This window comes from Neobacillus notoginsengisoli (assembly GCF_003515685.1).
Taxonomy (GTDB): Bacteria; Bacillota; Bacilli; order Bacillales; family Cytobacillaceae; genus Bacillus_D; species Bacillus_D notoginsengisoli.
The window spans coordinates 169393-227063 of the sequence record NZ_QWEG01000002.1; the positions used below are offsets into that span (position 1 = coordinate 169393).

Here is a 57671-nt window from a genome sequence, read left to right on the forward strand (position 1 = left end):
TGCTCATATCTGCTCAGGTCGATCAATGAATATTTGCTGTAGGGAACAAGCTTTTTCTTGTACAACTGGTCAATAAAGATTGCCAGAGATGAATATTTCCCTGTTCCCGCCGGCCCCGCAAGAAGAATTGTATTCTGGACGGCCCCCTTCGCTCTTTGAAAAAAGGCCTTTTTGTAGGAAATGAGCAGCTCCTCGATAAACTCCTCCTGGCGCAGTATGTACATGTTCATCGTTTCTCTGATTTCATTAAAAATCCGATCAAGCTCCTCGTTGGACTTGTTCAGCCCAAGCTGCTTCATCCCGTATTTTGCATCGGACAACACTTCCCTGACTGCCCCTGTTGAAACCGGGCCCGACTGCATGCCCCCTATTGGCATGGCACTTGAGCTTTGACCTGGAACAACTCCCGCCCCCTGCCTCATCGCAACCGGCTGCACAGCACCCCGCTTCTTCTTCCAAAACCCTCTCTCCTGAATAAAATCAAACAGCTGAATCTCAGGAACCAAAATCCGCACCCACTTCTTAAAACTCATCAAACCAACCCCGCTATAAATCATTTTCAACTTAAACACTGTATTAAACTATTATGCCATAAAAGTGAGGCAAGGGGACGGTTCCAGCGCTTCATTCGGGACCCGAATGAAGCAACGGAACCGTCCCCTGCTTTAAAATTTTCACTTTTGTTTGACTTTTCCAAATTAACGCTGTATTGTAAGACACAGGAATCTTGAAAAGCGAATAGTGTTACCTTCTTATCAAGAGAGGTTGAGGGACTGGCCCTATGACACCTCGGCAGCGGAGATCCGAATGGAGCTCTGTGCCAAATCCAGCAAGCGATGCTTGATAGATGAGAAGAGGCGAACTTGTTTCATTCTGTCCTCTTCTTTATAGAAGGGGCTTTTTATTTTTCCTGCACACAACACCCCATACTGTGTATTTTCTTATCGAGAGAGGTTGAGGGACTGGCCCTATGAAACCTCGGCAGCGGACTCCATTTGGAGATCTGTGCCAATTCCAGCAAGCGAAAGCTTGGGAGATAAGAAGAGTCCTTGCCTGTCTTTGTTCAGGCGTGCCCTCTTCTGTCCCCCGGAAGAGGGCTTTTCATTTTCCGAACCGGGTGGCGTTGGAAAATGGACTGAAAATCACTCAAAGTGGGCGTGGGCGCAAAGCAACTTTTGCCAAAAGAATAAAGGAAAAGAATACATATTCCGAACGAGGAGGCAGGCAGATGATTGAGTTTCAGCAGGTACGTAAGGTTTACGGCGGGGGCGGCACCCAGGAGGTGGCCGCGCTTGATGGGATTGATTTGAAGATTGATACCGGGGAGATTTTCGGGGTGATTGGTTTTAGCGGCGCGGGGAAAAGTTCGCTGGTCCGCTGTGTGAATCTGCTCGAGCGGCCAACGTCGGGCAAGGTGATTGTCGATGGCCACGATTTAACGGCCCTTTCGGCAAAAGACGTGCGCGAAATCAAGCGGAATATTGGAATGGTCTTCCAGCATTTTAATCTTTTAAACTCAAAAACGGTGTTTGCAAATGTGGCGATGCCGCTTATTCTTGCAAAAACGCCAAGGGATCAGATTAAGAATCGGGTTTATGAGCTGCTCGAGTTTGTCGGACTTGCGGATAAGGCCGACAGCTATCCGGATCAGCTATCAGGCGGGCAAAAGCAGCGGATTGGGATTGCCCGGGCACTGGCAACGCAGCCGTCGATCCTCCTTTGCGATGAGGCGACTTCGGCTCTTGACCCGCAGACGACGAGCTCAATTCTCCAGTTGTTGAAGAAAATCAACAAGAAGTACAATATTACGATTTTGATTATCACGCATGAGATGTCGGTCATCAGGGAGATTTGCGACCGGGTCGCGGTCATCGAAGCGGGTAAAATCATTGAGGAGGGTTCTGTTTTCGACGTTTTCTCTTCGCCGAAAACAGAGACGGCCAGGAATTTCGTCAGCTCGGTCATGAACGACCGCCTCCCGGATTCAGTCAAGGAACTGATTGAGCGGAATGACGGTCTGAATAAGGTTTACCGGATTAATTTTGTCGGCGACTCCGCGGGCAAGCCGCTTCTTTCCCAGCTGGCAAAAAAGTTCGACCTGGATGTGAACGTCTTGTTTGGCAATATTACCGAACTGCAAGGGACGCCGTTTGGTAACCTGATCGTAGAGTTCCAGGGAAGCGAGAAAGAAATCCTCCGCGCCCTCAACTATATCCATCAACAAAATGTCAGCATAAAGGAAGTGACAGCACATGCTAGTTAATTCAGATCAAATCATTAAAGCGCTTGTTGAAACGTTGCAAATGGTTGCTTTTTCACTCTTGTTCTCTGCTCTTATAGGCATTCCGCTTGGGATTGCGCTGGTTGTCACAAGAAAGGGGCATTTACTAGAGAACCCGCCTTTCTTTAATACTCTTAACGGGATTATCAACGTGCTGCGTTCGGTTCCATTTATTATTTTGCTAGTGGCGATCATTCCGATTACAAGATTCCTTGTCGGGACATCGATCGGAACGGCAGCCGCGGTCGTGCCGCTTGTTTTCTACGCGGGGCCGTATATTGCGAGACTCGTAGAAAATTCACTTCTTGAAGTCGACCATGGAGTCATTGAGGCAGCCCAAGCGATGGGGGCAACGCCATGGCAAATTGTGTTCAGGTTTATTTTGCCCGAAGCGTTGAGCTCCCTCATCCTCGCCTTTACGATTGCAACAATCGGGCTGATTGGAGCCTCGGCAATGGCAGGTGCAATTGGCGGCGGAGGATTAGGTGACCTGGCAATTACATACGGCTACCAGCGGTTTGATACGAAAACGATGCTGATCACGGTCGGAATTTTGGTCGTAATGGTCCAGGGCCTGCAGTCAGCAGGAAATATCGCAGCGAAGAAGATCAGAAGACGTTAACGAGTAGAGTATTTTGAACCAATGAGAACGTAAAGTTAGACCGTTAACAACAAAGATATAACCTATAAAATTTACCTATCAGGAGGAATTCATCAATGAGAAAACTAGTATTAGCAGTCCTTGTCCTTGTCTTAGCAGTATTAAGTGCAGCATGCTCCGACTCTTCATCCGCAAAAGGAGATACCGTGAAAGTGAAACTTGGGGTCAGCGGCACCGATCACCGCATATGGAATTTCGTCGCTGACAAAGCCAAGAAGGAAGGAATCGAGGTCGAAATCGTCACCTTCTCTGACTATGTCCAGCCAAACCTTGCCTTAGCGGAAGGCGAGTTGGATGCAAACTCTTTCCAGACTGTTTCATATTTTAATGCGTTCATCAAAGAACATAAGCTTGACCTTGTTCCGATTGCAACGACACAAATTGCACCAATGGGCCTTTACTCCGAAAAATACAAAGATGTGAAAGAGATTCCGAAAGGCGGCAAAATCGCACTGGACAATGAAGCAACCAATATGGGAAGAGGGCTTGCCCTTCTTCAGGAAGCCGGGTTGATTAAACTTGAGGAAGGTTTTAACGGAATCGGATCCCTTGATAAAGTTGTTGAAAATCCAAAGAACCTTGAATTCGTTACAATGACTGCGGGCCATACACCAAGAGTGATGCCAGACGTTGCCGCTTCAATCGTCAATAACGGCATTGCCGTTGACGCAGGTCTCACGCCAAGAGAAGACGCAATCTTCCTAGAAAGCGAAACAGCAACGCCTTACATCAACATCATCGCCGTCCGTGAAGAAGAAAAAGACAACAAAACCCTAAAAAGACTCGGAGAACTCTACCAGCAAGACGACACAAAAGAATTCATCGAAAAAGAATACAAAGGCAACTCCATCCCAACCTTCGTCCCCCTCAGCAACATCGGCTGGTAAAGGGTGAAGCACGGGGACGGTTCCAGCGCTTCATTCGGGTACCGAAAGAAGCAGCGGGACGGTTCTGGTGCATCATTCGAAGGTCGAAGGATGCAGCAGTAAAGCGGGAAAGGACTAAGGCTTCATAGCAACACATTGTTAAGTATTTGAAAGCCACATGAATTAGAACCGGTATTTTGTCCAGAGGGGAGGAAGGTTACGCCCTTCCCCCTCCCCTACTGTATATAAAATAAAGGAGGAATTACGATGACAGCACCGGCGAAACCCCTTACTGAACTTAAAAATACTATCCTTGAAAATATTGAGGCAAAACGCGAGCTATATATTGCGACAAGCCAGGCAATCCACGCCCGCCCTGAAATCGGAAACGAAGAATTTTTCGCTTCCGCCCAACACATTAAACTTTTGCAAGAGGAAGGGTTTGAGGTCGAAAAAGCTGTTGCCGGCCACGAAACTTCCTTCCTGGCGCGGAAAAAGTCGGGCAAGCCCGGCCCTTCGTTTGCTTTCTTGGCAGAGTATGACGCTCTTCCTGGCCTTGGCCATGCTTGCGGCCACAACATCATAGGCACGACGAGTGTCGCAGCGGCCATCGCACTAAGCAAGGTGATCGATGAAACGGGCGGTGAAGCAGTAGTATTCGGTACCCCTGCCGAGGAAGGTGGCCCGAACGGCAGCGCGAAAGGAAGCTTCGTTAAGCACGGGCTCGTGGAAGGAATTGATGCCGCGCTGATGATCCATCCGTCTGGTGAAACAAGGCTTACTTCTACTTCGCTCGCGGTCGATCCGCTTGATTTCGAATTCTTTGGGAAGCCGGCGCATGCTTCCGCGTCTCCACATGAAGGGGTTAACGCACTTGATGCTGTCATCCAGCTGTTCAATGGCATAAACGCGCTCCGCCAGCAGTTGACCGATGATGTCCGTATCCACGGCATTATCACGCATGGCGGTGATGCGCCGAACATCATTCCGGAGTATACTAAAGCGCGCTTCTACATCCGTGCGGCAACACGGAGCGGCTTGAACGAAGTAACCCGCCGTGTCAAGGCAATCGCAGAAGGCGCCGCGTTAGCAACTGGTGCCGAGTTGAACGTCATAGCCTTCCAGAACGAAGTCGATAATCTTCTATTAAATAAGACGTACGATGCAGTGTTCAAGGAAGTGATCGAGGAGCTCGGGGAAACCGTTGCTTCAGGCGACCGCCCTGGCCTCGGTTCAACCGACGCCGGCAATATCAGCCATGTGGTCCCAACGATCCACCCTTATATCAAAATCGGTTCCGCAGACCTTGTTGCCCATACTGTTGAATTTCGTGAAGCAGCGGCTTCCCAAGAAGGCGACCAGGCGCTCATTACTGGAGCCAAAGGGCTGGCGCTTACTGCATTGAAGCTCGTGACCAATCCGGAATTGCTTGAGGCTATTAAAGAAGAATTTGCTGAACGAAGAGCAGCGGATACGAAATAATTTAGTGGTGAAAACCCGGCTGGCAGCTGTGAACTGCCACCGGGTTTTTAGCTGCTTGAAGTCAGCCTCTGTTGCGAAGTCGTCTTGTTCGGTTATGAAGGCGATTTTGCAACGAGTTTTCGCTTTTTGCTGGAGCTCATTCCATTTACAAGCCGGTATTGGAACGAGTTTACTTCTCTTCCAGAAACCCACTCCATTACCAACACGATATTGGAACGAGAAACACCCTTTTGCCAAAACTCATTCCATTATGAACACGATAATGGAACGGTTTTACGCTTTTTACCAGAACTCATTCCATTACAAGGGCGATAATGGAACGAGTCAGCCTTTTGCCGAAGCCCTTTCAATCACCCTGTTCCGTTGGAAAACCTTCAATAACACGAATGCAATACCGGACCCGATAAGCGAGCTAGTGATGAACGCTGGAATGAATCCGAACAAACTAGCCTCCTGCCCTATGAACAGAGCGGCTATCGGATAGCCGGCAATGGCACCGAGAATGCCTGTCCCAACCACTTCGCCGGCAAAGGCCATGCCGGTCTTTTTTGTTTTTGCAAAAAGAACTCCCGCGAGCAACGCTCCAAGCATGCTGCCCGGGAAGGCGAAAATGGAACCTGTGCCCATCATGTTCCGCATAAGCGATACGCAAAATGCCTGGGCCACAGCGTAGAATGGCCCAAGTAAAACCGCTGAAAGAACATTGATGACATGCTGAATCGGGAAGGCCTTCACAATCCCCAGTGGGATATAAAAAGTATGGCTCGTCAGCGTGCCAAGCGCAACGAACATCGCAGTCAACGTCAGTTTTTGTGTTTTTCGCATAGTATAACTCCTCCTTGTTTAACCTCGTTAGCCACTTTCGCGCAGCCCTGGGAAGAATCATCAGCAGGCTGGTTGCAAAACGAGAAGATGTAGATGCACATTCCGGGACCTATACATGGTGACTTTTAAGCGCAAAAAAGCCAGGTCCACAATCCGGACCTGGCCTCAATTAGCAAAAGTAAATGGCAAACTAGCTCTCCTCTACTTTCCTACGCTGGTATGATCCAGTTCAGGTCCGAAGGGTTAAGAAACCTGCGTTTCTCTCTCAGCCCGAATTGGGCACCCCCAGTAGTCTCTCGAATATGCAATTATTATCATGTTATGGTGAATTTGGAAACAAGTAAAGGGAAGTGCTTGGGCGGTACAGGCAAAATTAACCAATGTAACAAAAAAATATAGCTACAACCTATATTTGGAGTTTGATCGGCCTGCTCTTGTTCGTAACCGGTTCAGCTACCCTCGTCTTCTAGCGCAAGAAAACAGCAAGCTAATTAAACGCAAAAAAGCCAGCCTACCCCTTTATTGGGGTGGCTGGCGTTTTTTGTTTATGTCATTTGAAAGCGTCTGTAGAGCCTTCCAGAAACTAGGTTAACTCTTTAACATCATTGATTTCCATATATTGAAAAACTAGTCGCAAATATATGCATTCCTCTTATAATCCCGCCACAAAATGAAAAGAAGCACGGGGACGGTTCTGCTGCTTCTTTCGGGTCCCGAATGAAGCACTGGAACCGTCCCCTGCCTCACCAATGATAAAAAAAGGGCATGAAAGCTGTGCGTCATACTTCATTTATATATGTATATTGATTTACAAAAACAGCCTCCATCCTTTTCAGGAGGGAGGCTGTTTTAAAGCAGATTCTAATTCATAGTCTGTTGCTGCGGCTAAACGTTATTTTGTGAGCGAAACTTTATGGAAGAAAGGTATTCCGCTGAAGTCGACGAACAGGCCGTCGATTCCGTTTAGGCCGTGGACGAAGTCTGGATGTTGCAGGTAAACCATTGGCGCTTCGTCAATAAGGATTTGCGATACTTCTTTATATACAGCATTGCGCTCATCCTGATTTGTTGCTGTGCGTCCTTTGTCAAGCAATTCGTCCACCTTCGGGTTAGTGTAGAAGGAGCGGTTGCCCGCTGCTCCATGCATTGAAGAGTGGAAAAGGGCGTATAGGCCGTAGTCGGCGTCACCAGTTACAGTTGTCCAGCCAAGGACAAACATTTCATGCTCGCCAGCACCGGTTTTTTCAATGAATGCACCCCACTCGATCACTTCAATTGAAGCCTTGATGCCAATTTCGGCCAACTGTGCTTGAACAAGCTCAGCAATGTCGGCGCGCTCCTTAGAGCCTTCGTTAACGAACAATGTTGTTTTGAAGCCATCCGGGAAACCAGCTTCAGCCAGCAAGGATTTTGCTTTTTTCACATCGAATTCAAGCGGCTTAACATCCTGAGAATTCCCAACAACAGTTGGCGCAAGCGGTCCAACGGCTGCCACGCCCTGGCCGTCAAGGATTCCATCAACGATATCTTGTTTATTGATAGCCATTGCGATTGCCTGGCGGACTTTCAGGTTGTCGAATGGCTTTTTATTCATGTTGAAGCCCACATAGTCCATTCGTGTTCCTTTAACGCGGTCAAGCTCAATTCCTTCAATGCCTTCCAATTGCTTAACATCAGAAGAACCGACCAGCATAACATGTGCTTCACCAGTTTCCAGCATGGAAACTCGTGTAGCCTGCTCCGGAACTACTTTGAAAACAACTGAATCAAGCTTTGCTTTTTCTTCTCCCCAATAATCGTCGTTCTTTACGAACTTGATTTCAGCACCGCGGTTCCATGTATCAAACTTAAACGGGCCAGTCCCAATTGGGTTTTCATCAACTGTCTTTCCGCCGTTCTTTTCTTCTTCAATGGCGGACGGCGCGATGATTGAAGCAGCGTTGTGCGCCAGATGGGCTGGAAGCGGTGCAAACGGTTCTTCCGTTTTGAAATGAACGGTGTGATCATCAACCACAACGACTTCCTTAATCATGTTCAAAACAACTGCACGCGGAGAAGCAAATTCAGGATCCAGCAGGCGATCGATGTTCATTTTTACAGCATCGGCCTTTAGTTCCGAACCATCATGAAACGTGACTCCCTCTTTTAATTTAAATTCCCACGTAAGGTCATCGACCTGTTCAAAGGACTCCGCAAGTGATGGAATGACCTTTCCATCTTTGTCGTAATCAGTCAAACGATCGAAAATTTGTGTCGTAGCATTCGTTGTTGCCGTGTCATTCACTCCATGCGGATCCAGAGTTGGCGCATCGGATGGTACAACGAATACCAATTCGCCGCCCTCTTTTGCGGCTCCCTTATCGCCACCTGAGCCATCGCCCTTATTGGACGCATTGTTCCCGCCGCATGCTGTCAAGATCAATACGAATGCCAGCATGAGCGTTAGCCAAATATTCTTTTTTGCCTTCATTTTCCATTTTCCCCCTATATATATGTATTTGCACTATGAATAACATAGCATGCACTTTATTATATAGAAATATTTAAAATTATCAATCTCTTAGTTTGATGAATGTTTAAAATGAATAGAAAAGTCCGATAAATATACGTTTTAGTTCTTCTAAAAAACTCTTTTTCTTTTGCAGGCGGTTGATTGCAATAGCAGTATATTATTTCCATATATAAAAGAGATTATTTTTTATACTAATCTAATTATTGTAATTTTTGAAATCAGCCGTTATGATATAACTTAATGTTTTCATTGTTACAAATATTACGTAGTTTTTTAACTTGGGAGAAAGGATGGAAATACAGATGAATGAACCACAATTACAGCCTGCTCCAGTTGTTAGCTCTGTTGTTGGCAAAACAGCGAAGTCAGCAACCTGGAGAGGCTTTTATCGTAAACTTGCTAAAAACAAGGCTGCGCTCGCAGGAGCATTCATTGTTTTTACTTTTATCGTATTGGCTGTCTTCGCGCCTTATCTAGCGCCACACGATCCCCTGAAGATCACCATGGCCGATAAACTGCAGGGGCCATCATCCGAACATTGGCTTGGTACCGATGATAAAGGGCGGGATATTCTGAGCCGCCTGCTATATGGATCGCGGATTTCCCTGACCGTCGGGTTCCTATCGACTATTTTGGGAGCCGCTGTCGGAATTGTGCTCGGTGTTGTCTCGGGATATTACGGGAGATGGGTCGACTCACTTATTATGAGATTTTGTGATGTTTTGCTTGCGTTTCCAGGCATTCTTCTCGCGCTCGCAATCGTCAGCGTTCTTGGCGCCAGCACAACGAATGTAGTCATCGCTGTCGCCTTTTTTGCAGTTCCCACTTTTGCCCGGATTGTCCGCGGCTCGACTCTAAGTGTCAAAAAACTGGAATACATTGATGCGATTAAGGCCATGGGAGCCAAGGATTCAAGGATTATTTTCCGGCATATCCTGCCAAATATTCTGTCGCCAATTATTGTACAGGCCACCCTTTACATCGCATCGGCCATCATTACGGCGGCAGCTCTATCCTTCCTTGGGATGGGGACCCAGCCGCCTGCCCCCGAATGGGGCACAATGCTGAGCCAGGGCCGTTCGTACATACGCCAAGCTGCCCATATCACTTTGTTCCCGGGGCTTGCTATTCTGCTCGTTGTTGTCGGCTTTAATTTATTCGGCGACGGGCTCCGCGATGCGCTTGACCCGAAGACAAAAAAATAAGGACGGGAAGGTGACCTGAGTGTTTATATTCATCCTACGAAGACTTATTCAAATTATCCCGGTTATGATTGGGGTTACATTAGCTGTTTTTCTAATGATGCACTTTATTCCAGGCGACCCGGCGAAAATCATGGCCGGTGAAAACGCGAACCCGGAACAGGTAGAACAAATGCGCGAGAACCTTGGGCTAAACGACCCTCTTCATATCCAATACATCCGCTATGTCGGGGATGCCATTGTCGGCGACCTCGGCAATTCAATCCGGACCTCAAGGCCGGTTACCGAGGAAATTTTCACTTCCCGCTTTGGCATTACTGTCCAACTGGCAGTTCTCGGAACGGCGACTGCCGTCATTTTCGGCCTCTTTGCCGGGATTATTTCGGCTACAAGAAAATATTCGTTTGCAGATATCAGCCTTATGCTTGCTGCGCTCATTGGCTTATCGATTCCTAACTTCTTCCTTGGGATTGTGCTGATTTTCTTCTTTTCTGTTAATCTTGGCTGGCTGCCGGTTGCCGGCTGGGGGACGTGGGAGCAAATGATTCTTCCGGCAATTACACTGGGGACTGGCGGCGCGGCCATAATTGCCCGAATGACACGCTCCAGTATGCTTGAGGTACTGAATCAGGATTATATCAGGACCGCTTATGCAAAAGGGGTCAGCGACAAGCTTGTCATATACAAGCATGCTTTGCGAAATGCATTGATTCCTGTTGTCACAGTCGTTGGCCTCCAGTTCGGCGGGCTGCTCGGCGGTGCTGTGATCACCGAGACCGTTTTTGCCATAAATGGCCTTGGCCGTTTGATTATTGACTCGATTCGCGCCCATGATTTTCCGATGGTCCAGGGGACAATCCTGGTCTGTGCGGTACTGTTCGTACTTGTAAATTTCCTCGTTGATATTACGTACCGATTAATTAATAAACGAATTGAATTGAACTAAAGGACGGTGAACAGAATGTCTTTAAATAATGATAATATTTTGGAAGTAAAAAACCTGCGCACCTCCTTTTTTACCGATGAAGGAGAAGTGAAGGCAGTCGATGGGGTTGACTTTTCCATTGAACGGGGTAAAACGCTTGGTATTGTTGGCGAGTCAGGCTCTGGAAAAAGCATCACCTCCCTTTCGATTCTTCGGCTGATTGAAGAGGAAACCGGTAAAATCGTCGATGGGGAAATTATTTTTAAAGGCGAGAACCTGCTCAACAAAACGAAAAAGCAGATGAAGTCCATCCGCGGCAACAATATCTCAATGATTTTCCAGGAGCCGATGACGTCGTTAAACCCTACGCTTACTTGCGGTGAGCAGATTGCTGAATCAATCCGTATTCATCAAAAGCTAAATCGCCGGGAGGCTTGGGTGAAGGCGGTAGATATGTTGCGCCAAGTTGGGATTCCATCTCCAGAAAAACGGGCAAAGCAATACCCATTCGAGCTATCCGGTGGGATGAGGCAGCGGGTCATGATTGCGATAGCGCTCGCCTGCACTCCGGAACTGCTGATTGCCGACGAACCGACGACCGCCCTCGATGTGACCATTCAGGCGCAAATCCTTGAGTTGATTAAAAATCTGCAGGAAGAGCTCGGCACATCGCTGATGATTATTACTCACGACCTTGGCGTCGTTGCCGAAATGTGCGATAAGGTTGCGGTTATGTACTGCGGCAAAGTGGTCGAATACGCGGATGTCAAAACAATCTTTACGAATCCGAAGCATCCCTATACGGTTGGGCTTCTTCTCTCAGTGCCGAAGCATGATCAGGATTATGAAGGAGATCTCGCCGTCATTCCTGGTTCGGTGCCTAGCCCACTAAACATGCCGAAGGGCTGCAGATTTGCACCGCGCTGCCCTCACGCCCGGGATATTTGCCATTCGGCATTGCCTGAACTTTTGGAAACAGCCGATGGCGATAAGGTCCGCTGCTGGATTTATAGCGACAAGTGGGAAAAAGAAGCAGAGGGGGTCCGCCAGCCATGAGCATACCAACAGCAACAGAGAAGAAAGCATTGCTCGAGGTAAAAAATCTTAAACAATACTTTCCGATTAAAGGCGGAATTTTAGGCCGGACGGTCAACTATGTTAAAGCCGTGGATGACATCAGTTTTTCTGTGTACGAAGGTGAAACTGTCAGCATCGTTGGCGAATCTGGATGCGGGAAGTCGACAACTGGAAGGGCAATCCTGCGTCTTGATGAGCCATTTGCAGGCGAAGTAAATTTCGATGGCGAAAACCTGCTTGGTTTAAGCAAGGGAGAAATGCGAAAAAAACGCCAGGATCTCCAAATCATTTTCCAGGATCCTTATGCGTCGCTGAACCCGAGACAGACGGTCAGCCAGATACTTGAAGAGGCGCTTGAGATCCAGAACATAGTCCCGGCAAAAGAGCGCCGCCAAACGATAGCCGATTTGCTTCACACGGTCGGCATCGGCGCCCACCAAATGGACCGCTATCCGCACGAATTCAGCGGTGGACAGCGACAGCGCATCGGCATTGCCAGGGCGCTGTCCGTCAATCCGAAACTAATCATTTGCGATGAAGCCGTCTCGGCGTTGGATGTGTCAATCCAGGCGCAGGTGCTGAACTTGCTCAAGGATTTACAAAGAAAGTTTCAGCTGACGTATCTGTTCATCTCGCATGACCTTGGCGTCGTCCGACATATTTCGGACCGAATTATCGTTATGTACCTCGGCAAAATTGTCGAAATTGCCGATAAAAAGTCATTGTTCGAGAAACCGCAGCACCCATACACGATTGCCTTGCTATCGGCCATTCCGAGCACCAACTTGGGACAAAAGCGCGAGCGTATCATCCTGAAAGGCGATGTCCCATCACCAATTGATCCGCCGCAAGGATGCCGTTTCCATACTCGGTGCCCATTCGCCTTCGACCGCTGCCGGGTAGAGGAACCAAAGCTCTATGAAGTAGAAGGAACACATCGCTCCGCATGCCATTTAGTTGAAAATGGCGAGTATGACTTCACTGGAGGCCGGGCCTAAACTATTCGGAAACTGGTGACGGTCATGATCAGCTAACCAAAGATTAATAATAGTAGAGGGACGGTATCTATTGCCCACATCAATGGCAACCGACACCGTCCCTTCCTTATATCTCCTTTTCAGTAAATGGCTTAACTAAATCAGGCTGACAAAACAGTTATACCAAGATGATGCACGGGGACGGTTCTGCTGCTTCTTTCGGGATCCGAATGAAGCACTGGAACCGTCCCCTGCCTCATGTTTATTTATAAGCAAGTTCGTAAAGGGCGCCAATTAGTGCTTTTACCCCTTCCGCTAAATCTTCCGGGGCTGTATATTCAGCCGGGTTGTGGCTGATTCCCTTTAAACTTGGAACGAACAACATGGCCGTTGGAACGAATGGAGCAAAAATTTGTGAGTCGTGTCCTGCCCCACTATGCATAACCTTATAGTTTAAGCCATTTTCTTTACACTTCTGTTCTATGATACCTACCACTTTTGGATCCATCGGAACCGGGTCTGCATCCATCCACATATTGATCGTCGTTTCAACACCATGTTCCTTTGAAATTTCGTTGATTTTCGCAGTGATCTCCTCCGTGAATGAGACAATCGCATCCTTGTCCGTATGGCGGACATCAATTGTGAATATAGCCTTACCTGGCACAACGTTGACAATGTTTGGCTGGGCTTCGATTTTTCCAACGGTCGTAACCAGCGGGTCGCCCGCTTTTCGCGCCATTGAAATCAAATCAAATACCATCTGGCTTGCCGCATAAACCGCGTCTTTTCGATAGCCCATAGGCGTTGTACCCGCATGATTCGCTTCACCTGTTACTTCAACAGTGAATCGCCTTTGTCCTACGATACTGGTAACAACCCCTACTGATTTATGCTCAGTTTCCAAAACGCTTCCCTGTTCAATATGAACCTCGACAAATGCTTTTAAATCGTTTCGCGGTTCTTTCGATTCATCCCTGAACCCAAAGCCGGATTCCTTCATTGCTTCAACAAACGGAACGCCTTTAAAATCGGTGATTTGTTCAACCTCTGATCGTTTCGCTGTTCCAACTATATTTTTCGAACCCCAGAATGTGTACGGGAAACGGCTACCTTCCTCTTCCGCCATGGAAACGACTTCAATGTTCCGAAGCGGCTCACCATATTTTTCGTTTAAATAGTTAATCGCTAAAATACCGGCGACAATTCCATAAGGCCCGTCATAAATCCCGCCATTTTTCACTGAATCAACATGCGAGCCGGTTAGAATCGTTTCATCCGTATTTTTCCCTTTTAAGGTTCCAAACAAATTGCCCACTTCATCAAAATGGACATCTAAACCTTCGTTCTCCATCCACTCTTTTAAAGCATGCTGGGCTTGAACCCATTCTTTAGAATATAATAAACGTGTGACTCCACCTTCAGGATCCTTCCCGAACTGGCTCAACCACTCCAGCTTTTCAATTGTTTCTTTTGCAAGCATCTTCTGGTCTGCCATTGGTACCATCTTTACATCTGCCATGATTGTCACGTCCATTCCTGATTGTTGGTTTTAGTGTTGAACAGAAGGTTTTCTAAGGTTCGTCAGGAACATAACTCCTGTTCCAATCAAAATAATAATAATTGCAACATAAAACCCTAAAATTTTACTTCCAGTCGCATCAGAAATCATTCCCGTTACGAACGGTGCAACGACGGAAGACATCATTCCAAAGAAGTTAAAGAATCCGAGAGTTGTACTGTATCCCTTTTTCGGAGCAATATCCGCCACATAAGAGATTAGGATCGGATCCACCGCCAGCTTGCCGAAAAATCCATACAGGACTAAAAACACGAGCAAGAGGCTATTATTTTGAACAGCAACTGTCAAAAATAAGGTTGCTGCTGCGATTAACTCCAAAATGAGCACGACAGTTATTTTTTTGTTCTTAAATTTATCCGCTACTTTACTGAATAACAAAGCTCCGGGGACAGCTGCGAACGCAACCAAGGAAGATGCAAATCCAATCGCAACCCCTTTAAATCCTCTCTCCAATTGGAGGTAACTAGGCAGCCATGTAACAATCATGTAGTAGCCATAGCAGGTAGCAAAATATAAGACATAGGCGCCAAGCATTCTCACGTCACCGAATAATGTTTTGAAAGAAGCCTTATCTTGAGAACCCTTTTCAGCGTTTACAACCTGATTTTGCCTTTTTCCTTCTTTAATGACTTTCGTAAACGCAAAAGCCATTAGAAGAATTAATCCGGAAGTAATAAATAATAGTGGGCGCCAACTAAAACCAAGACCCTTTACTAAATAGGAAGAGCCAATAAACCCAATCCCCATTCCAAGCGCGGAACCACTATTAATGATCGCCGTAGAAAACCCCCGCTTCTCACTAGGAATCGCCAGCGAAGAAATCGAGTAAGCTGGCCCGTAGTATGTACCTTGTCCGAGGCCGGCAAACGCACTTCCGATTAACAGAAAGAGTAAAGAAGGGGCAAATCCAACAGTCAATGCCCCGAATGCGAAGAGAATAAAGCCGGGTATTAAAATAACCTTCCTCCCAAATTTATCTGCCAGAAAACCAGAAGGTATTTGCATCGATGTGTAACAGAGGAAAAACACACTCGCGATTAGCCCCATACTAGCGTCGGAGGTGATTCCCAACTGCCCCTTTATTTCCGGCAAAATCGGGTTAAGAATTGTCCTATAAGTCCAAATCACTGTCCAACCTAAGCAGAATAGAATAACAATTTTCTTCCAATATTCCATTCCCTTTTTTCCCTGTAATCCATCTTGCATTTCAGCTTGCAATCTATTTTCCATCTACACCCCTATCCTTTCTTTTCTTGCATAAAAACAACAAGAAGTTTTGTCCTGTGCTGTGTAATAAACAAAGGCTTCTTTACTCATGAGAATGGCTGAACGATCGTCACCATCTATTGTAAGCGCTTATAAAGAGTGAATCATCATCCCGTCGGACTAAGATAAATTAATTTTTTTATCCCAAATGGCAAAAAAAGAGCAGGCAATTAAAATTGCCCACTCCTTTTTCAAAGCTGATTCGTTTTTCGTTCAATAAGATCAACAATCTTTAATCCAACTTGAACAGATAACATATCTTCTGGATTATCAAAATCCATTCCGGTTATTTCTTTAATTCTATCTAAACGATAAATGACAGTTTTAGGGTGGATGAATAGTCTATCGGATGTTTTGGTCGCATGTTGGTTACATTCTAAAAAGGTTTGAAGCGTCATTAATAAGTCCCTCTTATTGGCATGCGGGTACTCAAGCAACTTTTGTAAAGAGGCTGGGATAAAATTTCTTAATGTGGATAAATCATCATCAAACTTACAAAGAAGCCTGAAAATCCCCAATTCCGAAAACATCGTTACAGCATCTTTGCCGTTGATGATTTCCCCGAACTCCAACGCATCCTGGGCCTCACGATAGCTTTTGGGGATGTCAACAATCCGCTTTACAATGCTTCCTATCCCTACTTGGACGCCGACCTCTTTAATATGTACTTTGATTGATTGTTGAATTTCCCTGATGATTTCTTTCATTTTTGCCAGTGAAGCTGCCTGACTTTCAGCATCCCGATTTATTTTCCACAAGATGATGATTTGGTTGCCTCTACTTCTAATGATGCCGTTTGGCACATGATGGTTGATCGCCTCATAAACCATTTCAAGTTTTTCATCTGACAGAACTCTCTTTTGCTTTCGTTTCGTTGAGTAGGTTTCTTGATAATTTGTTAATTTGAGCACGACAGCCGTAAAGGGCCCACCTAAATCCCAGCCAATCACATTCGCTTTTTGCAAAATCGTACCCATCTGTCGGAGTTTTCCTCCAATCAGATCATCAATGAAATCATTCTTTAATTGTTTATCAACCTCTGCAACTGCAAATTGTTTCACTAGTTCCAAAGAAAGCGAGATTGCGCAATTCTCGACTGCAATAAAATCAAGTTCTTCAAGAGGTTTATGGTATTCATCAATCAATAAATACGTTTTAATATGGTTCATCGTTTCAATCGGAACAACGATTTGCCAGCCCTTTTGGCCTTCTAATGACGAGTATTCGACGGCTTGCCGATAATGTGGAAATTTTATTTTATTTTTTTGATTAAAAGAAGCGGGGACTTTTTCAATGATTTCGAATTCTGCCAGGGAAGGGACGGTTGACCCGATGCACTGAAAATTCCGGTCAAAAAGCGAGACCGGATTGCCAATCAACTTCTCCAATGTGTTTATTATTTTGTCGGCTCCCTCATCAGCGAGGGATAAAGCAGTAAAACGATCATGGATCTCCTTGTAATATTGGAGTTTTTTGACTTGATTATTAAATAACTCGCCCATTACAGGATACATGACATCGATATATAGCACATGTCTAGGAATCTGAATAAGAGGTACCCCGTATTTTTTGGCCGCGGCTATGATGGGCTCGGGAATTTCCGAGACAAATCGGTCAATTTTGATTACGAGTGCGCCAATCTCTCTCTCCGCTAACCTGGAAATAAATTGCGTTTGTTCCTCCTCAGTAAAATTAAGAATAGGATAAAGACTCGTTAGAAGCAATTCCCCTCCCTTGATCCAATCGGTAATATCCGGAGCTTCCATAATCGTTGCCCCACTGATGATTCGATTCAAAGAATTATGCTCACTTAGCAAAACTGCATCTTTCAGAGACGGAACATTCAATAAATCCTTTATAGTAAAGTCCATAAATGTCATCCCTTCTACAAAAAAATCAATCTCCAAGCCTCCCAACCTTAACTAGCAACAACAACACTGAGAGACCGACAATTATCACCAGTATACAACAAAACAATAGAATTCCATTTTAAAAGGAAGCAAGGGGGAAGCAAGGGGACGGTTCTGCTGCTTCATTCGGGTCCCGAATGAAGCGCTGGAACCGTCCCCTGCCTCACTGTGACAATTGGCATATAGCATTCTTTTTGTTTGTGCTACGGTTAAGGTAAGTTGTTTATTATGTAAAGGGAGTGTTTATAGATGTGTTGTGGATGTTCTAGTATGGAAGATGGGCAAGCGGTTGTGGATCATGTGAGGAATAAGGGCAAGGCGGAGCTTCCTCCTTTGGTTGAGCATGAGATTCAATGTGAGTGCGGCGAGGTATTTACGCTGAAAAAGGTCATTATGAATTGTCCAAAATGCGAGATGACGTACGCGGTGACGCCTTGCAGTTCCGGTGATTTCAACAATATAAAGCGCGCGGGTATTGCCTACGCGTAATATTATAGACGAAACATGCGGGCATCGCTTATTTTGTAGGAGCATCTTGCTATTGCACACCGGGCGTCCGTATCGTTAAAAAACTCTTCCATGTATGTAGGAGGGGTTTTTATTTTGCCAAAAAGAGCGATTCCTTTACTTCCCTCCTGCTCAAGGGTAACATTGAGGTTAGTTACATATTCACGAGACTACTAGGGGTGCCCGCTATGGGCTGAGAGAAAAACGCTGAGTTTTTTAACCCTTTGGACCTGATCTGGATGATACCAGCGTAGGAAAGTAGAGGTGACGCACCTGCCATTAAAAAATCAAGGCCAGGCCCCTCTATGGGTCTGGCCTTTTTGCGTCTAAAATACACCAACGGTATTCCAGATGTTGATCAGGACAAGTCAATCAGAATACGTACATCAATACAATTAGGGGGGATTGAGGTTGGAATTGAAAGATCAAATTGTGCTAGTGTCTGGTGCCAGCCGGGGTCTTGGACGCGAGATTGCGCGTGCTTTTTCCCGGGAAGGAGCTCGGGTGATTGTCAATTACTTCAATAGCGCGGAGCAGGCGGAAAGCCTCGTTCAGGAACTTGGTGACAAGGCTGTTGCGTTCCGGGCGGATGTTCGTGACGACGGCCAGGTTAAGAATCTGTTCGAGCAGGCAAAAGCCCACTTTGGGTCGCCCGTTACAACAATTGTGAATAATGCGCTCGTCTCGTTCAAGTTCGATCCTGTCAAAAACAAGGACGCTTTTGCCATTAGGTGGGAGGATTACCTTCAGCAGCTGGAAGGCGCGGTCAAGGCAAGTTTATATACGGTCCAGGCAGGACTTGATGATATGAAAGAGCAGAAATTCGGCCGGATTATCAATATCGGGACGAATCTTGTCCAGCATCCGGTCGTGCCGTACCATGACTACACGACAAGCAAAGCCGCCCTGCTCGGCTTTACAAGGAACATGGCGGCCGACCTCGGGAAATATGGGATTACCGTCAATATGGTTTCGGGCGGGCTATTAAAAACGACAGGTGCGAGTGCCGCTACATCCGACGAGGTTTTCGAGCTGATCAAGGCATCCACTCCTCTCCGAAGGGTCACCGCTCCTTCAGAAATGGCGGACGCCGTCCTGTTTTTCGCTTCGCCTTGGAGCCGGGCTGTCACCGGGCAAAATATCATGGCCGACGGCGGCCTTGTGATGAATTAAGGGGGGACCTGAGTTGAAACAAGAAATTTGCTCTTTGCTGCAAAAGGTTAGAGAACAGAATCCGCTTGTCCACAATATTACGAATGTCGTTGTCACCAATTTTACCGCGAACGGGCTTCTGGCTCTCGGGGCGTCGCCAGTGATGGCTTATGCAAAAGAAGAGGCGGCCGAGATGGCGTCGATTGCCGGGAGTTTAGTTTTGAACATAGGAACTTTGACTGCTCCAGCAGTTGAAGCCATGCTTCTTGCTGGAAAATCGGCAAACGAACACGGGGTGCCGGTCATCCTTGATCCTGTCGGTGCCGGGGCAACAACGTACCGGACTGAAACGGCCAGGATGCTTGCAAAAGAAATCAGCATTGCGGCGATCAGAGGAAATGCGGCAGAAATCGCCAATATTGCAGGAGAAGAGTGGGAAATCAAAGGTGTCGATGCGGTTGAGTCCAATAAAGATACTCGAGATCTAGCTGTGCTTGCAGCGAAAAGGCTGAACACGGTTGTCTCGATTACAGGCAAGGAAGATGTCGTAACAAACGGCTTGGAAACGTTCGTCATTGCCAACGGCCATCCCCTTTTGACAAAAGTGACTGGCGCCGGCTGCCTGCTCACCTCAGTCGTTGGTGCATTCGCCGCAGTCGAAAAAAATTACTTAAAAGCCGCTGCTGCCGCTCTGGTTACTTACGGGTCAGCCGCGCAACTCGCCGCTAAAAAAACGGAAGCCAAAGGCCCAGGCAGCTTCCAAATCGAATTGCTGAATCAGCTTCATCACGTAAACGATGAGGATCTGCTACGAATCAGTTCCTTTAATTATCATCGCAAGGAGGAATAAAGGTGAAAAAAGCGTTAACGATTGCAGGCTCCGACAGCGGCGGAGGAGCCGGCATCCAGGCAGATATTAAGACGTTCCAGGAACTTGGCGTCTACGGGATGTCTGTACTGACTGCGGTTACCTCCCAGAATACGCTAGGCGTCCAAGCGGTTTATCCGCTGCCCCCTGAAGCGGCGGCCAGGCAGATCCAGTCGATTGGCGAGGATATCGGAACAGACGCAGTTAAAACCGGCATGCTGTTTGATGCAGCAGTAATCAAATCCGTAGCCAGGAGTATCTCTTCTTTTGGGTGGGAAAAAGTCGTTGTCGACCCAGTCATGATTGCGAAAGGCGGGACTTCCCTTTTGCAAAAAGAAGCGATTGCCGCCCTGAAGGAGGACCTACTCCCACTCGCCATGGTCGTGACCCCAAATATTCCCGAAGCGGAAGAGCTTACCGGCATGGCGATTAAAACCGAGGAAGAGAAAAAAGAAGCGGCGCGAGTCCTTCACCGCCTCGGCGCCTCACATGTTGTGATGAAAGGCGGCCATGATGAAGATGTGGAAAAAGCCGTTGATATCCTTTTTGATGGCGAGAATTTCTTCTACTTTACAAGCCCAAGAATCCAGACAAAAAATACACATGGGACAGGCTGCACATTTTCGTCGGCAATAGCGGCTGAGCTGGCTAAAGGGCATTCTGTTTATAACGCGGTTTCAACCGCAAAGCAGTTTATCCAGGCAGCGATTGAAGATTCAATTCAAATCGGCAACGGACATGGTCCGACAAACCATTGGGCGTTCGGGCGGCGAAATCAACTTGGTGGTAAGGCGCTTGAGTAAATGGCGTTGGGCATTTTTGCAAAAACAAAGCTCTATTTCACATTGAAAAGAAAGGCGATTGATTAAATGACGAAAATGACTGTTACAAAAATGAGAGAACTGTTGAAGCTCTATTTCATCACCGGCAGTGTAAACTGCAAGAAGAATCCCGATGAGGTGCTCGAGGAAGCGATTAGGGGTGGGATTACCCTCTTCCAGTTTCGCGAAAAAGGAACCGGCAGCCTGACGCGGGCCTCCAGGGAAGAATTGGCGGTTAAGTTGATGGGAATTTGCAGGCGCCACCGCATTCCATTTATCGTGAATGATGATGTCGACCTGGCTATTCGCTTGGGTGCCGATGGTGTCCACATCGGCCAGGACGATGAGCGGGCAAGTGAAGTGAGAAAAAAGATTGGCGACAAAATTCTCGGTGTTTCTGCCCATACGCTTGAGGAAGCCCGACTGGCCATTGAAGCGGGTGCTAATTATCTTGGCGTCGGACCGATTTTTCTAACCGCGACGAAGGATGATGCCAAGAAGCCTATCGGCCCGGGGTTGGTGCGGGAACTCAGAGAAAAAGGCTATGACATCCCCATTGTCGGGATAGGCGGCATTACAAGCGCCAACGCAGCGGAAGTCATCGCTGCAGGCGCTGACGGTGTTTCAGTTATCTCCGCAATCAGCCAGGCTCACGAACCTGCTTTAGCAGCAAGCGAGCTGTTGGTTGGGGTTTCGAGGGTTGAATCTAAGAATCAAGTCTAATTTTTACAGTAAAAAGCTCGGTCACTTTTTAAGTGGCCGAGCTTTTTTATGGTGATTGAGATGGTAGGCGTACAGATACTCTCCTATTTTTCTTTTTTCATTTTCTCAAAAATGGTCTTATAGACGTTTCTGACGTTTTCGAGTGGCTTTTCTTCGATGAAGTAGGCGATGGCGGCTTCACACAGTGCGTACGTGCCGGCTGTGGCAATCGCGCCGGAGATGACGCTTCCGGCGACAGGGATGATTTTTAGGAGCTGCCTTGCGACTTGCCTGAAGACAAGCCCGGCGGCCGCGTTCACCCCGAGCGCGCTCAAGAATTCCTTGACGCCTTTTTTATCAAGCCTTTTGCCGCCTATAAGACCGATCGATGTGACCATCGCCATTTGCAGCCCGGTAATGATCGGGATATCGGGTCCCGGAATCGGGCTCGCTCCGATTGCACCGGTAATGCCCGCGACACTTTTCCCGATCCTTCTTGCGAGTTTCTTTTGAATCAGTTTAATTTTGGACAATTTTGCAAGGATCATTTGGGCTTCATTGGGTAACTGCTCGATCAAATAATCGAGCAGTGTGTCTACGTTCCAGCGGATGTCGTAGACAATTTCCCCCCCTTCGAATTCCATATAGGCGCTGACCGGAATGACTTTGACCTGGCCGCCGACCGCTTCCTCAAGCTTGGCTGCGAGCACGTCGACCGCCTCGCCAATATTGGATTGTTTCAATTCATTGTCAAACGGGGGGGTGTCCGCCGATTTCGGGCTCAGCTCGTCCACCTGGGTGACGACGCCGACAATCGGAATCTTGTAGCTATGCTGCGTCTCGATCATTTTCCTGAGCTGCAGCAGCTGTTCGATATCCTCATCAATTCTTGAACTTACTTCTTTTGCCTTGCTCAAAAACAAAATCGCATCCGGGCATTTTTCCTTAACGGAGGATTGCACTTCCTCAAGGGCGGTAGCGTGTGAAAACTCTTCCTCCGGCCGATCCGCTTCGCCAAGTCCCCTTGTGTCAAGGATTTCGAGGTCTCCGGATTCCGATTCATACGTATGCCACTTCCCCATGCCGGTCCGCGCTTTCACGTCACCGATTTCCGCCCGCTTCTCGCCAAAAATGGCATTGATCAAGCTCGACTTCCCCGCTCCCCTCCGTCCGACAATCGCTATCCGCGCCGGCCGGGCATTCAGGGTGAACTGCTTCAGCTGGTCAAGCTCCCCTCTTATCTTGCTTTTCATCACTTCCGGTAGCTTCGACTCCACAAGCCCATCGTAAATCGATTTGATTAAATCATCTATTTGCTGGACATTTTCATCCTTACGCTCATTCATGTATGAACTCCTCCCCTTGTTTGCACTATTATACCCTTTCATAGATGGCATATATGTTTATGGCTGGACTCTTTCTATTCTTCTACCCTGATTGCATGGGGAAGTATGTATTTTTTTTTGCAAAATAAAAGTGAGAGGGTGAGTTTCGTTCGCATCGAATCGCAGGGTGATGATCATATAACGAAGGCTGTCGTGGATCTGGTTCTTATGCGACAGGAGAGCACCAATTCTACCCACTGGATGTCGCATAGCAGGCTCTTATGCGACAGGAAAGTACCAATTCTACCCACGGATGTCGCATAGAAGGCTCTTATGCGACAGGAGAGCAGTGATTCTACCCCACGGATGTCGCATAGCTGGCTCTTATGCGACAGGAGAGCACCAATTCTACCCACGGATGTCGCATAGCAGGCTCTTATGCGACAGGAGAGCACCAATTCTACCCACTGGATGTCGCATAGCAGGCTCTTATGCGACAGGAAAGCAGTGATTCTACCCCACGGATGTCGCATAGAAGGCTCTTATGCGACAGGAGAGCACCGATTCTACCCACTGGATGTCGCATAGACGAATCTTTTTGCGACAGAAAAGCCTAAATTTTATCAACGACTGTCCAATACCCAATTGCCCCCAGCGAGTAAGGCCTTTTTTGCCGTCAATCCACAAGTCCATATGAAAAATGCCTGGCACGACAGCGGGACAATTAACGTCCCACTAACGTGCCAGGCACTACCACTATTATTCATACTCGGATGGATCGATGAAGAAGTTATAGCCAAGATACACGATGAAGGCCACGGCGGTGGCGATGTAGCCCCAGCCGAGGATGACCTGGTCGATGACGAGGTAGCTGTTGCATAGGTTATCGGGTGCCATGATGTAAAGCCAGCCCATGGCGATGAAGAGTGCGGTGAAAAATCCGAAGACGATATTTCGCCCTCTGCCCGTCAGCTTGAACCAGCTGTCCCGTAATGGAATGCCTGCGAGAAACGGCAGGCTGATGAATTTGAACACCTCGACGGCCGGAAGCGTGAGAGCTTCATCCATCGCCCGCGGCAGCATCCAATAGCCAATGATGACCATGAAAAGAAGGATCCCCGGCACGCCATTTTCATTCCATTTTGCAAAAAAGCCAGGAAACTTATCAAGGAAAAAGCGTCCCATGAAGAAGCCGGAGACAACGAGCAACGGCATCTGCATATGCATGTGAACGATCATGATCGATTCCAGGAAGTTGGCAACCGGAGGAAGGGCGAGAGCTGCCAGTAAAAATAAACCGTATGCTCCCTGTTTCATCGCTGCTCCCCCTCCTCAAGAATGCTCGTAACCTTCCGGGCCGCTTCGCCTGGTTGCTTGTAGTCCATGACGTCAGCCAAATTACCGTTACGGTCGACAAGGTAAAACGCCGAGTTATGGGCAAAATTCCCTTCACCATCCGGGATGACAATGACGCCGAATTCCTTCAGCAGCGAATCGAGCTCCGCTTCGTCCTCGATCCGCGCCATCCGCCATGTTTCCCCGTCACTCTCGAACATGTTCTTGTACTTATCGAGCCTTTCAGGTGTATCCCGCTCAGCATCAAAGCTGATGCTCAAAAAGACAATGTCCTTGCCGATAAAGCGCTCAGGCAGCTGCTTGTAAACCTCGCCCATGTTCATTTCCAGTTCGGGGCAAACCGTTCCGCAGCTCGTGTAAAGGAACGTAATAAACACATACTTCCCTTTGAACTCCGAAACCGGGTACGCCCGCCCTTCGCTGTCTTCGAGCGTAACCTCTGGGAACTTTGGTTTTTCCTCTTTGAGCCGCTCGACCCTCGCTGCTTCTGCCGTAAAGGCGTGAAACCCGTCCGTCCCGACATAGAACAGGACAAGTCCAAACAGCAGAACCATCATGCTCGCCCACGTATTTCTTCCAAACTTCTTCATGAAAATCACTTCCATCCAGTGTAATCACCTGGCTAAAAAGGGTTGCCAAACCGAACATCATCATTTTGCAAAATAATCTTTCGTTCATGTAATGTATAAAAAGGCGGCCGCTCAGAGATGAACGAATCATCATACAAAAACGGCCGCCTGTCAGAACTTGATATTGCCTGCATCTTACTCTTAAAGCGGCCTATTCATCAAGCTACCAAAAATTTATTTTGCCAGAATTCGAGAACTCAATGTTCATTCGCTCTCCGCAATTCCTTTGCTAAAATCCTACCAAGTCTTGAATGGCGGGGATCCTGGAGGTGCGTGGACAATAAACTCAGTCAGCGGGATGACATAGGCCATGCCGACAATGACGAGCATAAGGACAATCCAGACGCCCCAGCGCTCTGTCCAATAAGGAGTTTTCGAAGCGTCATCTTCTTCTTCGGCAATCGGGAACTCCGTGTCACCCTTCGGCGCGAAGAACATCATATTGATAACTGCGTACACTTGCAGGATAACCCCAATGATCAGTAGCGTACCGCCGATCGCGAGCAATGCGAGGTACGGATTCCAGCCAAGTGTTTCCGCAAAGTCGCCGTATGTGTTGAAAGAAGTACGGCGAGGCGTTCCGAGCAGCCCGAGATAATGCATTGAAGTGGCCATAAGCGTCATGCCGATTGTCCAAACAGCTGTCTGGATCAGACCGATTTTATTCATCGTCGGTGTCAGAACTCTGCCGGAAATATACGGAACGAGCCAGTAGCTGATGCCGAAGAAAGTCATCGCTACAGTCATGCCGAGTGTCAAGTGGAAGTGGCCGACAACCCACATTGTGTTATGGACAACTTGGTTCAGTTGGTTCGTGCTTTGGACAATACCGCCCGCGCCGGCTGGAATGAACGCAACCATTGCGATGAAAGGAGCCAGGAAGCGGACATCGCCCCAAGGCATTTTTTTGTACCAGCCAAGAATACCTTTCCCGCCATTTCTTCTTGCAGTCTTTTCAAAGACCGCGAACAGCGCGTAAGCTGTCATGAGTGACGGGAAACCAATCGCAAGGCTCATGAACACGTGCATGAATTTAACAGATTCAGAGATGCCTGGGTCAACGATTTGGTGGTGGAAACCGCCAGTAATATTCATAACGACAAGAGCGATAATGACAACCCGTGTCAGCGTGTCGCTCCAACGTCTGCCGCCCATCAATTTTGGAATGACGACATACCAGGCTGAAACAGCAGTCAAGTACCAAATATTAACGAGTGTATGGCCGAACGCCCAGAACAAAGTTCTTGAAAGCATAACGTTAATTGTTTTTACCCATCCGAATGCCCATGGGATAATCATGAACACTTCAATCGCAACAGGAATCGAGCTGAAGAACAGGAGAACGAACACGCCTGTTGCAAAAAAAGACAGAATCGGAACGTGCTGGCCTTTGTTTTGTTTTCTCCAAGTCGCTACCTGGACAAAGCAGCCGAACGCGCACATCCAGACGCCGAGGACGATGAAAACAAGCCCGATGTAAAACCAAGGTGATGCGGCCATTGGCGGATAGAAAGTGAACATAACCGAAGCTTGGTTCAAAAGGATGGGAATAACCGCCATGACAAAACCGAATATTTTCAATCCAAATCCGATCCACGCCATTTTCCTTACTTTAGGAAGGAGTCCACCCAATGTGTGCGACATCCCGGCATAGAAGTAGCCGATTGTGAAAAACGCTGTAAAGACGAGTATGAGTAAAATTCCGTGTGCTGTCAGAACTTGATAATAGTTGAACCATGTTGGCAATTCGAGAATGCCTGCCCGGTTTAGACCTTGCAGCAATCCTAAAAATCCTCCAATAAGCAGTGTTACAAATGAAACAAACATATATGTTTTCGATAAGGCCGCGTCTTTTGGATTGACGCCTAAAGACTTCGTAACTTTTTCCTTATACGCATGTGCCAGTACTGTAGCCATTTTCGCTGCCCCCCTTACTTAACCTTGATCGTCGTAGCCATCATCTGGTGGCCCGCACCGCAATATTCATTACATAAAACCAAGTACTCTCCCGGTTTCTCGAACGTCTGAGTGATTCTTTGGATATGCCCCGGAACGACCATTGCGTTAATATTCGTTTCCGCTACCTGGAACCCGTGGACAACATCCTTTGATGTCAAAATGAACGTCACCTTCGCTCCGGCAGGAATTTCGATATCATGTGGAGTGAAGCTGAAAATCTGCAGTGTCATCACGACTTCATACTCATTTTCGCCAACCTGTTTCACGCCTGGCTCATTAAAAGGAGCAATTTCATCCACCCGCTGCGGATCGATTGTTTCTTTCGCGCTCGGCGGCCCCATTTCCAATGCGAACGTCTGATATCCTGTAAAAATCATAAAGCCCATAATCATCCCGAAACTCAATGCCAGCCAAACCTTCTCCGAACGATGCATGTTGATTCCCTCCTAAAACCTGGCCATGAATAGGCCGAATAATATAAAATACGTAATCAGAATGACTCCGCCAACAACGCCAAGCGAGATAAAAGTCCCCATCATCGATGATTCCTTATGCTTTCCTGCTTTCCTCACATTGCTAACTTTTGATGTTGCCACCGAAAACCAGCCCCTTTACTTTTCTTACTACCATCATATTTGCGAATGATTATCATCGGAGTGAACTACATCACACCCAAACATTCTCTTTTTGGCAAAATTGGCCTCCCCATAGTCGAACATTGTGGAAAGCTTCCTGCTACACGGTCTGGTTTTGCTTATGAAACCAGTGTTTACAGGGTTTTTACACTGTATATATGGTTAATCCTTCGAGGAGATAAATAGGGAAAAATCACGAAAATCGAAGTTTGACAAAATGGTGAACTTTTACAAGGATGGATAGTTGTAGTTGAGAATGGGGGATGTGGGGGAATGACAAAAAAGCCGCTCGGATAGCTAGAGGCAGCCGGTACTTTGGGCATTAAAGGAGGTTTAGCGACCGAACGGCAAGCGTCAGGACGGCCTTCGGGCTCTAAACGCGGACTTAGAGACCGAACGACAGTGGAAAGGCCGGCCTTCGGGTTCTAAACGCAGACTTAGAGACCGAACGGCATTGGCCAGGCAGGACTTCGGGCTCTAAACGCTGACTTAGAGACCGAACAGCAAGGACCAGGAAGGCCTTCGGGCTCTAAACGCTGACTTAGAGACCGAACAGCAAGGGCCAGGCAGGACTTCGGGCTCTAAAACGCTGACTTAGTAATCGAACGGAAAGGGCTAGGTACTCCTCGGAAATTCCAAATTATGTAATCGAATAATTTCGTACGATGTAACTTCTGACTATGGCTATTTTGAGTTGTACAGAAAGATAGATTTAATAATTTCCTAGTCAGTGACAAAAAGGCCGCCCCGCTATTTTGCAAAAGGTTTGCAAAATAGCTGGACGGCTCTGATTGGCGACCCAGGCCTAAGCTACGTACGGCTCCGGGCGCCCATATATGGATGGTGAAGCAGCGGAACGGTTCTACTGCTTCTTTCGGGTGTCGAATGAAGCACAGGAACCGTCCCTTGCATCATAAAGTGACAATAATCGGAAGTAAAAAGATAAGTGCTATATAGTTGACGGAATATAGGAAGATGGTTCTGGCCCATTTTTGGTCGTCTTTTGCAAAGAAGCCGTGGATGGATACGGCTAAAAAGCCAATGTTCATGATCATGGCCAGTGTGACGAAGACGGTTCCCAGTGATGTTAAATAAAGTGGCAGGGGCAGCAAGCATAAGTTATAAATGAGTATTTGCCGCTTTGTGATTGGAATTCCGTACAAGACTGGCAGCATTGCGACCTTGGCTGCCTTGTATTCATCATGTTTCCGGATGGCGATGGCAAATGTATGCGGCATCTGCCACAAGAATAGAATCAGGAAAAAAATAATCGGAACAAGCTGAAACCCCGAATCCACGGCGGTCCAGCCAATCATCGGTGAAACTGCGCCGGATATGCTGCCGATGACCGTGTTCAGTGTGTACCTTCGCTTCGACCACATCGTATACGGAATGACATAGACGAACCAACCAATGAATCCGTAAATCGCCGCTTCGTACGTCGTAAACAGCAGGATCACTTGCCCGATTACGGACAGTACAATCCCGGTAATAAGAACAGATCGTAAAGAAAAATGCCCCGTCACCGTCGGCCTCTTCTTCGTCCGCTCCATGACCGTATCAATATCAACATCATACCAGTTGTTAATGACAAGGGCCCCGCCCATCAGCAGCAGGCTCCCCGCCATCGTCAGCCAAAACAGACCCTGGTAATCCGCAAATGAATAGCCGCTGAAAAAAAGCGCAAGCCAAAAGCCAGTAAACACCGGCAGCACATTCGCCACCAGCACCCCCGCCTTAAACAGCGACCTTACATCACCCAAAAAAACCGCCAAACCAAACTTCCGATTTCCCATCCTTACCAAACTCCCATTAAACATAATCAAAACCTTTTTCCATTTTACCATATGAGTGAGGCAGGGGACGGTTCCAGTGCATCATTCGGGACCCGAAGAAGTTGGAACGGAGGTTATATTTTGCCAGGATCATAGGTTGAATTGTTTGGTAAATGACGAAAGCACATTTATTTTACTCTGCTTTTAGGCTTTTCTAAGACTATCCAGTCTACTTCCCAGAGCCTTTTATCCGTTTTACATAGCTAAAAACCATTCGTTGTAAACACATCATCCAATAATTCATCAATCTCGCTATCAGAGAGGTTTTTTCCGTCCACTTTTGCCAAGTGGATTTCAAATGATTCATCCGTCAAGATAAAATCTATTACCACATCCACCTCTTCACTGTTGTATTCACCAAGTCCCTTGAATCGTATGACATCATTCGGACTATTATCCTCAACAAACATCCAATCCGCTTCGCTGAAGAAATTTTCAAGTCCCTCCCCCACGGTCATTGTCGGGTAATCATAAAAGAAACCATCCTTTACAACTAGAATTTTGTCCACGCCAGCAGTCATGAGGATATAGGAAAGAATGCCAAAAGAAAACAGGATCCCCGCCGCGGCTAGCACGCCTAGCCAACTCGTCCCTCCTTTTTGTTTTAGCCAAATCCTTTTTTGCTCATTTGAAAGAGGGAGTAGGACGACCTTCTGGATTTTTTTGCGCGCATGCCACCGGTAGATTCGATTGGCCATGAACCCCATTAGTATGTACAAGGGAATTTGAAGGAAGAAGCTGGCAGGTTCGGATTCATTTTCAAAAAGAAAATCCCAGAATAACAAAAATACGGAATATAAAAGGACTACAAGGTACATTTTGCGGTATCCAAACCAGAAAGGTCCAACGAGGAAAGCTGCCCAGTTAAAGCTGTTCCCCCTCATCTCCCATTTTTCTCTATAGTATCCATATTCACCGCCAACAAATGCTTCTTCCATTTCCTGTTCGGAAAGCGGTTCACCCTCACTTGCCGTATCTTTGTTTAATTGATGTCCACAGGCCTGGCAAAACTTATCTTCTCTTCCTGCTTGGTTTCCGCATCTCACGCAATACATCGCTCTCTCCCCCCGATCGTTTTTTCTTTATCGTACCATGGGAAAGCCATACAACGATGGGTATTTTTTTGAAATTTCTATATAAAAGCAAATCACCCCGCTATATGCAAAAGACCGCATATCCCGGAGTGATTATTTTTGGAAGTATCCTTAGTGGACTGGAAATCAACCGACGGAAGTTTTAAAAGGGTTCAGTTCACCATAACTTAATTAACCTTTAGTTTTGCCAGAAAGATAGTACGCCCCGATTCCTAATAACAGATAAACAACAATCGCTGGAAGCAGGCTCCCCATATTATACCAAATTGAAATCGGGATCATTATCGCAAAGACCGAGATGATGAAACCAAGTATTAACACTCCTTTTGAAGCGGAGTAATATCCTTGAATGATAAATAGTAACGGAAATAGTAAATAGATACCCACTAAAATATATTTACTTTCAGGAAAATGTGAATCGAACCAGATAAATAACAAAATAACTATTCCCGGTAAAATCGCCGACAAAAAATTCTTCATAAACATCGATCCTCTCGTGTTAATTTTTCGCCCTTATACGTAAATTCCATGAAAATGAAAGCTGCTACACTCACATGATTATTTTATGAATGAAAACATCCCACACCTTTACGATTATCATTTAGTGTAATTTTACACCGAATAAGCAAATTGTCAATATCGTTTTTTGAATTTTCCTAATAAAGGCGCTATTAAATTCTTCCTCCATTTTTGCAATCCTGCCGTCACTAAGTTTGTACATCGACAAAAATGGGCTATGTTGGAATTTAATTCAATTTACTGTCATTAATTGATGAACAGAAATTCTTGTTATGAATTAGTTTTCAGAATATTATTTTATTGTACCAAATCAAAAACACTTTGGGGGGATAGTATTTGAAGAGCTTATGGAAAACTAGTTTATCAGCTGTCATGCTTGCTGGAGCGGTTTTTGCCAGCCCGGCAGCTGCCTATGTACCAAAAGAGGTCAACCTACATAAAGTGGAGGCCGGATCGTCAACAACAAAAAGTTCACTGGATTTAGCAATCGTGAACGATGAGAAATTAATAGAGTCGTTCATTAAGAGAGGCCTGCTTTCCAAGGATGTCTCAGAATCAGACAAGCAGCAATTCCTCAAAAACTATCTCACAATAAAAGGGAAGCCGGCTGCCACGAAGCAGGCAGATCCATTGGCCGCTAAAGCAAAAGCAGGTGAAGCCAAAAAGCAGAAAAAGTTTAAAGGCTTCAACAACGGCCTTTTAAACGGAAAAGGCGAGAAAAACGGACACTTAAAGGGAAATCCGGATCCGGTTTCAGAATCACCAAACACCAAATCTGTACGAAAGGACAAAGTCCTCGTCCTGACTGTAGAATATGCGGATTTTGAACATAACAAAATCAAGCCTGATGAAACAGATAACTACTATAAGGACTATCCACTTTCACACTATGAAGATATGATTTTTGGCAAAAATGGCGTCAAAGGCCCGAACGGAGAAAATTTAGTATCGATGAAACAATTTTACGAGCAGCAATCCGGCGGAACCTATACAGTTGACGGGAAAGCTTACGGCTGGTTGAAGGTTCCCGGAACTGCCGCATTTTACGGAGCAGATGGGAAAACCGGGCATGACAACGTGAGTCCAGGCGGATCAAGCAAATTGGTAAAAGATACGTACGATGCAGCGAAAGCGGCGGGCATTCCTCTTCAAGACTATGACCTTGAAGACCCTCATGACCTGGACGGAGACGGCAATCTTCTCGAGCCGGATGGACTGGTCGACCACTTGATGATTATCCATGCGGGTATGGGACAGGAAGCCGGCGGCGGTTCACTTGGCGACAATGCGATATGGTCACACCGTTCCGCTGTTTTCTATGATCCAGATGGCTTGGGAAAAGGAGTGCCAGGATTTTATGATTACACCATCATGCCGGAAGACGGAGCGACCGGAGTTTTTGCCCACGAATACGGGCATGACCTGGGACTTCCAGATGAATACGACACGATGTATTCAGGCACTGGCGAGGCCGTTGCCTACTGGTCAATCATGGCAAGCGGTTCCTGGGCCGGCAAAATTCCGGGCGCAGAACCTACAGGATTCTCTCCTTTTGCAAAAGAATACTTCCAATCCTATCTTGGAGGCAACTGGTCCAGCGATTTCCCAACAATCGATATGAAAGATGTTTCAGCAAAAGGAACACAGTTCCTGCTTGATCAATCCAATTCGCCTAATGGAAAAAATGCGAACATGATTAAGGTTAATCTCCCGCAAAAAGGGATGAAGATTAACACTCCGGCTGCAGGCAACTATGAATACTGGGGCGGGCAGAAAGATGAAAGCGATACAAACATGGTGACAGATGTTGACCTGACCGGGAAATCCTCGGCAACTTTGACTTTTGATACCTGGTATGATATTGAAGAGCAATGGGATTTTGCTTTCGTCCAGGTTTCTACTGACGGCGGTGCTACATGGAAGTCACTAGGAAACGCCAATACCCGTTCTGATGTCACATCCCAGGGTTATCCGACCATCCTTAATTCCATGCCGGGCTTTACGGGCAATTCAAACGGATGGCAGGCGCAGAGCTTCGACCTTTCCGATTATAAGGGGCAAGAGATTAAACTTCGCCTTCGCTATGCTACAGACTGGGCTTCCTCTCAGGAAGGGTTTTATGTCGATAACATTAAAGTAGTTGCAGACGGCAAAACAATCATTGAAGACGGTGCTGAAGCGGCTTCAGCCTTTACGTTAAACGGCTTTACAAAATCAGATGGAATCAAAAATGGCGATCACTATTATCTGCTCGAATGGCGGAACCACGCCGGCGTTGACAAAGGGCTTGCCAACATCAAGCGCGGCAACTCGCTGATGAGCTACGATGGCGGCCTCGTCGTCTGGTACGTTGATCCAACCTACACAGACAACTGGACAGGAACCCATCCAGGCAAAGGCTTCCTCGGAGTCGTCGATGCCCACCCGGCAACCGACTTAAAATGGAATGTCTTCGGAAAAGATCCGGTTCAGGCATCAACACGCTTCCATATCGCAGACGCAGCTTTTGGCCTGAATCCAACCTCCGGATTGAACCTGATTTATCCGACACAAACCTTAAACCTTGATTCATTAGAAAGAGCAAGCCTATTCGACGACAGCAACTCATACCTAAATCCATACATGCCAGACGCAGGACGCGAAATCGGCAAATACGGCCTCAAAATCCGCGTCAACGCCCAAGCAACCGACAAATCCGTCGGCGGCATCGTCATCTACAAATAAGTAAAGCAGAATGAGGCACGGGGACGGTTCCAGTGCCTCATTCTGCTTTATCCATTTAGCCTAACTAAATCAGGTGCATCCTCTAGCCGATTGAATACTCTAGCAGCTGCTCCCGTTTTTCCTTAAGCCTTTCCACTACCTGGTCGTATTCTCCCATCCCGCTAGCAAGGTTGGTTTTCCGTTCGCCAATCATGCGCTCTACTTCTTTCGGGCTTGGCCCGCCTTGGATGCTGCGAATTTTAACGAAGTATTCCGGTGAGATGATTTTTTGCCATTCATCTTCTGTCAGCTTAACATCGACGAACTGTCCAATCGCTTCGTTAATATCCTCAATGTTCCATTCATAAAGCTCTTTGCCCTGTTTAATCGTTTCCTTTGAAATATAGCTGGCGATGGAATGCGCTTTTCGGAAGGAAATGCCATAGTCCCTGGCGAGTGTGTCGGCCAGTTCGGTTATGGTGATACTCGATTTCCGGGCCATTTCCAGGGCATGTTCCTTGTTTACCTTCAACGTCGCAATGACAGCATACATGAGCGCCATCACCCGGTTGGCGTTATTGAAAGCCCGGTACAGGTGCGGCTGCAAGTCGTCCTCCGTGTCAACGATGTCCCCGAACGGAGTATTATGGATCATGTTAACGGCAGCCAACGCTTCCCCGTATGCGGAGCTCGCAATCGATCGTGAATGCTCAATCGAAACCGGGTTACGTTTTTGCGGCATGATGCTGCTGCATTGGACGTACGGGTCGGCGACATAGAAAGTGCCGAATTCCCTTGTGACATGCTGAAGGAAATCCTGGATCCATCTGCCGGTATTGATCATGCACGTCATCAGCGCGGTCGACGTTTCGAGCAGGTAATCCGCCCCGCCGATGCAGTCATACGAATTCTCAATGATCTTATCGAAGCCAAGCAGCTCACGGGTCCGATCCCTGCTGATTGGAAATCCGGTAGTCGTTAAAGCCGCTGCGCCGAGCGAGGATTGGTTGACCGTTTCGTATGCGGACCACAACCGTTTTATATCCCTTTGCAAAACATCATAAATGGCGAGGAAATAGTGGCCAAGCGTCGTCGGCTGTGCCGGCTGGGTATGCGTGTAGCCTGTCATGTACGTATCCGTGTTCCGCTCTGCCTGTTCAAGGAGCGCTTCGCTCAGGCGATACGCACTGCCGAGAAGATTCAGCAGATGTTCCCGGAGCACGAGGCGGTACATTGCGATCCCCATATCATTCCGGCTCCGGCCGATATGGATTTTTCCGGCCAGCTCCTCGCCGATTTCCTCGCCGATCCTTGCTTCCATCATGAAAAACAAATCCTCGAACTCAGGCTGATAGGCGAGCAGTGTCCTGTCCGACTGCCCGACCTTATTGATGCCTTCAAGCATCACCTTCGCTTCGGAGTTCGGCACAATCCCCTGCTCCGCCAGCATAATCACATGGGCGCGGTGAATATCGAACATCACGTCGAACAAGTAATCCCTCTGGTCATTAAAAACAGGCTTCAGCAGCTTTTCCACATACGTCTTCCCTGGAAAAGCCGCTCCTTCATCCCGGATAAAACCTTTTAGTTTACTCACAATTTCATCTCCATTTTTGAAAAGCTTTATAGCATTGGTGCCTGGCACCACAGCGGGACATTTTTTGTCCCAGTTTTAGCGAGCTTGATAGGTTGAGTGAGTGGGGACTAGTGAAATTTTGCTAGTTGTTTGATAGTGAATCTCCTTATTAGCAGAGAAAATGACTAGTCTGCCTTGTGCACCTTACTAGTCGGCGTCTGAGGATAACTATCTGTTTATAGTCATCCCACCACACTAATTCACTATATAACAAACAACTTATAGTGAATTATCACTATCATTACCTTCATGTAAAACACTCGAAATCACTAGCCACCCTCCACCACAGGCCACCTTTTGCAAAAGTGCATCCTTAAAACGTTTACCCCTTTGCAGAATGGCACTCTTTAAACGTTTACCCTTTTGCGAATTGACACTCTTAAACCGTTTACTCTTCCCGCAAAACCGCACTCCAATGTTATTTTTTGCAAAAATTCAGTTCCCAAATCTTTCAAACTAGCACTCTTAAAAAGCGACTGCTCCCAGCAACCGATCCCTACGACAACGAATTCTCCGCCTTCACACCGAAGAATCTGTTCGAAATAAACAGGACGAGCGCGATGAGGCCGATTTGGATCATCCCGTAGGCAGCGGCCTGGCCCATGTTGAACATGCGCAGCTGGTTCATGATTTCAATTGAGATTGGCCTGTTTGAAATCGTGTAAAGCAGGACCGATGTCGGGAATTCACCAACCGATTCAACGAACGCAAGCAAGGTTCCGGCCAGTACCCCTGGCATGATGATTGGCAAAATGACTTTCCTGAACGTGTAGAACCATTTTGCCCCAAGGCTCCTTGACGCCTCTTCAATCGAGTCATCGAGCTGCTCGAGCACCGCATTTGTCGAGCGGACGACGAGCGGGATGTGGCGAATGAAGTAGGCGAGCGGCAGAATCCAAAACGTTCCGACCAAGATGTTGCCGAATGTAAAAATCGTCGGCTCGTTAAACGCGAAAATCAAGTTCATCCCGATGACGGTCGCAGGCAGCGCCCAAGGAATCATTACAAGGATATCAACGAAGCTTTTGCCGACAAACTTCCGCTTGACGAGCAAATACGACGTCAGCACCCCGAACACTAAATTCCCGGCAGTCGCGATAAACGACAGGATCAAGCTGTTTTTTAGTGGCTTAAAGATGTTCGGATCCTGGAACAGCAGCCGGTAGTTTTCAAAATTGAACACCGATGGGTACGTCTGCCATGTCCATGTTCCGTCCGGCACGAGCGACAGAAGCAGGATGGTGAAATGCGGCAGCAGCAGGACAATAACGCCAAGGACCCCGACCGCTACTAAAATCCATTTCATGACCGGGTTTTTCACTTCGCTCCGGTGTGCGCCAATCCCTTTTGAAGCCATCCGGTAATCCTTCCGGTTCTGGTACCAGCGCATGAACAAAAGGAATGCAATCGACACGATTGACAGGATGACCGACTGGGTCGCGGCAATCTCCATATCGCCGTTCAATTTTGAAAAATAAATCTGTAAGCTTAAGACGCGATACCCTCCCGCGAGCAAAAACGGCGCGCTGAAGGAAGCCATTGAAATCATAAAAACGAGTAGCGATGCGGCGACGATAGCCGGTGTCAAAAGCGGGAACGTGATCTGTCTGAATACCTTGTACCTGCTCGCCCCGAGATTGTAGGCCGCCTCCTCGAGCGATGGGTCGATTTTGTTTATCGCCGATGAGACGGTCATATAGAAATACACATACATCGTATACGCATGCACGATCAGGATGCCCGACACGCCCCCGATTTTGAACGGAACCTTTTCAAGGCCGAAAAAATCTTTAATCGCATTCGGAATCAAACCCGATTCTCCGTATAAAAACATGAACGCCATGACGCCAACTAGCGAAGGCAGGACAATCGGCATGATTGCAGCCGAGGCGAAAAAGCCGCGGCCCGGGAACTCATAGCGGTTGAAGATGAACGCGAGCGGAATCCCAATCAGCGCGCTAAGCAAAACACTCAGCACAGAAATATAAACCGAATTCCAAAGCGCCTGAAGGTTCGTCCGCGATTCCTGGATAAAGAAATCCTCGTAGTTTCCAAAGCTTAAGCTGCCGCCTTTGTCCAGGCTCTCGATGAAAGTACGGATTGATGGATAGAGCACGTAGGCGAACAGGACGAGCAGAACCGGGATAAGCAGGAGGACAGTGAACCGAGTATCACGGTTTCTGATCATACGTCCTCACCACTCACGACCGGGATAATCCGAATCTGGTCCTTAGGCAGCTCCGCCCAAACTTCCGCGCCAGGCTGCAGGTTCGTTTTCACATTGTTCAGCATGTTCACCTGGAGAAGCACGCCATCGAGATTGACCGTCACATTGACAAGCGAGCCGAAAAACTCGACCTCCTCGACCTTGCCGCGGAACACATTTGGCCTGTCTGCCGCCTCGCTGTGAAGCTTGATCGATTCAGGGCGGATTGACAACGACACGGCGCCCTTGCCTTCAGGCTTGAAATTAAACGGATGATTATGTACAACAAGCTTCTTCGTATTGGCGCCAGTCCTGGCAGATACGGTCACTTGTTCGTTTTCAATTTTATCGATTTCCACCGGCAAAAGATTGATTTCACCGATGAACCCGGCAACGAAGTCATTGGCCGGTTCGTTGTAGATTTCAGACGGCGTCCCGACCTGGTGGCAGACCCCGAAGTTGAATACAGCAATTCGGTCGCTCATTGACAGAGCTTCCGCCTGATCGTGCGTGACATAGATCGTAGTAATCTTATACTCCTTTTGCAGCCGTAAAATCTCGCTCCGCATTTCATCCCGAAGCTTGGCGTCGAGATTGCTGAGCGGCTCATCAAGAAGCAGGATTTCCGGCTCAATCACCAATGCCCGGGCGAGCGCGACACGCTGCTGCTGCCCTCCGCTCAACTGGCTAACTTGGCGACCGGAATACTGGTCGAGCCTCACTTTGCGAAGAACCTCCTGGACACGGGCTTTCAATGCTGCCGAGCCTACTTTTCTCACTCTCAAACCATAGGCGACATTCTCAAAAACCGTCATGTGGGGAAAAAGGGCATAGTTTTGAAAAACCATGCCCGTATTTCTTTTTTCTGGAGGTACTCGCGTCATATCCTTATCGCCAAACCGCACGACACCTTTTGTCGGATAATAGAAGCCGGCGATCATCCTGAGCGTTGTTGTCTTGCCGCAACCACTCGGGCCAAGAAACGTGAAAAATTCGCCATCATTAATTTCAAGATTCAACTGATCGACTGCAACCACTTTTCCGAAGGCTTTTTGGACATTCTCAATTTTAATTGACGCCATACCGAGTACACTTCCTATTCTTTGATTTCTTTCTCTCCACTCTTAATGTTTTCATCCCAATACTTCATCCAGCCGTCGCTTTCCTTCTGGAATACTTTCCAGTCGATGTCCATCGGTTTGATTTCAGTATCGGTGATCCATTTTGGCAGATCCTTTACATCATCCCTCGTTGGGATCCGATAGAACTCTTCAGCCAGAAGCTTCGCGGCTTCAGGTGTATTTACAAACTCATAGAAAGCTTCAGCAGCTTTTGGATGCTTCGCGCCTTTTACTTTTGCAATTCCTTCTGTCAAAACTGGCGTCCCACTTTCCGGAATAATGAACTCAAACGGATAGTTCTTGTTCTCCTTCAAGTTGACAACATCCGGCATCGCCCAGACGGAGAGGACACCTTCGCCTTTGGCAACCTTGTTGTACATCATTTCAGGGTTCGCGGCATATTCCTTTGTATTCGCATCAAGCTTCTTAAGCCACTCATAGCCTGCTTTTGGATCATTGGAATCCTTGAAGTCACGGTAAATCATCGCCGAGAAAATCGTCCTCATTGTACCGGATGCAAGCGGATAGCGGATGATGATTTTGTCCTTCCACTTCGGATCAAGCAGCTCGTCCCAATCCTTCGGCGCATCTTCCTTCTTTAGCTGCTTGCTGTTGTACATGATAACTTCAGGGGTCTGGCTTGTACCGGACCAGTGCCAGTCAGGGTCATGGAAACTTTCGGCAAGGTTGCCTGAATAGGATGGCTCATATGGCTCAAGAAGCCCCTCATCTTTGGCCTGGTCGAAGTTCACCGAAGGAGCGCCCCACCATATGTCGGCCTGCGGATTGTTCTTTTCGGAACGAATTCGGTCAAGGACTTCCTGGGATCCCATGTCAAGCCACTCAACATCCACATCGTATTTGCTTTCGAACTGCTGCTCGAATTTTGACAAAATATCCTTGCCATGCGGCGAGTAAATTACAACTTTTTCTTCAAGCTTTTCCTTGTCGGCCCCCGCATCACCTGAAGATTTCTTGTTGCCCGAGCCTTCGTCATTCCCCCCGCAGGCTGCCAATAGTAAGGAAGCGGACATTGTCAGTGCCATTAAGGCTGAAACCTTTTTCTTTTTCACAAAAATTCCCCCTAACCTTTAAATTTTGAAAATCGTTTCGTGTTCCCGCAAGAACAATGAGACAGCTCCTAGCGCGCCTGCATGATCGCCAAGTTGAGAAATCTTTAATTCTACCGAACTAGGAAGATACTGGTTGACAATTTCCGTTAATTTTGGCAAAAGCAAATCAGCAGACTTTAACACACCACCTCCCAAAATAATCACTTCCGGATTAAGTAGGCTTGCTGCGTTGATAATTCCATAAGCCAGGTGCTGGATAGCCTCCGCCAAAACAGCCATGGCCGTTTTATCACCGGTTTTCGCAAGCTTAAACGCCATTTCACCAGGCAGTTCCGACTCCATTGCCTCAGCGTAAAGCGGATGCTCCGGATCTTCAAGAACAGCCTTTGTCAATCGCGCACCAATCGCCTTGCCTCCCGCCACGCTTTCCAGGTAGCCATACCGGTGGAAAACCGGCGTAAAATCACCCTTCATTTCATTCTTATCAGTAACCATATAGCCAAGCTCTCCAGCGGCATACGTTGAACCGCGATAAAGCTGGTTATGGATGATAATTCCACTGCCAATTCCTGTTCCGACGGCAATAAACAATACATTTCGCTTATTTCTGGCATTACCGAGCCACTGCTCCCCGAGTGCGGCAACATTGACGTCATTGTCGACATACACCGGAAATGTGAAAAACTGTTTTGCTTCCTGAATAAACGGATAGCGGATCCAGTTCAGACTTGGCGCCTCCACCACGATGCCCCGATTTGTTTCTGTAATGCCGGGAACCCCCGCTCCCATGCCAAGAATTTTGCTGCGGTCAATGCTGTTTTTGTCAATCATGGCGTCAATTTCTTTTGCGATCTGCTTCAACAGCCCGGATTTTAAATACTGCACAGTTTTGAAGCTGCATGAGGCAACAATATTCCCTCCGAGGTCACAAATGGTTGTTTTCACCTTCGTCCCGCCAATATCAGTCCCAATAATAAAGAACGCTTTTTCGTTGAAATAAAGCTGAATCGGCCTTCTTCCCCCTTGGGACGACGATTCGCCGATCCCTTTTTCAAAAATAAGCTTTTCCTGGATGAGGTCATCGACAAGCATCGAGACGGTTGGTTTACTGATTCGCGCCTTCACAGCAATTTCCGCTCTCGAAATCGGTGAATGGTCACGGATGCAATTCAGGACTTTCTTTTTATTCTTCTGCTTCACTGTCATTTTTGTTTTGCTCAATTCCATCACGGCCTTATAGGTTGGTTAGTAAAATCTACTAATTAACCAAACTATAACTAATATTGAAATCGTTTACAAGTATTAATATTCAGAATTTATTGAAGTATGTAAGATTAGGTCGTATCTCCTATATTATAATTTTCCCAATATTGAAATATTTACTTTTGTTTATCGGTATGCTATTTCTTAAGGGACAGTTTTGCCAAGTTAGTTAGTCGATTTAACTAACATCCTTATGAGGCCTGGAAGAAAATAATGAAAGGGGTTACAAAATTTGAAGAAGTATTTAAGTGTAGTGCTGTCCCTTCTCCTCGTCATCACCCTTCTGCCGTTTTCGGGCGGCGCCGCCAAAGCAAGCGAGCCTGATGCCGACCTATGGAATGTTGTGAAACCATTGGGAACTACCGTTACGTTCGTGAATACCGGTGCCCATCCGGATGATGAAAGAAGCGATTTCCTCGCCTATTTGTCAAGGGGCCTTGGTGTGAAAACATCGAGCCTGATTGCGAACCGCGGTGAGGGCGGGCAAAATGAAATCGGCCTGGAACTCGGTAACGCCCTCGGGACTATCCGTTCGCGGGAGATGATTGAGGCCGCCAAGATTACAGGAGTAAAGGCCTACCACCTCAGCGAGACAACCACAGATGACATTTATGACTTCGGTTTTTCAAAAAGCCCCGTTGAAACGCTGGAAAAATGGGGAGAAGACGTGACGTATGAGCGGCTGATCCGCTTCATCCGGATCTATCAGCCTGATATTGTCATGCCTTCCTTCCTAGACGTTGATACCCAGCACGGCCACCACCGCGCGATGACGATCCTGAGCGAGAAAGCGTTCAAGGATGCCGCTGATCCGGCGGTCTATCCTGGGCAATTAAAAGAAGGCTTGTCTGTCTGGCAGGTGAAGAAGTTCTACCTTCCAGTTGCGAAGGACGATGCGACAACCTCAATTGAAATTGGCATGTTCGATCCCGTCTACGGCATGTCCTATCCGCAGCTCGGTGAGCAGTCGCGCTATTTGCACAAAAGCCAGGGCATGGGGAACGACATACCGGTCGCGCCAAGGCAAACCCATCTTAAACTCGTGAAATCCGCGGTTGATACAAATGGTGACAGAAGCCTGTTCGCAGGGATTCCTTTTAACTTCAAAGAGTGGGCCGAAGTTTTGCCGAAAAACGCCAATGACTTGAAAGTCCAATATACGAAGTTTCAGGCAGACTTAGATGCGATTATATACGCATACCCGAGCAGGGAGAACGTGTTCGTGAAAAGCCAGAAGGCTCTCAAGGATGTCGAACGGCTTTTGGCAAAAACAGAAAGCGCCAAGCTTGAGGCATCATTAAAAAATGACCTCCTCCACAAGCTCTCATTGAAGAAAGAGCAGCTTCAGGTAGCAAGCTTCGAAGCATCAAGTCTAGACGTTGTCGCTAAAGCGGCAGACAACATCTTGACAAAAGGCCAAACAACAACAGTGACAGTCAATCTTAAAAACAATGGCAGCAAGGATTTGAAAAACGCGGCGGTTAACCTGCTCGTGCCTAATGGCTGGAAGGTTTCCGGTACTAGATCAGTGGGCGATCTTGGTGCGGGTGAAGCAGCAACGCTGAAATTTGAAGTGGCTGTCCCGGAGGATGCGAAAGACTACCATGCGTACGATGAAGCTGCCATCCGGGCCGCTGTCAGCTTTGAATCAACTGGTGCCAAAACCGTCCAGGTGAAAGAGCTTGAAGGAACCATCGCAGTCCTTCCTGATGTCGCTTTGACCTTGTCGCCGGAGGATCTTGTCGTCAACACAGCCAATGTGCAGGACGAAATTCCCGTTGCCGTGAAGGTGAAAAATTACCATGATGGCGCAACGAGTGCGAAAGTGGCGCTGAATGTCCCGGCAGGCTGGGATGTGTCGCCCGCTTCGACTGTCGTCAATTTTGCCAAAAAGCTTGAGGAAAAAGAGGTCAGCTTTACACTCGTTCCTCCAGCAGATATTGAGGAAGGAAATTTCGAGATTGATGCTGTGGCGGAAGTTGGAGGAAAATTATTTCGTTCTACTGTCCAGGAAATCAGCTATGGGCATATCGGTACATTCTATTATCAATACCCGGCCAAGGTAAACGGAGTCGCGTTTGAGCTCCTCACGAATCCTGACTTGAAAATCGGCTATATCGAAAGCGGCTTTGACATGGTGGCGGATTACTTATTGAATGCCGGCCTGAATATAACTAAGCTGACCGAAGCCGATCTGGCTACTGCTGACCTGAGCCAATACGATACAATCGTGACCGGCATCCGGGCTTACTTGTCGCGCCCTGATTTGAGGGCTAACAATGAACGCCTAAAAGAATACGTGGCAAATGGCGGGCACTTGGTCGTCCAGTACCACAAGCCGGATGATGGCTGGAACAAAGACACGACCGCTCCTTATCCGCTAACAATCGGCACGCCGTCAATCAAATGGCGGGTTACCGATGAAAATGCCAAAGTAACGGTTCTTCAGCCTGAGTCGCCGCTGTTCAACTACCCGAACAACATCACCGACAGCGACTGGTCCGGCTGGGTTCAGGAGCGCGGACTGTACTATCCAATGGTTTGGGCGCCGGAATATGAAACCTTCGTCAGCATGGCCGACCCGGGCGAAGAGCCATTCGATGGCGGCATCCTTATGGCCAAGTACGGCAAGGGCACATACTTGTATACGAATTTAGTCTTCTACCGCCAAATCCAGGGCCAAGTCCCAGGCGGGTACCGAATCTTTACGAATTTGATCAGCTATGGAGGACAGTGAGTGTCGAGGAAGGAAGAGGATGGAGAAGGAAGCAGGAGGGCCTGCTTCCTTTTATAATGGTGAAGCATACATATAGTGCCTGGCACCCTATCGGGACATTAAATGTCCCACTAGGGTGCCAGGCACTCATTAATGCATTTAATTATGTTAGTTTTATCGCCCTGACACAAACAATCCAAACTGGGCGAGGAGGGCGCTGCCGATGTAGGTGCCCATGAAGACGAAGACGGCTACAATCGCAACCTTCCAAGATGTTTTCCTAAGGTCGACGAGCTGGTCGGCAACGGAGATTCCTGCAAAGGCGAGAATCGGGGTTGTAATCGACAGGAAGTCGACTGCGCCAATGGCTTTGATGAACCAATCAGAGGCGGAACAGAAAATGAGCGATGTAATCGCAACCCAGCCGAGGACCGGGAAATCCTGGACAAAGCGCAGGGAAACTTTTTTGGATAAATCAGAAATAAGGATACCGATGAAAGAAAATGCCCACAATGTGATCAAGCCGTAAATGGTCAAGATCGAGATTGGGGTTGATTCTGGATTTTTCAAAAGCTTGATTTGCTGGGTGAACAGAATTAGTCCGATGCTGAGCAATAAAATCAAACCGAATTTAACGTATTTATTCATGCCTGCGGCCATTATCTTTCACCCCTTACAAATAAACGGTACATGAAGCGCTGCAGCGGAACGGCCAGGAACACCATCGTGAATGTTCCGAGGAAGCTTGTCAGCAGCTGGCTCGCCGATGCGTAAGCCAAAATGGTACTTTGCATATCCGGAATCCGCGCGACAAGGCTTGAGGACGATGCGGTCATCATGCTGGCAGAGCCCATGCCCGATGCGATCGCCAATGCCTCGACCCGGAATCCTAAATCTAGCATGATTGGCGCGAGGATACTAAAGAAGATGGCGCCAAACAGGGTGCCGATAATGTAAAGCGACAGAACGCCGCGTCCTTCTGCAGAATCCAACGTATACTTTTCAGTGATATAAGCAAGCTCGCCTTCACGGCCCAGGCCGAGTGTCGCCCCAATTGCTTCACGTCTTAAGCCAAGGAACAGCGCGACCGGCAGGCCTAAAAGGACTGTTCCTAGGTTTCCGAGTTCCTGGAAAATGAAAATCCAACCGAGTTTCACAATTTCCTTTAGGTGCGGCGCGACGTCAGCTCCGTACCTTGCCATCAGCGGCAGCATAATAAAAATGAGATATTTACTGGCAAACTTCACGTTTCCAGGACTGTAAACCTTTTGCAAAATTCCCTTTCTGAAAAAAGGAATCCCAAGCACCATCGTAATCAGGATGGCGAAAACGAGCGGCAATAAGCCGATTTTAACGTTCCCAATCGGAATCGCCTGGAAGCCGATCATTTCCGCGGCTATAATGACTAGCAGGACAAACACGAGCAAAAAACTAAATTTCGATTTCATCGTCAAAGCCTCTCTCTTGATGTAAATTTGTGTTCAAATAATGGGAGCTTCATCCCGGCTGGAGCAGTCCAAGCGGCGCTCCTTCTAGTCCAGTATGGATGAAAGCAGTACTTCATACTCGGCGTACGAACGTTTATAGAGCTTGTCCCGGTCGATTTTGCCACTCATCTCTTCCAAAACTTGAGCCATGAATCGTGGAAATATTTCATAAATATACTCGGGATCGACATCAATGAAGTCATCACCGTGAATCGTGCCTGTAAAACCGCTGTAGCCAACCTGGATGCATGGGAACAGATAGGAAAGGTCCCCGATGTCGCCGGCGGCACTAATTGGGTTGTTGTTTTTGATTGCCGCGATTTCGTCATTCTTTTCAAAAGTACTGATGACAAATTCATTCAAGTAGCGGTCCTGGACGAACGGCAGATAGCCCATCTGCGTTTCAAGCTCCACTTCTCCCTGCAGCGCCTGGGCACTTCCGAGCGCGGCGTCATCCATCCGCTTGACGACTTCCTTCATATAGTCAATCGATTGCGTCCTGATGTCACTGCCAACGGTAATTTGATTCGGGATGACATTGGTCGACATATCCGAGTCCATCACAATTGGATTAATGCGCACCATTTCACGTTCGTTTAGCTGCTGGCGGCTGAGTCCTAACGCTACATTAAAAAGCGTTGACATGCTGTATGCATTTTTGCCAGAGAACGGATCAAACCCCGCATGGCTCGCTTTTCCCTTGAACGTGTATTTCTTGTACAAAAATCCAGCCAGGTCGCAGTTGACTTCAATCGTCCGCTCTGGGAATTCGCCTCCCATCGCATGGACACAGATGCCAACGTCGATATCGTCAAAAACGCCCAACTTCATCGCTTCCGGCTTGCCGCCGTAATAGCTGATTTTCCCTTCAGCGAGCAATTTGGCGCGGTAAGCGAGGTCGAGATACTCCTCGGCCGGAACGAACACAAATGTCAGGTTGAAATCGAAGTTTTTATACGCTTCCGACTTAAACAGATAGCTGTAAAGCGCGAGCGCAATCCCAACCTGCGTGTAGTGGCCGCAGTTGTGGGCGGCGCCGGTTTCCGGATCGGACCATTTGTGGCTCGGCGCATACACGGCATCGAGCTCGGCAATGAAGGCAATGTTCAGGTTCTTTCCTGCGTTTAGTGTCGTTTTAAATCCGGTCGTGCTGAACTCTTCCAGTTCAATGGCCGGATTTACTTTTTTCAAAAAATCGATGACTGTCGCTTTCGTTTTAAATTCTTTGAAACCCAGCTCGGGATTATTGAAAATTTGTTTTGATAAAGCTGCAATTTCTTCATATTGTTCTTTAAATAACATCTCTCAAACCTCCGTTTATAATGGAGTCTATTTATCCAACACTCCCCTATAGTATTCAAATAAACACCTTCCGTCAATACGAATGTTTGAATTTTATTTTTATTTAATGTTCGTTTTTATGCTAAAAAACAATAATAAAACCGCTTGAAAACTAGTAATATATTAGTTTTCCAATAATAAAATATTAAGTTAAAATTTTCGGAAACCAATAAAAAAAGAAGCAAAGGGACGGTTCCAGCGCATCATTCGAGAGTCGAATGATGCACTGGAACCGTCCCCTGCCTCAATTTATTTCCCTGACTGGGTCGCTTACGATGATGTCTTGGACTGGGTTTGCTCCTGTGCCGGTATCCATGAAGAGTGGCGAGTTTTCGTAGTTGATTTGAACGAATTCGAATGTTCCTACTTTGTTCGCTCCTTTGGAGATGATTGATTTTGCGATGATGGAGCCTGAAAAGGTGGCGTCTAATGTAATTTCGGCGTTCGGCGCAAAAATCATTCTCGCAGTAGGCATTGGGTTGCCATCAAGTTTGATTGGGGAGGTGCCGCCCGTAATAATATGCCCCTGAATCCCTGAGGTGGTATTGACCATGAGTTGGGAATTCAACTCCTTCGCATACATCGACCCATAAATGATCCCAGCGTTTATAGTCGTTCCCGGACCTTCAAGAAATACGTAAAGCTTGTTGGTATCCTTATCAATATTGATTTCGGAACCGCTGGCAAGTGTAATATTTTTTGCATAAATCGACAGCTTCCCTTTTCCAATAATTTTTATTTTAGCATTGGATGCAAGGGTCAGTTGCTCCACGATCAAATTCCGATTATAATCCCCGACATTAATGGTCAGTGTGCTCGAGCTATTCACCATCAGAGTTTTGAACGCCATATCCTTTCCCATCGTTAATAAATTGCCGGAAAATGATCCGGCAGTCGAAGGAATTTGGAATGCCGGGAACTCTGGAGTCACCGTCGCCGTTTTAGCATCGTATTTCATCTGCTCCCTTTCAAATTTACTCCCGGTAATCTTGACTTGATTGCTCGCTTCCGTACTATTCGTCGCAACCGTTCCGGTAATTGGCGTGTTCGCAATATCAATACTGTCCCTGGCAAAAAGAACAGTATTGGACGGGATCGTTACAACGCTTTTCGGCTTCCAGGAAACATGCACAATCCTTACAACCGTCCGCGACCGATTGTCGATTGTACCAACCGAAGTGATTTTATAATCATTCGTATAAGAAATAATCGTATCACTGGAGATCTTTTCAATTTTGACTTTTGCGGTTGGTTTTTTGCCGAAGGATTCTTCAAAACCATCAACCGTTTTTTCATTGCCCAAATTTAGGGCGGCATCGATATTGGCAAAAAAACCTGCTAGTGTCTGCTCCTTTGCATACGCTTTATTCATGACGCTGCTGATCTCATTCATCCCATAAGCGGAGCCTGCTTCGGCAATATAGTAGGCGGATTGGTAATCCCGCTCGCCTGTCCCCATTTTCACATTGTTTACAGCCATCCCCATCATGCCGAGTCCGAGCATTGAAACGACCACCATCACAACCATGACAAGGACAAGCGCCATTCCACGCTCATTTTTTGCAAAACCGATCCGCTTTTCCATATTCCCACTCATTTCCTTGTATAGATGACTGTTGACAAAGTTGATTCCGGACTATTTGAAGCAGCCAGCGCCGTGACAGACAAGGTAACTTTATTATTTTCCATTTTGATAGACAAATTCTTTAGATTTGAAATAATAGGAACGCCATTTTTCGTCAAATTGCCTTTTTCAAGCTTGTATATGTCCGTATCATTAATCGTTAACGTATTATTCGACACAGTTACACTGGTTGCTTTTCTGATTTCTTTCGTCAAAATTTTGAGCGCGAGCCGGACGTCCGATTGATTCTGCACTTGGGCTGACTGGCTGATGGCCTGCTTTTGCCCGAATAAGTGAATGCTGCTGGCAAGGAGCATAATCATAGAAAGGAGTGCCAATCCAGCCAACAATTCTACCAACGATAACCCCTTTTGGTTTTTTAGCAAAATAGCTCCTCCTTACTTGTTCCGAAGTACAAACGTTTCCATCTGCGCTTTCTTCATGGCCTTTGACTTGTCCTTGTAGACTTTTACTTTAAGTTGGACAGTGTCGGGATTAGCGGCGGAGGGCTTTAATTGGAGGAAGACATAATGGCCTCCGTCCGACTTCTCAAAGCATTTGTCCGCCGCCGCGCAATCCTTTGTCGTTGGCAAAAATAGATTGGAAGGGCCCGCAAGCTTCGTGGCCGCGCTGTCGATGGTGGGCTCAGTCGAGACAAAATGATAGACCGTTTCCATATTTGCTGCCGCCACATACGTTGCATCCATAATTGTTTTAGAGTGACTGTTTGAACGGGTAGACTGTACAAACATAGGCAGCATCGAAACAATAATAATAAAAAGAATCGTAATCGACGCCAACACCTCCACCAACGTCACCCCTGCCTCAGACTTGACCCATGAAAACTTTTTCACCCAGCCCACCTCCTTTTAACAAACTCCCAAAAAATTTACAATTAACAACATCAGTATAGTTAAATCTATCTTAACAGCCCCGAAATACCCAAACAATCTGATAAAATGACTATTTCGTGTCAAAGCAGGGGGACGGTTCCAGCGCTTCATTCGGGACCCGAATGAAGCAGCAGAACCGTCCCCTTGCTTCATCCTGCTTGGCAGCGGGGGCAGGATGGTTTGGCGGAGTCGTATTGGGAGCCGCAGCTGCGGCAGAAGATGATGCCGGATTCGATTGGTTTTTGGGCTGCGCCCGATGTTTTGCTCGGCTGGCTGGCTTCTTTTTTTGCGCCGCGGGTCCTTTTCATGAGAATCATGACGAGCACGAGTGTGATGAGATTGAGGACGAGGCTGGCTGCGATGAGGATGAGCAGCAACAATGGGTCTTCTAAATTCATACTTGTTCCTCCTATTTTCAACTAAATCTACTGCAAAATTTTCGTTAGTGAAAAATTCATTAAGTTAGATGTGTTAATCTCCTGCATGTTCAAGGGGAATGAATATCTTCAGAATAATGCCTTTTAAAAAGCCCCTGAAACCACGGCAAAACCCGGCCGTGGTTCAGGGGAAATACTAATTAAGAAAGATTAGTAATTCGGTACTTTCGCAGATGCATCTTTTCATTTAACGATACAACTTGCAAATAGTGCACAACACAAATACAAAATTCCCAAACGATCTCAGCCCACTTGATCCTCAATCGTCTCCGGGCCAGGCGCTTTGCTTCTTCTCCGGTACACCAGCCAGCCGGCGAGGGCAAGTGTGACAACGCCCAATCCGCTCAGTGATCCGACAAATAATTTCGTATCGTTGTACCAGCGGATGAGTGGATTCGTGGTGACGAGGATGTCGGATACTTCCCTGCTGAACTCATTGCCGGCGGCATCAGAAGCGACGATCCGCACTTTTTGTTTGTCGTTGGAGCTTGGGATTTCAAACGAATAGTTCTCGCCGTCCACTTGATGCTCGACTTCCACCCCGTTCAGGTAAATGGCCGCATCCTCGAGGACAAGGTTATCCTTGATTAATACCGTCACTGGCTTCGTATCAACCGGATATTGCTTGCCGTCCTCAATATCAATTGGCACGATCACCGGCGCGGTTTTGTCGATGCCGAACGAAATTTCCGCCTTTTTCGCTTCGTCGATATTCTCGTTAATGTTACCAGCCGCATCCTCAGAGTAAAGCGTCACAGTGTAACGGCCATCAGAGGCAAAGAGCGACTTACCGATGACATACGTGTATTGGCTCCACTCCCCGCCGCCGCCTGTCTCGTTTACCGTGTAATCTGTCCCGTTCACAAGGTCGACCGGCGTGCCGTTCTTCGTCATCTTCACCTTAACCGACTCTTTCCTCAGGCTGTCGACGTTCGTTTCTGTCAAAATAACATCCCGTTCTTCTTGGACATACTTGCCGTCAATTTCCTGAAGAGACTCGTCGAACGCATAAACCGAGCCGAACCTGTTCACCGAGAAGCGGACCGTCTGTGTCGACTCGTTGCCGGCCAAGTCGACAATCGTTGCCGTCAGTGTATACAGGTCATCGTTTTCCTTCACTTTCTTGAAGTTATTGAACGTAAAGACTTGTCCGTTCGGGGTATTCGTATACTTGCCGTCAAGGGCAACCGCCTTCCGGTTCGCACCCGTCAGCTTAATCGATACGGCCTCTTTATTGAAGTTCGTATCGGAAAAAGCAATGACTGGCGCGACATCGCCCTTATTCGCCGACTTGTCCTTCACCCCGGTAATTTCGAGGGCAGGCGCTGTCAGGTCAACAATGAATTGCTCCGCCTTATAATCGGCCATCGCATTGCCGGCTTTGTCGATAAAGTCAATGTCAAAGCTGTATTCCCCGTCAGCGGCATACGAAATCGTTGCCGTATGCACATCGCCCCTCGACGTCCAGCCGCTGAGCGCAGGGAAGGCGCTGTTTTTGCCAGCATGGGTTGCCGTACCCGCAATTCGGATTCGGCCCGGGTCGAAATTGTGCTCGGTGATCGAAATCGTCGCCGTCCTGGCAGCATTGTAGAACTGGCCACTCGCATTCCGATTATTGTTGTACGAAACGTTGACGACAGGGTCGGTTTTGTCGATCGTAAACTTGCTTTGGGCGACCGGCGCTGCCTGGTTGCCGGCGCGGTCCTTAAACTTCATATCAAACGTATAATCACCATCGGCAGCGAACCTTACCGTAGCCGTATGGGTCGTTTTGTCAGGATCCGCAGAGTTGGTCCTTGTCGTCCAGCCGGATAGCACTGGCACCGAACCGTCTTTATTCGTAATCACGTAGTCGACGTCATCCTTGTTGAAGTTACGCTCGGTGAGTACAATCGTCGCCGTCCGGTCGGCATTGTAAAAGTCGTTGTATTCGCGATCCGGGCTGTTATTATCGAACGTCACCTGGATATCAGGCGCGGTCTTGTCGATGCTGAACTCGAGCTTTTCTTCAGACGAGTTGCCGGCCCGGTCCATCATCTTCACGTTCACGACAATCCCGTTGCTGTTGTTTTTCACGCTGAGCGTTTTGGCCATTTCAAGGACAAGGTTTTTCTCCGTCCTCGTCTGCTTCCAGCCCGCTGTATCGCTGCCCGGCGCGTACGATTTGTCGTTGTTAATCCGGAGCTTTCCGCCCTGGTTATTCGCCTTGTCATTCGGCGCTACAACAGACCACTCAATCTCGGCGAGGCCGGAATACGTATCGACAACAGTCAGCTTTATATCGACATTTTGCGCATACAGGTCAAGATTGTTCTGATCTTTAAAGCGGGCATCGCCTTTTTCAAAATGAATATGCTTTTCCTTCAAATGCTGCTTCGCATTCTCAATCACCGTTCCATCAGGCGTTTCAAACGGACCGGTGTTGTTGACATGATCGGTCGCTTTTGCAAAAATCTGCCCTTTAAAAGCTGCCGGAACATTGAACGTCAGCTCGCCAGTTGTCGCGACTGGAGCAATTGTTTCAACATCCTTCGCCGTGATTTCCTTCAGGGAAGCATTGGCGAGCACCGCGTAAAGCTTTCCATTGTCATGGTCCTTCAAGTAAACCGCCATCGACTTGACCTTACTTGTATACTCATAAGGAACCTTGGGATCTTCCGCCTTCACGGTCACCCGTGTCGGCAGTTTGAAGTAAAAGCCGTATTCCGTCAGTTCCACCGTGCTTTTCACATCAGCGGTTTCGCCGACTTTTGCGTACCCTTTTCCATTATTAACGGAGAAAATATAATCGAGGATCCTCGGACTTGAGGCATCCTTGTAGGTCGTTTTCTCAAGCTTCGCTGTATTTCCGGCGTTATCAATCACATAAACTGAAACGTGATATGAACCGTCTTCATTGATTTTAATATCCGAATCAGCGGTATCAATCGTGTAAGTCAGCGGCCCAACCTGTTTCTCGGCCTTTTGCGAATAATCGTGCTCAAATTTCTTCCCGTTTACTTCAACGACAACCGTATTGACGCCTGAATCAGCATCCTCGGCGGAAATTTCGAACGTCACATCGCCGTTGTACTGATTCCCGCCATTCGAGGAAACACCCTTATTGGGCTTGACGTTTATTTTGCCAACAGGAGCGGTTTGCTCGACCATCACGATGCCAGTGTTATCCGCGTCGATGTTCGAATTGTCCTTTGTAACCATGATACTGTTCGCGTTCTTCACATTATCGGTTACGTCAACCGTGAAGGTTCCTTTGAAATTTTTGCTATCAAAGATAAACTTCGTCTCCGCGGTCAGGCCATCCTTCTTGAAATTTACCTCGCCAATCTCCTGAACATCCTTTTCAGTGACAGCCTTTAGCACAATATCCTTGATGCCCGAAGCCTCGTCCTGCACCTTCACGGTAATTTCAATTTGCTTATTGAAGAACGTCCCAAAGGACAGGAAATTGATCGCTTTAGCAAAAAAGCTCTCATTTTTCTGCACGAACGTCACAGCGTTTTTGCCATCGACGAGCTCTGGTTTGGTCTTGTCGATGTTGACAGCGACTTCTTCCGCTCCTGAAATGTTGCCCGCTTTGTCCTTGGCCCACACTTTATACGTTCCTTGATAATCTTCGTCGTTTGTCGTGAAGGAATAGTTGCCTGTGGCTGCATCATATGTGGCCACAAACTCTTGGGAATCCCTATCCCTTGTCAAATAAACCTTTTCAATCTCTGTGGAGTACTTCACCCCATTGAATTCTTCGGTTGGATTGGTGATTTTTCCGGAAACCGTTACAGGGCCGCTATACCAAACGGTTTCGCCAACAGTGCTTCTGTTTGGTCCAGCCAAAGCCGGTTTGTCCAAGTCAGGGCTCATTCTGTCAAAAACAAGCAGCAGCTTGCCTGGAAGCTCGATTTCCTTCGGCCATTTGAACCCTTTTTCCTTTACAATCACTCTCTCAATAGCGGTTGGTTTGCTAATGAGCACTTCATCTTTCCAGAGTTTAACCCATCTATTCTCGTAAAAAATGTCAATTTTGCTGTAAGGTTCCTTTGGAGTGATTTTGACAACGGCATCAGTAGAAAAGATTCGAAGATTTTCATCCGTGCCATCGTCTGGCTCTACTTGAAAACCCTCTGCCGGTGTAATTTCAATATACTCATTCCATTTGCCCGGTTCCGCGGCAACTTCAGCGAACTTGACCTGAATGGCTGTATCTTGCTTAATCTCTTTTAAGAGATAAGTATAATATCCGCCTTCTTCATTCTCTTCCAGTTCGTTTACATCGATTGGTTCATCATTGACTGTCAGCTCGGCAACCTGGTATGAGATGTCAGCTGGAGTAATGGTTAGCAAAACATCCTCGCCATGGTTGGCCAATTTCTTATCCGTCCTGATTTTCCCCATCTTTTCGTTGGTACTCATCGCTTCAATGGTATAGGTGTTGATGGAGAAAACAACCTCAACCTCATGGGTTCCGGTTACTCTTTTGAAATCGTAACGGTAAACATCCCCATCTTTTAGCGAACGAAGATTTCTGTATTCACGCCCGTCAATCAGCAGCCTTTCGACATGGTGGCCTTCAGTCGGGGCAAACGTGAAATGCGTATCCAGTCCATGCGGTACTTCAACAAATCCGCCATCCGTTATCATTTCCCCTTCACTATCCCACAGTTCGCCGTTGCCTTTCGTTTGAAAGGTAATCTTATATGTTTTCAGGGCAAACTCGACGGAAACCGCGAGATGGTCGGTTACATTCTCGATTGTTTTTTCAAAATTCCCTTCTTGGGGAACAGTTTCTGATTTCCCGTTTATCGTGATAGCTTTGATGACGTAATTTTTTGCCGGGATGAACTCCAGATTCGCGGACTCCCCTTCCAGAATCGGGGCAGCCTTTGAACGGTCTTTCCCATTCACCTTGACCGTCCCCTGGCCAGTCATTTCGACATTTACATTGTATTCCGGAATTGGCTCTGGCTCTGGTTCCGGTTCTGGCTCCGGTTCAGCTTCTTTTTCCTTAATTTCACCGGTGGAAAGCTCCCAAACGAGCTGAAGCTTAGTGCCTTTCTTCAACTCTTTTTCAACGGACGCTTCCCCTGCTTTGAATCGGAAACGATTGCTTTCCCCGAAATCTTTATTCGTTAATGCTGGCAAAGCAACAAATCCATTTGAATCTGTTGTGCCTTCCGTAAACAATGTTTCCTCTTCATCTGCGTTATGTACTGTGACGAGCTGGCCAGCAACAGGCTTGTCTTCATTCAAAACCGTCAGTGTAAACACATCTGCGCCCGCATCGTTCTCACCTTGCGCGAATACAGGCCACATTACGCCGCTGTAGGACAAATTATACGCAACCAGCAAAACCGACAGCACGACAGCCAGCATCCGCGTAAACCTCGACTGTCTTTTCAAACGCGCGTACGTTTCCTTCCTGCTCAATTTCATTTCCAATCCCCCTCCTTGCTCAAGCAAATCATTTTAAAGCGTTTCTTCTGTATGCGTAATGACAACATTTTTAACTACTTTAAACTTTATTGGCGTCCGTGTTTCTATTGATGCCGGAACGGTTGCTTCACTTAAAATGGTCGTTCCTCCTGGCTCTTCACTTAAAACCTCAGTACCAGCCGTGACATAAGGGGCCAGCAGCTCGGTTTCTGGGGAAAGAACTTCGGTTTCGGATGCCAGTGGTTCTAGTTCCGGTGACAAAAATTCAGTATTTGGTGATAGAATCTCGGTTCCGGGAACCAGAACTTCCGTGCTTGATGACAAAGTTTCGTTATCCGCCGAATCAACCCTGGATGCGGACGAATGAAGTGCCTTTTTGGACGAATCATACACAACATCGGACGAATGGATCACGAATTCGGACGAATGGTCTTTTCCTTTCTCTGCCGCACACCCTGTTTCTTGCAAAAAACCCTCTTTTTTTGAGGAAACAGCATCTATATCTTTATAGAAGGATAATTTATTCGGAAAGTTTGTGTCGGTATCCGTACTTTTTGTGTCCGTATCCGTACTATTTGTGTCGATATCCGTACTAAAACCACTTTTATCCGGAATTAGGCTCTCCCTTTTTTCCAACCGCAGACCTGTTTCCCCGGAAGGAGCTGTTACTTCGGTGAAGAGGATGTCTGGTTCGGTGAAAGAATATTCCGAGTCACTGACAGGCAATCCCATCTCGCCAAGGACCTCTGTCTCTGCTACCGGAGCTCCATCTCCCTGGCCAAATTGATTGGAGAACCGACCGTCAGCCGCTGAAGACAGAACCATCGTTCCTTCGTGTCCGTATAAAACGGGTTCCTGGTCGGCCAATACTTCTGTTGGCTGGCTTTCGGCAACGTGCGCCCGGGCAGCCCCAATTGTTTCACCCCTGGCGCCCAATTCCATTAGTGGTACGACAGTCCGTCCAACTGTTTGACCACTCGCTCCAGCAGTCCGACCAACCGGTTGCCCGCTGGCTGCCCCACTTTTCCCGTCAGCAGTTCGCCCACTGACCTTTTCATTGATCCGCCCAAATGTTTGGCCCCCTGATTTAGCGCTATCCTGGCCTACAGTCCGCCCACTCATTTCCCCGCTAAGCAATCCACTAAGCCGGGCGCTAATTCTGCCTAGTCCCCGCGAGCGGGATTTTACTGGCTCGGTGAGAAGGCCCCGTTCGAGATTGAAGGCATCGGGTTGGAATCTTTTTTGGCCGGTGCTGGCATTTTGCTCGCGGATTTCCTGGATTTGCTTTGCAGCAGTCCTGCCGGTCAAATCGCCGACGATGGCGGGGATATTCAATTTATAAAACATGATAATAGCACTAATGAACAGCAATCCTGCCAAGGAATACCCAACGATCGAAACGATTTGCCATGTTGATGCATCCATCAAATCCCCCCTTTCATCCTATCGGCGGAAATTAGCTTCCACGATACCCTCTATCGGTCTAACAAAGGTTCAGACACTAAAAATCGATTGAATGATCGTTAATTATCCGGCACTCAACGTCTGAACCTGCCTGGCCCTTCCATTCACCAACTTTTATCTTCCAAAATCGACGTATTAAAAATCCGCCCAGCCGCTAATCCCGCTACTCCCTGTACGCATTGGCAATTGCCTGCTCGGTTACTTCGAAGCGTTCAATGATGCTGTCCTTCATGGCTTCGGTCTTTTCCGCTGTGACGGGCACGTCCCTCGTCGCCGTCTTCACCGCATCGAACACAGTACGGATATCACGTTCAGCAACCCCGTCCAACTTGAGTTTTCTGGCGTACGTTTCGATTGAATACATCGTTAAACGGTACAGTTCAAGTTTGACAATCTCGTTTTCATCCGGCTTTTTTGCAATCATGTCAATTAGTTTTTTAATATTTTCCCAGTAAGGCTTGTACTTTCCTTTATCAGCTGCTTCCTCGATTTGCAGCAGGATTTCTTGATTAAACTTTCCGATGTCACGGTAGATGGTCGCCATTTCGTAGTATTCCTTGTCCGGGGAGCCGTAATGGGCGGCATCCTCGAACCATTCGATTGCGCTTTTCATCCGTGTCACCTGATTATCGGAGGCTTCATTTTTGCCATAATCGTAATAATACCAGTACGCTTTCCCCACCTCGAAAGCAAGGTCGGCATAGGCCGGATTCTCCCTGAATTTAATCAGGTTCGGGTTGATTTTCTTCTTGAACTTTTCCTCTTCCTCAACCGTATAGGCGGCGTCGTCCTTGAATGTGTTGATGAGCCCGATGTAGGCGCTGTTTTCGGTCGGCTTGATGTCAATCGCCTGAAGGTAGTAATCCACTTTATTCGTGTAAGATGATGCCTTGGCCGCCATTTGCAGCATCCGGTTGTAGTCGGCATTATTCGTCTGGATGGCCATCACCTGGCCGAAAATCCCCGTCAGCAAAAAGAACAGCGCGGCACCCGCGACAACCGAGAAATTGCGCAACTTCTTTTTCTGCTTCTCGCGGTAAACGTCATCGAACTCCTCATAATGGCTCAACGCATACAGGAGTTCGGCGCATGATTGGTAGCGGTCTTCCGGATTCAGCTGCGTGCACTTTTCAATAATCCGCTCAAGCCCGCCGGACAGCTGCGGATTCCAATAACGGATCGGATAAAGCTCATAGGGCGGCTCACACGGATTGTGCCCGGTCAAGAGATGGTAAAGCGTGACGCCAAGGCAGTACACATCCGTGCGCGGGTCGGTCTGCCCCTTGCCGCCGAACTGCTCGGGCGCCGC

The 57671-nt window shown here is 47.4% G+C and carries 45 protein-coding genes and 4 riboswitches (2 of these 49 only partly in view); of the genes, 15 read left to right on the top strand and 30 right to left on the bottom strand.

The annotated features are described in order from the left end of the window. Nucleotides 1–533 carry the start of an AAA family ATPase gene (locus D1B31_RS03625; protein ID WP_118919387.1) on the bottom strand. It extends 3079 nt beyond the left edge of the window, so only the first 533 of its 3612 coding nucleotides appear in the window; the start codon lies at nucleotides 531–533; the stop codon falls past the left edge of the window. A 216-nt stretch (nucleotides 534–749) separates the two neighbouring features. Beyond that, nucleotides 750–854, top strand: a riboswitch (SAM riboswitch). Between the two features lie 84 nt (nucleotides 855–938). Next, nucleotides 939–1043, top strand: a riboswitch (SAM riboswitch). Between the two features lie 185 nt (nucleotides 1044–1228). Here D1B31_RS03625 and D1B31_RS03635 point away from each other — a divergent pair. The 4 genes from D1B31_RS03635 (at nucleotide 1229) to D1B31_RS03650 (ending at nucleotide 5290) form a co-directional block, all read left to right on the top strand. Beyond that, a complete protein-coding gene (locus D1B31_RS03635; protein WP_118919389.1) occupies nucleotides 1229–2263 on the top strand; it encodes a methionine ABC transporter ATP-binding protein in 1035 nt (344 codons plus the stop codon). Next, on the top strand, nucleotides 2253–2903 hold the full coding sequence (locus D1B31_RS03640; protein ID WP_118919390.1) for a methionine ABC transporter permease: 651 nt from the start codon (nucleotides 2253–2255) through the stop codon (nucleotides 2901–2903). Before D1B31_RS03635 ends, D1B31_RS03640 begins: the two co-directional genes overlap by 11 nt. 95 nt (nucleotides 2904–2998) lie before the next feature. Next, nucleotides 2999–3829 (top strand): MetQ/NlpA family ABC transporter substrate-binding protein, encoded by an 831-nt coding sequence (locus D1B31_RS03645; protein ID WP_118919391.1) that lies wholly within the window; start codon nucleotides 2999–3001, stop codon nucleotides 3827–3829. Between the two features lie 246 nt (nucleotides 3830–4075). Beyond that, nucleotides 4076–5290, top strand: coding sequence for a M20 family metallopeptidase (locus D1B31_RS03650; RefSeq protein WP_118919392.1), 1215 nt, complete (start codon nucleotides 4076–4078; stop codon nucleotides 5288–5290). A 324-nt stretch (nucleotides 5291–5614) separates the two neighbouring features. On the opposite strand, the gene thiW is transcribed toward D1B31_RS03650, so the two are convergent. Beyond that, nucleotides 5615–6115, bottom strand: a complete 501-nt coding sequence (gene thiW / locus D1B31_RS03655) for an energy coupling factor transporter S component ThiW (RefSeq protein WP_118919393.1) — start codon at nucleotides 6113–6115, stop codon at nucleotides 5615–5617. 189 nt (nucleotides 6116–6304) lie between these two features. Continuing rightward, nucleotides 6305–6412: riboswitch (TPP riboswitch) on the bottom strand. 595 nt (nucleotides 6413–7007) lie between these two features. Continuing rightward, the gene (locus D1B31_RS03660) at nucleotides 7008–8585 is read right to left on the bottom strand and encodes a glutathione ABC transporter substrate-binding protein (RefSeq protein ID WP_118919394.1); all 1578 of its coding nucleotides are present in this window, start codon (nucleotides 8583–8585) and stop codon (nucleotides 7008–7010) included. Between the two features lie 344 nt (nucleotides 8586–8929). Here D1B31_RS03660 and nikC point away from each other — a divergent pair, with 344 nt between their 5' ends. The 4 genes from nikC to D1B31_RS03680 are packed head-to-tail and all read left to right on the top strand — an operon-like array spanning nucleotide 8930 to nucleotide 12829. Then, a complete protein-coding gene (gene nikC / locus D1B31_RS03665) occupies nucleotides 8930–9832 on the top strand; it encodes a nickel transporter permease (RefSeq protein ID WP_118919395.1) in 903 nt (300 codons plus the stop codon). A gap of 19 nt (nucleotides 9833–9851) precedes the next feature. Continuing rightward, the gene (locus D1B31_RS03670) at nucleotides 9852–10775 is read left to right on the top strand and encodes an ABC transporter permease (RefSeq protein ID WP_118919396.1); all 924 of its coding nucleotides are present in this window, start codon (nucleotides 9852–9854) and stop codon (nucleotides 10773–10775) included. A gap of 15 nt (nucleotides 10776–10790) precedes the next feature. Further along, on the top strand, nucleotides 10791–11810 hold the full coding sequence (locus tag D1B31_RS03675; RefSeq protein WP_118919397.1) for an ABC transporter ATP-binding protein: 1020 nt from the start codon (nucleotides 10791–10793) through the stop codon (nucleotides 11808–11810). Then, complete coding sequence (locus D1B31_RS03680; protein WP_118919398.1) at nucleotides 11807–12829, top strand: ABC transporter ATP-binding protein; 1023 nt, start codon at nucleotides 11807–11809, stop codon at nucleotides 12827–12829. Before D1B31_RS03675 ends, D1B31_RS03680 begins: the two co-directional genes overlap by 4 nt. Nucleotides 12830–13070: 241 nt before the next feature. Here the strand turns inward: D1B31_RS03680 and allC are convergent, their stop codons facing one another. The 3 genes from allC to D1B31_RS03695 form a co-directional block, all read right to left on the bottom strand. Further along, nucleotides 13071–14306 (bottom strand): allantoate deiminase, encoded by a 1236-nt coding sequence (allC, locus tag D1B31_RS03685; protein ID WP_118919574.1) that lies wholly within the window; start codon nucleotides 14304–14306, stop codon nucleotides 13071–13073. 54 nt (nucleotides 14307–14360) lie between these two features. Next, nucleotides 14361–15620, bottom strand: a complete 1260-nt coding sequence (locus D1B31_RS03690; RefSeq protein ID WP_420846057.1) for an MFS transporter — start codon at nucleotides 15618–15620, stop codon at nucleotides 14361–14363. A 227-nt stretch (nucleotides 15621–15847) separates the two neighbouring features. After that, a complete protein-coding gene (locus D1B31_RS03695) occupies nucleotides 15848–17563 on the bottom strand; it encodes a PucR family transcriptional regulator (protein WP_240035148.1) in 1716 nt (571 codons plus the stop codon). A gap of 273 nt (nucleotides 17564–17836) precedes the next feature. On the opposite strand from D1B31_RS03695, the gene D1B31_RS03700 reads away from it, so the two are divergent. The 5 genes from D1B31_RS03700 (at nucleotide 17837) to thiE (ending at nucleotide 21637) form a co-directional block, all read left to right on the top strand. Continuing rightward, nucleotides 17837–18055, top strand: a complete 219-nt coding sequence (locus D1B31_RS03700) for a hypothetical protein (RefSeq protein WP_240035149.1) — start codon at nucleotides 17837–17839, stop codon at nucleotides 18053–18055. Between the two features lie 183 nt (nucleotides 18056–18238). Beyond that, nucleotides 18239–18347: riboswitch (TPP riboswitch) on the top strand. A 137-nt stretch (nucleotides 18348–18484) separates the two neighbouring features. Continuing rightward, the gene (locus D1B31_RS03705) at nucleotides 18485–19246 is read left to right on the top strand and encodes a 3-oxoacyl-ACP reductase (RefSeq protein WP_118919400.1); all 762 of its coding nucleotides are present in this window, start codon (nucleotides 18485–18487) and stop codon (nucleotides 19244–19246) included. A 13-nt stretch (nucleotides 19247–19259) separates the two neighbouring features. Continuing rightward, the gene (thiM, locus tag D1B31_RS03710; protein WP_118919401.1) at nucleotides 19260–20075 is read left to right on the top strand and encodes a hydroxyethylthiazole kinase; all 816 of its coding nucleotides are present in this window, start codon (nucleotides 19260–19262) and stop codon (nucleotides 20073–20075) included. Further along, nucleotides 20072–20896, top strand: a complete 825-nt coding sequence (gene thiD, locus D1B31_RS03715; protein ID WP_118919402.1) for a bifunctional hydroxymethylpyrimidine kinase/phosphomethylpyrimidine kinase — start codon at nucleotides 20072–20074, stop codon at nucleotides 20894–20896. The genes thiM and thiD overlap by 4 nt, the downstream gene beginning before the upstream one ends. 66 nt (nucleotides 20897–20962) lie before the next feature. Further along, nucleotides 20963–21637 carry a thiamine phosphate synthase gene (gene thiE / locus D1B31_RS03720; RefSeq protein ID WP_118919403.1) on the top strand — a complete coding sequence of 225 codons (675 nt, stop codon included), beginning with the start codon at nucleotides 20963–20965 and terminating at the stop codon, nucleotides 21635–21637. An 83-nt stretch (nucleotides 21638–21720) separates the two neighbouring features. Here thiE and D1B31_RS03725 read toward each other — a convergent pair whose 3' ends face one another. The 9 genes from D1B31_RS03725 to D1B31_RS03760 form a co-directional block, all read right to left on the bottom strand. Next, nucleotides 21721–22962 (bottom strand): GTPase family protein, encoded by a 1242-nt coding sequence (locus D1B31_RS03725; protein ID WP_158587429.1) that lies wholly within the window; start codon nucleotides 22960–22962, stop codon nucleotides 21721–21723. Nucleotides 22963–23700: 738 nt separating this feature from the next. Continuing rightward, entirely contained in the window at nucleotides 23701–24258 is a 558-nt protein-coding gene (locus D1B31_RS03730) for a hypothetical protein (RefSeq protein ID WP_118919405.1), read from the bottom strand. Beyond that, complete coding sequence (locus tag D1B31_RS03735; protein WP_118919577.1) at nucleotides 24255–24887, bottom strand: SCO family protein; 633 nt, start codon at nucleotides 24885–24887, stop codon at nucleotides 24255–24257. The genes D1B31_RS03730 and D1B31_RS03735 overlap by 4 nt, the downstream gene beginning before the upstream one ends. A gap of 276 nt (nucleotides 24888–25163) precedes the next feature. Next, nucleotides 25164–26843: a cbb3-type cytochrome c oxidase subunit I gene (locus tag D1B31_RS03740; RefSeq protein ID WP_118919406.1), complete on the bottom strand. Its 1680-nt coding sequence runs from the start codon at nucleotides 26841–26843 to the stop codon at nucleotides 25164–25166. Nucleotides 26844–26857: 14 nt separating this feature from the next. Further along, on the bottom strand, nucleotides 26858–27319 hold the full coding sequence (locus D1B31_RS03745; protein WP_118919407.1) for a cytochrome c oxidase subunit II: 462 nt from the start codon (nucleotides 27317–27319) through the stop codon (nucleotides 26858–26860). 12 nt (nucleotides 27320–27331) lie between these two features. Beyond that, complete coding sequence (locus D1B31_RS24045; RefSeq protein ID WP_158587430.1) at nucleotides 27332–27481, bottom strand: hypothetical protein; 150 nt, start codon at nucleotides 27479–27481, stop codon at nucleotides 27332–27334. Between the two features lie 950 nt (nucleotides 27482–28431). Then, the gene (gene cyoE, locus D1B31_RS03750) at nucleotides 28432–29316 is read right to left on the bottom strand and encodes a heme o synthase (protein WP_240035150.1); all 885 of its coding nucleotides are present in this window, start codon (nucleotides 29314–29316) and stop codon (nucleotides 28432–28434) included. A 242-nt stretch (nucleotides 29317–29558) separates the two neighbouring features. Beyond that, nucleotides 29559–30410: a DUF2628 domain-containing protein gene (locus tag D1B31_RS03755; RefSeq protein ID WP_118919409.1), complete on the bottom strand. Its 852-nt coding sequence runs from the start codon at nucleotides 30408–30410 to the stop codon at nucleotides 29559–29561. Between the two features lie 210 nt (nucleotides 30411–30620). Then, on the bottom strand, nucleotides 30621–30929 hold the full coding sequence (locus tag D1B31_RS03760) for a hypothetical protein (RefSeq protein ID WP_118919410.1): 309 nt from the start codon (nucleotides 30927–30929) through the stop codon (nucleotides 30621–30623). Nucleotides 30930–31304: 375 nt separating this feature from the next. On the opposite strand from D1B31_RS03760, the gene D1B31_RS03765 reads away from it, so the two are divergent. Further along, nucleotides 31305–33692, top strand: coding sequence for an immune inhibitor A domain-containing protein (locus tag D1B31_RS03765; protein ID WP_118919411.1), 2388 nt, complete (start codon nucleotides 31305–31307; stop codon nucleotides 33690–33692). 82 nt (nucleotides 33693–33774) lie between these two features. Here the strand turns inward: D1B31_RS03765 and argH are convergent, their stop codons facing one another. From argH to D1B31_RS03790, 5 genes are all read right to left on the bottom strand, one after another. After that, entirely contained in the window at nucleotides 33775–35268 is a 1494-nt protein-coding gene (argH, locus tag D1B31_RS03770; RefSeq protein ID WP_118919412.1) for an argininosuccinate lyase, read from the bottom strand. A gap of 535 nt (nucleotides 35269–35803) precedes the next feature. Further along, complete coding sequence (locus tag D1B31_RS03775) at nucleotides 35804–37495, bottom strand: ABC transporter permease (RefSeq protein WP_118919413.1); 1692 nt, start codon at nucleotides 37493–37495, stop codon at nucleotides 35804–35806. Next, a complete protein-coding gene (locus tag D1B31_RS03780; protein WP_118919414.1) occupies nucleotides 37492–38595 on the bottom strand; it encodes an ABC transporter ATP-binding protein in 1104 nt (367 codons plus the stop codon). Before D1B31_RS03780 ends, D1B31_RS03775 begins: the two co-directional genes overlap by 4 nt. Nucleotides 38596–38609: 14 nt before the next feature. Next, the gene (locus D1B31_RS03785; RefSeq protein WP_118919578.1) at nucleotides 38610–39680 is read right to left on the bottom strand and encodes an extracellular solute-binding protein; all 1071 of its coding nucleotides are present in this window, start codon (nucleotides 39678–39680) and stop codon (nucleotides 38610–38612) included. A gap of 45 nt (nucleotides 39681–39725) precedes the next feature. After that, nucleotides 39726–40928: an ROK family transcriptional regulator gene (locus tag D1B31_RS03790; protein ID WP_240035151.1), complete on the bottom strand. Its 1203-nt coding sequence runs from the start codon at nucleotides 40926–40928 to the stop codon at nucleotides 39726–39728. Between the two features lie 274 nt (nucleotides 40929–41202). Here D1B31_RS03790 and D1B31_RS03795 point away from each other — a divergent pair, with 274 nt between their 5' ends. After that, nucleotides 41203–43707, top strand: coding sequence for an NEW3 domain-containing protein (locus tag D1B31_RS03795; RefSeq protein WP_118919415.1), 2505 nt, complete (start codon nucleotides 41203–41205; stop codon nucleotides 43705–43707). A gap of 153 nt (nucleotides 43708–43860) precedes the next feature. Here D1B31_RS03795 and D1B31_RS03800 read toward each other — a convergent pair whose 3' ends face one another. The 10 genes from D1B31_RS03800 to D1B31_RS03845 all read right to left on the bottom strand — a co-directional run. Then, the gene (locus D1B31_RS03800) at nucleotides 43861–44346 is read right to left on the bottom strand and encodes a hypothetical protein (RefSeq protein WP_118919416.1); all 486 of its coding nucleotides are present in this window, start codon (nucleotides 44344–44346) and stop codon (nucleotides 43861–43863) included. Further along, nucleotides 44346–45134, bottom strand: coding sequence for a DUF3100 domain-containing protein (locus D1B31_RS03805; protein ID WP_118919417.1), 789 nt, complete (start codon nucleotides 45132–45134; stop codon nucleotides 44346–44348). The genes D1B31_RS03800 and D1B31_RS03805 overlap by 1 nt, the downstream gene beginning before the upstream one ends. An 84-nt stretch (nucleotides 45135–45218) precedes the next feature. Further along, complete coding sequence (locus D1B31_RS03810; RefSeq protein ID WP_118919418.1) at nucleotides 45219–46475, bottom strand: M20/M25/M40 family metallo-hydrolase; 1257 nt, start codon at nucleotides 46473–46475, stop codon at nucleotides 45219–45221. Nucleotides 46476–46758: 283 nt separating this feature from the next. Further along, the gene (locus D1B31_RS03815) at nucleotides 46759–48099 is read right to left on the bottom strand and encodes a PilX N-terminal domain-containing pilus assembly protein (RefSeq protein WP_158587431.1); all 1341 of its coding nucleotides are present in this window, start codon (nucleotides 48097–48099) and stop codon (nucleotides 46759–46761) included. Nucleotides 48100–48107: 8 nt separating this feature from the next. Continuing rightward, nucleotides 48108–48524 (bottom strand): PilW family protein, encoded by a 417-nt coding sequence (locus D1B31_RS03820; RefSeq protein WP_158587432.1) that lies wholly within the window; start codon nucleotides 48522–48524, stop codon nucleotides 48108–48110. A gap of 12 nt (nucleotides 48525–48536) precedes the next feature. Continuing rightward, complete coding sequence (locus tag D1B31_RS03825; protein WP_118919421.1) at nucleotides 48537–48992, bottom strand: type IV pilus modification PilV family protein; 456 nt, start codon at nucleotides 48990–48992, stop codon at nucleotides 48537–48539. A 188-nt stretch (nucleotides 48993–49180) separates the two neighbouring features. Further along, nucleotides 49181–49429, bottom strand: a complete 249-nt coding sequence (locus D1B31_RS03830) for a hypothetical protein (protein WP_118919422.1) — start codon at nucleotides 49427–49429, stop codon at nucleotides 49181–49183. Nucleotides 49430–49711: 282 nt separating this feature from the next. After that, entirely contained in the window at nucleotides 49712–54898 is a 5187-nt protein-coding gene (locus D1B31_RS03835) for an Ig-like domain-containing protein (RefSeq protein ID WP_118919423.1), read from the bottom strand. Nucleotides 54899–54931: 33 nt separating this feature from the next. After that, nucleotides 54932–56323 (bottom strand): hypothetical protein, encoded by a 1392-nt coding sequence (locus D1B31_RS03840; protein WP_118919424.1) that lies wholly within the window; start codon nucleotides 56321–56323, stop codon nucleotides 54932–54934. Nucleotides 56324–56525: 202 nt separating this feature from the next. Next, on the bottom strand, nucleotides 56526–57671 hold the 3' portion of the coding sequence (locus D1B31_RS03845) for a serine/threonine protein kinase (protein ID WP_118919425.1). Its footprint extends 540 nt past the window's final position; 1146 of the gene's 1686 nt are visible here — the last part of the coding sequence; the start codon falls outside the window, past its right edge; it ends in the stop codon at nucleotides 56526–56528.

What these genes read in the sequence shown, in the direction of transcription:
- D1B31_RS03835 (WP_118919423.1), bottom strand. Translation starts at nt 54,898, where the DNA reads ATGAAATTGAGCAGGAAGGAAACGTACGCGCGTTTGAAAAGACAGTCG.
- D1B31_RS03640 (WP_118919390.1), top strand. Translation starts at nt 2,253, where the DNA reads ATGCTAGTTAATTCAGATCAAATCATTAAAGCGCTTGTTGAAACGTTG.
- D1B31_RS03815 (WP_158587431.1), bottom strand. Translation starts at nt 48,099, where the DNA reads ATGGAAAAGCGGATCGGTTTTGCAAAAAATGAGCGTGGAATGGCGCTT.
- cyoE (WP_240035150.1), bottom strand. Translation starts at nt 29,316, where the DNA reads ATGGGAAATCGGAAGTTTGGTTTGGCGGTTTTTTTGGGTGATGTAAGG.
- nikC (WP_118919395.1), top strand. Translation starts at nt 8,930, where the DNA reads ATGAATGAACCACAATTACAGCCTGCTCCAGTTGTTAGCTCTGTTGTT.
- D1B31_RS03725 (WP_158587429.1), bottom strand. Translation starts at nt 22,962, where the DNA reads ATGAATGAGCGTAAGGATGAAAATGTCCAGCAAATAGATGATTTAATC.
- D1B31_RS03690 (WP_420846057.1), bottom strand. Translation starts at nt 15,620, where the DNA reads ATGGAAAATAGATTGCAAGCTGAAATGCAAGATGGATTACAGGGAAAA.
- D1B31_RS03805 (WP_118919417.1), bottom strand. Translation starts at nt 45,134, where the DNA reads ATGAAATCGAAATTTAGTTTTTTGCTCGTGTTTGTCCTGCTAGTCATT.
- D1B31_RS03800 (WP_118919416.1), bottom strand. Translation starts at nt 44,346, where the DNA reads ATGGCCGCAGGCATGAATAAATACGTTAAATTCGGTTTGATTTTATTG.
- D1B31_RS03675 (WP_118919397.1), top strand. Translation starts at nt 10,791, where the DNA reads ATGTCTTTAAATAATGATAATATTTTGGAAGTAAAAAACCTGCGCACC.
- thiW (WP_118919393.1), bottom strand. Translation starts at nt 6,115, where the DNA reads ATGCGAAAAACACAAAAACTGACGTTGACTGCGATGTTCGTTGCGCTT.
- D1B31_RS03785 (WP_118919578.1), bottom strand. Translation starts at nt 39,680, where the DNA reads ATGGCACTGACAATGTCCGCTTCCTTACTATTGGCAGCCTGCGGGGGG.
- D1B31_RS03780 (WP_118919414.1), bottom strand. Translation starts at nt 38,595, where the DNA reads ATGGCGTCAATTAAAATTGAGAATGTCCAAAAAGCCTTCGGAAAAGTG.
- D1B31_RS03700 (WP_240035149.1), top strand. Translation starts at nt 17,837, where the DNA reads ATGGAAGATGGGCAAGCGGTTGTGGATCATGTGAGGAATAAGGGCAAG.
- D1B31_RS03740 (WP_118919406.1), bottom strand. Translation starts at nt 26,843, where the DNA reads ATGGCTACAGTACTGGCACATGCGTATAAGGAAAAAGTTACGAAGTCT.
- D1B31_RS03810 (WP_118919418.1), bottom strand. Translation starts at nt 46,475, where the DNA reads ATGTTATTTAAAGAACAATATGAAGAAATTGCAGCTTTATCAAAACAA.
- D1B31_RS03775 (WP_118919413.1), bottom strand. Translation starts at nt 37,495, where the DNA reads ATGATCAGAAACCGTGATACTCGGTTCACTGTCCTCCTGCTTATCCCG.
- D1B31_RS03635 (WP_118919389.1), top strand. Translation starts at nt 1,229, where the DNA reads ATGATTGAGTTTCAGCAGGTACGTAAGGTTTACGGCGGGGGCGGCACC.
- D1B31_RS03680 (WP_118919398.1), top strand. Translation starts at nt 11,807, where the DNA reads ATGAGCATACCAACAGCAACAGAGAAGAAAGCATTGCTCGAGGTAAAA.
- D1B31_RS03730 (WP_118919405.1), bottom strand. Translation starts at nt 24,258, where the DNA reads ATGAAACAGGGAGCATACGGTTTATTTTTACTGGCAGCTCTCGCCCTT.
- D1B31_RS03650 (WP_118919392.1), top strand. Translation starts at nt 4,076, where the DNA reads ATGACAGCACCGGCGAAACCCCTTACTGAACTTAAAAATACTATCCTT.
- D1B31_RS03660 (WP_118919394.1), bottom strand. Translation starts at nt 8,585, where the DNA reads ATGAAGGCAAAAAAGAATATTTGGCTAACGCTCATGCTGGCATTCGTA.
- D1B31_RS03760 (WP_118919410.1), bottom strand. Translation starts at nt 30,929, where the DNA reads ATGAAGAATTTTTTGTCGGCGATTTTACCGGGAATAGTTATTTTGTTA.
- thiE (WP_118919403.1), top strand. Translation starts at nt 20,963, where the DNA reads ATGACGAAAATGACTGTTACAAAAATGAGAGAACTGTTGAAGCTCTAT.
- D1B31_RS03745 (WP_118919407.1), bottom strand. Translation starts at nt 27,319, where the DNA reads ATGCATCGTTCGGAGAAGGTTTGGCTGGCATTGAGTTTCGGGATGATT.
- D1B31_RS03755 (WP_118919409.1), bottom strand. Translation starts at nt 30,410, where the DNA reads ATGTATTGCGTGAGATGCGGAAACCAAGCAGGAAGAGAAGATAAGTTT.
- D1B31_RS03840 (WP_118919424.1), bottom strand. Translation starts at nt 56,323, where the DNA reads ATGGATGCATCAACATGGCAAATCGTTTCGATCGTTGGGTATTCCTTG.
- allC (WP_118919574.1), bottom strand. Translation starts at nt 14,306, where the DNA reads ATGGCAGACCAGAAGATGCTTGCAAAAGAAACAATTGAAAAGCTGGAG.
- D1B31_RS03645 (WP_118919391.1), top strand. Translation starts at nt 2,999, where the DNA reads ATGAGAAAACTAGTATTAGCAGTCCTTGTCCTTGTCTTAGCAGTATTA.
- D1B31_RS03830 (WP_118919422.1), bottom strand. Translation starts at nt 49,429, where the DNA reads ATGAATTTAGAAGACCCATTGTTGCTGCTCATCCTCATCGCAGCCAGC.
- D1B31_RS03735 (WP_118919577.1), bottom strand. Translation starts at nt 24,887, where the DNA reads ATGAAGAAGTTTGGAAGAAATACGTGGGCGAGCATGATGGTTCTGCTG.